The 55,778-nt window shown below is 70.3% G+C and carries 56 protein-coding genes and 1 pseudogene (2 of these 57 cut by a window edge); 29 read left to right on the top strand and 28 right to left on the bottom strand.

The genetic code is table 11. The features are described 5' to 3' along the window. The 3 genes in view from pdhA to FCN18_RS01180 are tightly spaced (at most 10 nt apart) and all read left to right on the top strand, a layout consistent with a single transcriptional unit that may run on beyond the window. On the top strand, positions 1-11 hold the end of the coding sequence (gene pdhA, locus FCN18_RS01170) for a pyruvate dehydrogenase (acetyl-transferring) E1 component subunit alpha (protein WP_112265680.1). 1,207 nt of this gene lie to the left of the window's left edge; the window shows 11 of its 1,218 coding nt (coding positions 1,208-1,218); its start codon lies beyond the left edge, outside the window; the stop codon is at positions 9-11. Further along, positions 11-1,039 carry an alpha-ketoacid dehydrogenase subunit beta gene (locus FCN18_RS01175; RefSeq protein WP_137092834.1) on the top strand — a complete coding sequence of 343 codons (1,029 nt, stop codon included), beginning with the start codon at positions 11-13 and terminating at the stop codon, positions 1,037-1,039. The genes pdhA and FCN18_RS01175 overlap by 1 nt, the downstream gene beginning before the upstream one ends. 10 nt (positions 1,040-1,049) lie before the next feature. Next, positions 1,050-2,378, top strand: coding sequence for a dihydrolipoamide acetyltransferase family protein (locus FCN18_RS01180; RefSeq protein WP_112265684.1), 1,329 nt, complete (start codon positions 1,050-1,052; stop codon positions 2,376-2,378). Between the two features lie 20 nt (positions 2,379-2,398). Here the strand turns inward: FCN18_RS01180 and FCN18_RS01185 are convergent, their stop codons facing one another. Further along, a complete protein-coding gene (locus FCN18_RS01185; RefSeq protein ID WP_137092836.1) occupies positions 2,399-3,793 on the bottom strand; it encodes a pentapeptide repeat-containing protein in 1,395 nt (464 codons plus the stop codon). A 68-nt stretch (positions 3,794-3,861) separates the two neighbouring features. Here FCN18_RS01185 and FCN18_RS01190 point away from each other — a divergent pair, with 68 nt between their 5' ends. Next, positions 3,862-4,320 (top strand): FxsA family protein, encoded by a 459-nt coding sequence (locus FCN18_RS01190; protein ID WP_113641094.1) that lies wholly within the window; start codon positions 3,862-3,864, stop codon positions 4,318-4,320. A gap of 1 nt (position 4,321) precedes the next feature. On the opposite strand, the gene FCN18_RS01195 is transcribed toward FCN18_RS01190, so the two are convergent. Next, positions 4,322-4,879: an SCP2 sterol-binding domain-containing protein gene (locus FCN18_RS01195; RefSeq protein ID WP_228713556.1), complete on the bottom strand. Its 558-nt coding sequence runs from the start codon at positions 4,877-4,879 to the stop codon at positions 4,322-4,324. An 88-nt stretch (positions 4,880-4,967) separates the two neighbouring features. On the opposite strand from FCN18_RS01195, the gene FCN18_RS01200 reads away from it, so the two are divergent. Next, a complete protein-coding gene (locus FCN18_RS01200) occupies positions 4,968-5,627 on the top strand; it encodes a TetR/AcrR family transcriptional regulator (RefSeq protein WP_112265690.1) in 660 nt (219 codons plus the stop codon). Here FCN18_RS01200 and FCN18_RS01205 read toward each other — a convergent pair. Together FCN18_RS01205 and FCN18_RS01210 are read right to left on the bottom strand one after the other, a co-directional pair. After that, positions 5,614-6,459 (bottom strand): MaoC family dehydratase, encoded by an 846-nt coding sequence (locus FCN18_RS01205; protein ID WP_112265692.1) that lies wholly within the window; start codon positions 6,457-6,459, stop codon positions 5,614-5,616. The genes FCN18_RS01200 and FCN18_RS01205 overlap by 14 nt on opposite strands. 1 nt (position 6,460) lies before the next feature. Next, entirely contained in the window at positions 6,461-7,804 is a 1,344-nt protein-coding gene (locus FCN18_RS01210) for a 3-oxoacyl-ACP reductase (protein WP_112265694.1), read from the bottom strand. A gap of 98 nt (positions 7,805-7,902) precedes the next feature. Here FCN18_RS01210 and FCN18_RS01215 point away from each other — a divergent pair, with 98 nt between their 5' ends. From FCN18_RS01215 to FCN18_RS01225, 3 genes are read left to right on the top strand one after another with little or no spacing between them, the layout of a single operon-like run. Further along, entirely contained in the window at positions 7,903-9,240 is a 1,338-nt protein-coding gene (locus FCN18_RS01215; RefSeq protein ID WP_137092838.1) for an acetyl-CoA C-acetyltransferase, read from the top strand. 56 nt (positions 9,241-9,296) lie between these two features. Beyond that, a complete protein-coding gene (locus FCN18_RS01220; RefSeq protein WP_112265698.1) occupies positions 9,297-10,268 on the top strand; it encodes an ATP-binding cassette domain-containing protein in 972 nt (323 codons plus the stop codon). After that, a complete protein-coding gene (locus FCN18_RS01225) occupies positions 10,265-11,080 on the top strand; it encodes an ABC transporter permease (protein WP_112265700.1) in 816 nt (271 codons plus the stop codon). The genes FCN18_RS01220 and FCN18_RS01225 overlap by 4 nt, the downstream gene beginning before the upstream one ends. Before the next feature lie 64 nt (positions 11,081-11,144). On the opposite strand, the gene FCN18_RS01230 is transcribed toward FCN18_RS01225, so the two are convergent. Together FCN18_RS01230 and FCN18_RS01235 are read right to left on the bottom strand one after the other, a co-directional pair. After that, positions 11,145-11,729, bottom strand: a complete 585-nt coding sequence (locus tag FCN18_RS01230) for a DoxX family protein (protein WP_112265702.1) — start codon at positions 11,727-11,729, stop codon at positions 11,145-11,147. Between the two features lie 100 nt (positions 11,730-11,829). After that, positions 11,830-12,873 carry a glycerophosphodiester phosphodiesterase family protein gene (locus FCN18_RS01235; RefSeq protein ID WP_137093314.1) on the bottom strand — a complete coding sequence of 348 codons (1,044 nt, stop codon included), beginning with the start codon at positions 12,871-12,873 and terminating at the stop codon, positions 11,830-11,832. A gap of 129 nt (positions 12,874-13,002) precedes the next feature. Between FCN18_RS01235 and FCN18_RS01240 the strand changes: the two genes are divergently transcribed. From FCN18_RS01240 to FCN18_RS01245, 3 genes are all read left to right on the top strand, one after another. Beyond that, complete coding sequence (locus tag FCN18_RS01240) at positions 13,003-14,199, top strand: ATP-binding protein (RefSeq protein WP_112265707.1); 1,197 nt, start codon at positions 13,003-13,005, stop codon at positions 14,197-14,199. A gap of 208 nt (positions 14,200-14,407) precedes the next feature. Further along, a complete protein-coding gene (locus tag FCN18_RS39430; protein WP_170200489.1) occupies positions 14,408-14,569 on the top strand; it encodes a hypothetical protein in 162 nt (53 codons plus the stop codon). 173 nt (positions 14,570-14,742) lie between these two features. After that, positions 14,743-15,675 (top strand): bifunctional helix-turn-helix transcriptional regulator/GNAT family N-acetyltransferase, encoded by a 933-nt coding sequence (locus FCN18_RS01245; RefSeq protein ID WP_137092840.1) that lies wholly within the window; start codon positions 14,743-14,745, stop codon positions 15,673-15,675. Positions 15,676-15,726: 51 nt separating this feature from the next. Here the strand turns inward: FCN18_RS01245 and FCN18_RS01250 are convergent, their stop codons facing one another. Then, positions 15,727-16,293: a peroxidase-related enzyme gene (locus FCN18_RS01250; protein ID WP_112265710.1), complete on the bottom strand. Its 567-nt coding sequence runs from the start codon at positions 16,291-16,293 to the stop codon at positions 15,727-15,729. A gap of 86 nt (positions 16,294-16,379) precedes the next feature. On the opposite strand from FCN18_RS01250, the gene FCN18_RS01255 reads away from it, so the two are divergent. Both FCN18_RS01255 and FCN18_RS01260 read left to right on the top strand, forming a co-directional pair. Further along, positions 16,380-16,739 (top strand): YciI family protein, encoded by a 360-nt coding sequence (locus FCN18_RS01255; RefSeq protein WP_112265712.1) that lies wholly within the window; start codon positions 16,380-16,382, stop codon positions 16,737-16,739. 2 nt (positions 16,740-16,741) lie between these two features. After that, complete coding sequence (locus tag FCN18_RS01260; RefSeq protein ID WP_113641089.1) at positions 16,742-17,959, top strand: RNA polymerase sigma factor; 1,218 nt, start codon at positions 16,742-16,744, stop codon at positions 17,957-17,959. On the opposite strand, the gene mctP is transcribed toward FCN18_RS01260, so the two are convergent. Further along, positions 17,953-19,599, bottom strand: coding sequence for a monocarboxylate uptake permease MctP (gene mctP, locus FCN18_RS01265; RefSeq protein WP_113641088.1), 1,647 nt, complete (start codon positions 19,597-19,599; stop codon positions 17,953-17,955). The two genes, FCN18_RS01260 and mctP, sit on opposite strands and share 7 nt — an antisense overlap. Then, a complete protein-coding gene (locus FCN18_RS01270) occupies positions 19,596-19,814 on the bottom strand; it encodes a DUF3311 domain-containing protein (RefSeq protein WP_323808342.1) in 219 nt (72 codons plus the stop codon). The genes mctP and FCN18_RS01270 overlap by 4 nt, the downstream gene beginning before the upstream one ends. A gap of 159 nt (positions 19,815-19,973) precedes the next feature. On the opposite strand from FCN18_RS01270, the gene FCN18_RS01275 reads away from it, so the two are divergent. From FCN18_RS01275 to FCN18_RS01290, 4 genes are all read left to right on the top strand, one after another. Further along, on the top strand, positions 19,974-20,849 hold the full coding sequence (locus tag FCN18_RS01275) for a septum formation family protein (protein WP_113641087.1): 876 nt from the start codon (positions 19,974-19,976) through the stop codon (positions 20,847-20,849). 91 nt (positions 20,850-20,940) lie between these two features. Further along, complete coding sequence (locus FCN18_RS01280; protein WP_137092844.1) at positions 20,941-22,533, top strand: alpha/beta hydrolase; 1,593 nt, start codon at positions 20,941-20,943, stop codon at positions 22,531-22,533. A 295-nt stretch (positions 22,534-22,828) separates the two neighbouring features. After that, on the top strand, positions 22,829-23,101 hold the full coding sequence (locus FCN18_RS01285) for a helix-turn-helix domain-containing protein (RefSeq protein WP_112265724.1): 273 nt from the start codon (positions 22,829-22,831) through the stop codon (positions 23,099-23,101). A 75-nt stretch (positions 23,102-23,176) separates the two neighbouring features. Next, positions 23,177-24,469, top strand: coding sequence for an Nramp family divalent metal transporter (locus FCN18_RS01290; protein ID WP_112265726.1), 1,293 nt, complete (start codon positions 23,177-23,179; stop codon positions 24,467-24,469). A gap of 14 nt (positions 24,470-24,483) precedes the next feature. On the opposite strand, the gene FCN18_RS01295 is transcribed toward FCN18_RS01290, so the two are convergent. The 8 genes from FCN18_RS01295 to FCN18_RS01330 all read right to left on the bottom strand — a co-directional run bounded on the left by FCN18_RS01295 (position 24,484) and on the right by FCN18_RS01330 (position 34,182). Then, positions 24,484-25,689, bottom strand: coding sequence for a DUF6297 family protein (locus tag FCN18_RS01295; protein WP_137092846.1), 1,206 nt, complete (start codon positions 25,687-25,689; stop codon positions 24,484-24,486). Next, the gene (locus FCN18_RS01300) at positions 25,686-26,288 is read right to left on the bottom strand and encodes an ABC transporter ATP-binding protein (protein ID WP_137092848.1); all 603 of its coding nucleotides are present in this window, start codon (positions 26,286-26,288) and stop codon (positions 25,686-25,688) included. Before FCN18_RS01300 ends, FCN18_RS01295 begins: the two co-directional genes overlap by 4 nt. After that, a complete protein-coding gene (locus tag FCN18_RS01305) occupies positions 26,285-27,169 on the bottom strand; it encodes an LLM class F420-dependent oxidoreductase (RefSeq protein ID WP_137092850.1) in 885 nt (294 codons plus the stop codon). The genes FCN18_RS01300 and FCN18_RS01305 overlap by 4 nt, the downstream gene beginning before the upstream one ends. An 86-nt stretch (positions 27,170-27,255) precedes the next feature. Then, positions 27,256-29,082 (bottom strand): phosphoenolpyruvate carboxykinase (GTP), encoded by a 1,827-nt coding sequence (locus FCN18_RS01310; protein WP_112265739.1) that lies wholly within the window; start codon positions 29,080-29,082, stop codon positions 27,256-27,258. 353 nt (positions 29,083-29,435) lie between these two features. After that, complete coding sequence (locus tag FCN18_RS01315; RefSeq protein ID WP_112265741.1) at positions 29,436-30,122, bottom strand: hypothetical protein; 687 nt, start codon at positions 30,120-30,122, stop codon at positions 29,436-29,438. Positions 30,123-30,208: 86 nt separating this feature from the next. Continuing rightward, positions 30,209-32,059: a dynamin family protein gene (locus FCN18_RS01320; protein ID WP_137092852.1), complete on the bottom strand. Its 1,851-nt coding sequence runs from the start codon at positions 32,057-32,059 to the stop codon at positions 30,209-30,211. A 54-nt stretch (positions 32,060-32,113) separates the two neighbouring features. Further along, positions 32,114-32,563: a nucleotide exchange factor GrpE gene (grpE, locus tag FCN18_RS01325; RefSeq protein WP_112265745.1), complete on the bottom strand. Its 450-nt coding sequence runs from the start codon at positions 32,561-32,563 to the stop codon at positions 32,114-32,116. Continuing rightward, positions 32,560-34,182, bottom strand: a complete 1,623-nt coding sequence (locus FCN18_RS01330) for a dynamin family protein (protein ID WP_369973551.1) — start codon at positions 34,180-34,182, stop codon at positions 32,560-32,562. The genes grpE and FCN18_RS01330 overlap by 4 nt, the downstream gene beginning before the upstream one ends. Positions 34,183-34,281: 99 nt before the next feature. Between FCN18_RS01330 and FCN18_RS01335 the strand changes: the two genes are divergently transcribed. Together FCN18_RS01335 and FCN18_RS01340 are read left to right on the top strand one after the other, a co-directional pair. Continuing rightward, a complete protein-coding gene (locus tag FCN18_RS01335) occupies positions 34,282-35,448 on the top strand; it encodes a sensor histidine kinase (RefSeq protein WP_456107161.1) in 1,167 nt (388 codons plus the stop codon). Further along, complete coding sequence (locus FCN18_RS01340; RefSeq protein WP_112265751.1) at positions 35,445-36,101, top strand: response regulator; 657 nt, start codon at positions 35,445-35,447, stop codon at positions 36,099-36,101. The genes FCN18_RS01335 and FCN18_RS01340 overlap by 4 nt, the downstream gene beginning before the upstream one ends. Here FCN18_RS01340 and FCN18_RS01345 read toward each other — a convergent pair. Together FCN18_RS01345 and FCN18_RS01350 are read right to left on the bottom strand one after the other, a co-directional pair. Next, on the bottom strand, positions 36,098-37,015 hold the full coding sequence (locus FCN18_RS01345) for an SDR family oxidoreductase (RefSeq protein WP_137092854.1): 918 nt from the start codon (positions 37,013-37,015) through the stop codon (positions 36,098-36,100). The two genes, FCN18_RS01340 and FCN18_RS01345, sit on opposite strands and share 4 nt — an antisense overlap. Then, positions 37,012-37,587: a TetR/AcrR family transcriptional regulator gene (locus FCN18_RS01350; protein ID WP_112265755.1), complete on the bottom strand. Its 576-nt coding sequence runs from the start codon at positions 37,585-37,587 to the stop codon at positions 37,012-37,014. Before FCN18_RS01350 ends, FCN18_RS01345 begins: the two co-directional genes overlap by 4 nt. Positions 37,588-37,852: 265 nt before the next feature. Here FCN18_RS01350 and FCN18_RS01355 point away from each other — a divergent pair, with 265 nt between their 5' ends. The 5 genes from FCN18_RS01355 (at position 37,853) to FCN18_RS01375 (ending at position 41,513) form a co-directional block, all read left to right on the top strand. Further along, complete coding sequence (locus tag FCN18_RS01355; protein WP_112266718.1) at positions 37,853-38,794, top strand: ABC transporter ATP-binding protein; 942 nt, start codon at positions 37,853-37,855, stop codon at positions 38,792-38,794. Positions 38,795-38,825: 31 nt separating this feature from the next. Further along, positions 38,826-39,593 carry an ABC transporter permease gene (locus tag FCN18_RS01360; RefSeq protein ID WP_112265757.1) on the top strand — a complete coding sequence of 256 codons (768 nt, stop codon included), beginning with the start codon at positions 38,826-38,828 and terminating at the stop codon, positions 39,591-39,593. 270 nt (positions 39,594-39,863) lie between these two features. Further along, a complete protein-coding gene (locus FCN18_RS01365) occupies positions 39,864-40,358 on the top strand; it encodes a hypothetical protein (protein WP_228713623.1) in 495 nt (164 codons plus the stop codon). Between the two features lie 46 nt (positions 40,359-40,404). Beyond that, a complete protein-coding gene (trmB, locus tag FCN18_RS01370) occupies positions 40,405-41,079 on the top strand; it encodes a tRNA (guanosine(46)-N7)-methyltransferase TrmB (RefSeq protein WP_369973550.1) in 675 nt (224 codons plus the stop codon). Then, on the top strand, positions 41,076-41,513 hold the full coding sequence (locus FCN18_RS01375; RefSeq protein ID WP_113641080.1) for a MarR family winged helix-turn-helix transcriptional regulator: 438 nt from the start codon (positions 41,076-41,078) through the stop codon (positions 41,511-41,513). Before trmB ends, FCN18_RS01375 begins: the two co-directional genes overlap by 4 nt. Positions 41,514-41,580: 67 nt before the next feature. On the opposite strand, the gene FCN18_RS01380 is transcribed toward FCN18_RS01375, so the two are convergent. Further along, positions 41,581-43,815: an FtsX-like permease family protein gene (locus FCN18_RS01380; RefSeq protein WP_137092857.1), complete on the bottom strand. Its 2,235-nt coding sequence runs from the start codon at positions 43,813-43,815 to the stop codon at positions 41,581-41,583. After that, entirely contained in the window at positions 43,812-44,534 is a 723-nt protein-coding gene (locus FCN18_RS01385; RefSeq protein WP_137092859.1) for an ABC transporter ATP-binding protein, read from the bottom strand. The genes FCN18_RS01380 and FCN18_RS01385 overlap by 4 nt, the downstream gene beginning before the upstream one ends. 143 nt (positions 44,535-44,677) lie before the next feature. Between FCN18_RS01385 and FCN18_RS01390 the strand changes: the two genes are divergently transcribed. Continuing rightward, positions 44,678-46,405: a sensor histidine kinase gene (locus tag FCN18_RS01390; RefSeq protein ID WP_228713557.1), complete on the top strand. Its 1,728-nt coding sequence runs from the start codon at positions 44,678-44,680 to the stop codon at positions 46,403-46,405. Further along, complete coding sequence (locus FCN18_RS01395; RefSeq protein ID WP_112265768.1) at positions 46,402-47,061, top strand: response regulator; 660 nt, start codon at positions 46,402-46,404, stop codon at positions 47,059-47,061. The genes FCN18_RS01390 and FCN18_RS01395 overlap by 4 nt, the downstream gene beginning before the upstream one ends. A gap of 2 nt (positions 47,062-47,063) precedes the next feature. Here FCN18_RS01395 and FCN18_RS01400 read toward each other — a convergent pair whose 3' ends face one another. After that, a complete protein-coding gene (locus tag FCN18_RS01400) occupies positions 47,064-47,495 on the bottom strand; it encodes an SRPBCC family protein (RefSeq protein WP_137092861.1) in 432 nt (143 codons plus the stop codon). Positions 47,496-47,564: 69 nt separating this feature from the next. Between FCN18_RS01400 and FCN18_RS01405 the strand changes: the two genes are divergently transcribed. Then, entirely contained in the window at positions 47,565-48,878 is a 1,314-nt protein-coding gene (locus FCN18_RS01405; protein WP_112265772.1) for an amidohydrolase family protein, read from the top strand. A 74-nt stretch (positions 48,879-48,952) separates the two neighbouring features. On the opposite strand, the gene FCN18_RS01410 is transcribed toward FCN18_RS01405, so the two are convergent. The 4 genes and pseudogenes from FCN18_RS01410 to FCN18_RS40005 form a co-directional block, all read right to left on the bottom strand. After that, complete coding sequence (locus FCN18_RS01410) at positions 48,953-49,687, bottom strand: D-Ala-D-Ala carboxypeptidase family metallohydrolase (protein WP_137092863.1); 735 nt, start codon at positions 49,685-49,687, stop codon at positions 48,953-48,955. 144 nt (positions 49,688-49,831) lie between these two features. After that, complete coding sequence (locus FCN18_RS01415; protein WP_137092865.1) at positions 49,832-50,515, bottom strand: SDR family oxidoreductase; 684 nt, start codon at positions 50,513-50,515, stop codon at positions 49,832-49,834. Between the two features lie 38 nt (positions 50,516-50,553). Further along, on the bottom strand, positions 50,554-52,647 hold the full coding sequence (locus FCN18_RS01420) for a PhoX family protein (RefSeq protein ID WP_137092867.1): 2,094 nt from the start codon (positions 52,645-52,647) through the stop codon (positions 50,554-50,556). A 190-nt stretch (positions 52,648-52,837) separates the two neighbouring features. Next, positions 52,838-52,971: pseudogene (locus tag FCN18_RS40005) on the bottom strand (MarR family transcriptional regulator); the annotation flags it as partial. 67 nt (positions 52,972-53,038) lie between these two features. Here FCN18_RS40005 and FCN18_RS01430 point away from each other — a divergent pair. Continuing rightward, on the top strand, positions 53,039-53,686 hold the full coding sequence (locus tag FCN18_RS01430; RefSeq protein WP_137092869.1) for an HAD family hydrolase: 648 nt from the start codon (positions 53,039-53,041) through the stop codon (positions 53,684-53,686). A gap of 61 nt (positions 53,687-53,747) precedes the next feature. On the opposite strand, the gene FCN18_RS01435 is transcribed toward FCN18_RS01430, so the two are convergent. Further along, positions 53,748-54,836, bottom strand: coding sequence for an inositol-3-phosphate synthase (locus tag FCN18_RS01435; RefSeq protein ID WP_112265784.1), 1,089 nt, complete (start codon positions 54,834-54,836; stop codon positions 53,748-53,750). A 53-nt stretch (positions 54,837-54,889) separates the two neighbouring features. Then, positions 54,890-55,432, bottom strand: coding sequence for a PadR family transcriptional regulator (locus FCN18_RS01440; protein ID WP_112265785.1), 543 nt, complete (start codon positions 55,430-55,432; stop codon positions 54,890-54,892). A 253-nt stretch (positions 55,433-55,685) separates the two neighbouring features. Between FCN18_RS01440 and FCN18_RS01445 the strand changes: the two genes are divergently transcribed. After that, positions 55,686-55,778, top strand: the 5' end (the start) of a protein-coding gene (locus tag FCN18_RS01445; RefSeq protein ID WP_112265786.1) for a DUF5318 domain-containing protein. Its footprint extends 306 nt past the window's final position; 93 of the gene's 399 nt are visible here — the first part of the coding sequence; the start codon lies at positions 55,686-55,688; its stop codon lies beyond the right edge, outside the window.

Below are 55,778 nucleotides of genomic sequence, written 5' to 3' on the forward strand. Positions count from 1 at the left end.
GTGAGCACTGATGGCGGCTCCCGTGAAATCCACAGTAGACACTCCGACGTCGAGCGTGCAGAACCTCACGATCGGAAAGGCGCTCAACCTCGGCCTGCGCAGGGCGATGGAGGCCGACGACAAGGTCATCGTCATGGGCGAGGACGTCGGCAAGCTCGGCGGCGTCTTCCGCATCACCGATGGCCTGCAGAAGGACTTCGGCGAACACCGGGTGCTGGACACGCCGCTCGCCGAGTCCGGGATCATCGGCACCGCGGTCGGCCTCGCGGTGCGCGGCTACCGGCCGGTGTGCGAGATCCAGTTCGAGGGGTTCATCTTCCCCGGCTTCGACCAGATCTCCAGCCAGGTCGCGAAGCTGCACTACCGCACACAGGGCAAGGTCAAGGTCCCCATCGTCATCCGGGTGCCGTTCGGCGGCGGGATCGGCGCTGTCGAGCACCACTCCGAGTCGCCGGAGTCGTTGTTCAGCCACATCGCGGGGCTGAAGGTCGTCTCGTGCTCGAACCCGGTGGACGCGTACTGGATGATCCAGCAGGCCATCTCCGCCGACGACCCCGTGCTGTTCTTCGAGCCGAAGCGGCTCTACCACTCGGGTGCGCTCAAGGCGCCGGTCGAGACCGCCGCCACGCCCGACCCGCTGTTCGCCTCACGGGTGCTGCGCCGCGGTGACGCGGCCACCCTGGTGGCCTACGGGCCTTCGGTGAAGGTGTGCCTCGACGCCGCGACCGCGGCCGAGGAGGAGGGCCGGTCGCTGGAGGTCATCGACCTGCGCACGCTCTCGCCCCTCGACCTCGAGCCGGTGTTCGAGTCGGTGCGCCGCACCGGACGGCTCATCACGGTGAGCGAGGCATCAGCCGAGTCGTCGCTGACCTCGGAGATCGCCGCCCGCGTCCAGCAGGAGTGCTTCTACTCGCTGGAGGCGCCGGTGCTGCGCGTGACCGGGTTCGACACGCCGTACCCGCCGTCGAAGCTGGAGGAGCATTTCCTCCCGGACCTCGACCGGGTGCTGCACGCCGTCGACCGCGCGCTGGACTGGTGAGGGGGAGGGTATGCCCGAGTACAAGCAGTTCCCCCTTGCCGACACCGCGGAAGGGCTGACGGAGGCGGAGATCCTCGGCTGGCGCGTGAAGCCCGGCGACGAGGTGCAGGTCAACCAGATCGTCGTGGAGATCGAGACGGCGAAGGCCGCTGTCGAGCTGCCGATCCCGTGGGCCGGTGTGGTCACCGAGCTGCTCGTGGAGCCGGGGCAGACGGTGGAGGTCGGCACGCCGATTCTCACGGTCGACGTCGACCCGCACGGCGCCGAGGCGCCCGCCGCGGCCGCCAACGGGTCCGCGCCCGCACCGCGGCAGGCCGCCGAGGAGGAGATGAAGCCCCTCGTCGGCTACGGCTCGAAGAACGTGGTCGCCAAGCGCCGCCCGCGCAAGGCAGCCGCGTCCGAGCCCACGGCGGTCGAGCCGGCACCGGTCGAGGCCCCACCGGTGGAAGCCGTGAACGGAGCCGCGGCACCGCCTCGCGGCGGGTACGTCCCCCTCGCGAAGCCGCCCGTGCGCAAGCTCGCCAAGGAACTGGGCGTCGACCTGCGCGAGCTCGTCGGCTCTGCCGAGGGCGGCGTGATCACGCGCGAGGACGTGCGGCGGGCGGCGGAGCCCTCGGCACCGGAGCCGGTGCCGACCGGGGACCGGGAGCGGAGGGTGCCCATCAAGGGCGTCCGCAAGGCCACCGCGCAGGCGATGGTCGCGAGCGCGTTCACGGCCCCGCATGTCACGGAGTTCCTCACCGTCGACGTCACGCCGATGATGGAGCTGCGGGAGAAGCTCAAGACGAGCCCGGCGTTCGCGGGCGTCAAGCTCACGCCGCTCGCGTTCGCCGCCAAGGCCGTGTGCCTCGCCGCGCGCAGGACACCGGACGTCAACGCGGTGTGGGACGGCGAAGCTGGCGAGATCGTCTACAAGGACTACGTGCACCTCGGGATCGCCGCGGCCACCCCGCGCGGGCTCGTGGTGCCGAAGATCCGGGACGCCGACGCGATGTCGCTGGTGGAGCTGGCCAGGGCACTCGACGAGCTGACCGCCACGGCAAGGGACGGCAAGACGCCGCCGGAGGCGATGGTGAACGGCACGTTCACGATCACCAACGTGGGCGTGTTCGGCGTCGACACCGGCACGCCGATCATCAACCCCGGCGAGTCGGCCATCCTGGCGGTCGGCGCCATCCGCGACATGCCGTGGGTGGTGGACGGCGAGCTGGCCGTGCGCAAGGTGATGCAGCTGTCGCTGAGCTTCGACCACCGGGTGATCGACGGTCAGCAGGGCTCGCAGTTCCTCGCCGACGTCGGCGCGCTGCTCGCCGATCCGGCCGTGGCGATCACCTACTAGGCCCCGATGCCGCGGCCCGCCTACGGGTGGGCCGCGGCGTCCGGGTGCCGCCTGCGTACGTGCGCCTCGGGTAGATCCGTGTCGACAAGTTCCACCTCGCGGGCGTTGAGCCAGGGACGCAGCCTCTCTGTGGGCCCCGCGGGCAGCCCCAGCTCACACGCCTCGAAGCGGGTGTCGATGAGCCACAGGTACGACGGCGCCCAGTGCAGGTCCCGCAGCTCGACGGAGCAGCGCTCGAAGCCGCAGCCTTCGACCACCACCTGCCCCATGCTGGTCTGGTTCAACCCGAAGGTGCCGCCGAAGTCCTCGAATTCGTAGTCCAGCGAGAGGTCCAGCCGGGAGTCGGCGAACTCGCACCGGTCGAACCGCAACGTCCCCGCCTTGACCAGCGCTCCCGAGAAGTCCAGCTGCTGCTGGTCGAACCTGGTGCGGTAGAAGTCGATGCACTGCCCGTGCAACTCCATGCGCCAGAAGTCGATGACCTTGCCGCCGAACTCCACGCCGACGAACTCCGCTCGCGCTTTCCCGAAGTAGGCGGAGCGAAAACTCGTCCGTTCCGAGGAGAACGTGGTGCCGTGACAGCTCAGCAGCCCGTTGAAGGTCGTCTTCTCGAACGACGTGAGCGCGCCGGTGAAGCTCGCCCGGTCGAACGTCACGTCGCCGCTGAACGTGAGGCCGCTGAAGTCCGCGTCGACGAAGGTGACGCCCGTGAAGTCGAGGGCGACGCCGCCCCACCGCGCCAGCCGGTCGCGGATCACGCGCAGCACGGTGTCGCGGACCTCCCGTTCGGACTCGGCGTTCTCGTCCTCCGCCAGCCGCAGGTAGCCGCACAGGACGTCGACGCACACCTGTCGCTGGTCGGTCCAGTCGTCGGCGAGGCCGGCCATTGCGTAGATGCCCGCGATGCGAACGGCGGCGTTCTCGTGGGCGAGTTGTTCGGCTGCGGAGCCGAAGCGTTCGTTGAAGGCCTGCGTCTGCTCGCGGTCGCCCCGCTCGACCTCCAGGTCGTGCTGGGCCTCCGCCACCCGCTGCTTGCGCAGGTTGAGAGCGAGCAGCACCACCCCGCCGAAGCCGGCGACCACCGCGAGCGCGATCTTGAGCAGCTCCAGGGTCTGCGCGACCCCGAACTCGCTCGCGGCGGGGAACCGGGGCCAGCCGAGCAGCCACAGCAGCCCGGCCGCGGTGCCGCTCGCCACGAGCACGGCCACGAGGAGCCAGCCGAGCACCGACGCCGCGATGCCCGAAGGCACGAGCTTCGAGAGCCGTTCGAGCACGCGTGCCAGGGCGAACAGCACCGCCCAGGGCCGAGACCACCGGCCGCGCTTCGCGCCGACCCTGATGATCATCAGCGCCGCCACGATCAGCGCGCCGACCACCACGAAGCGCAGCACGTCCCAGGTGAAGATCCCGCTCACGAGGGGTGACGTTATCCATTCAGCGCGCAGCGCGGGAGCAAAAGGGCCGACTCACGCGTTGTCCGGGTATGGCCGTCGTGTTCTTGCTGTACCTGGTCGCCGAGGTGGCCGCCGTGTGGGCGGTCGCTTCGCTGATCGGGTTCCTGCCCACGCTCGGTGTGCTGCTGGCCGGGGCCTTCCTCGGCTCGTGGCTCGCCCGCCGCGAGGGGGGCAAGGCAGCACGCGCGTTCATGGCCACCGCGCGGTCGGGGCGGTCCCCGCACGCCGAGGTCACCAACGGCATGCTCGTGGGCCTCGGCGGGCTGCTGATCCTGATCCCGGGCTTCGTGAGCGACGTCTTCGGCCTGCTGTTGCTGCTGCCGCCGACGCGTGCGGTGGTGCGCAAGGCGTGGGTGCGCCGCATCGAGAAGCGCGCTCCGCTCGGCTACCCGGCGCAGGGCCGGGTGATCGTGGTCGACAGCGAGGTCGTCGGCGACAACAAGGGCGACCAGGACCCGCCGCCGCGCATGATCATCGACTCGCAGTGACCTACGCGCCCTTGGGTATGTCGAAGTAGCTGCTGAACCGCACCGCCGGCGCGTACTCGCCCTTCACCTTGACCTTGCCGGTCACGAACATCGTGGCCACGGCGGCGTTGCCCGTCGCCATCCTGATGAAATCCTCCACGGCCACCGTGATCGTCGTGTCCGCGGTCCGGGCGCAGTCGGCGCTCGAAACGCACCGGCCGTCCTCGATCACCGTCTGGAACCGGTCGAAATCCTCGGAGCCGTCCGGAAAGCGCCAGCCGACCACGATGCTCAGGTGCTGAGCCTTCTGCGGCAGGAAATGATCGGACATTCGCCTGAAGATCTCGTCGAGAAAAACCGCGCGCAATTCCGGGTGCTGCGCGATTCCTTTGATCTGTTCTTTCGAGGCCCGGCCGACGATTCCGGCGAGCACCTCCGTGGACAACGACGTGAGCGACACCCCCGCGCCCGCCGTGTCCAACATGTGGAGGGTTTCGAGCAGCTGAACGAACTGCTCGGTGCTCAGCGCCCGCACGTCGATGCTGCGAGCGAAGTCGTCCAGGACGCTTTCCGAGGACACGGCGTAAGGTTACTCAGCGGTAGATAAGGCGGCAAACCGAGCGGAACCTCCCTGCCGGGTAGCGTTTCCGGGAGGACAGGAGGTTCTGGTGACCGAGGACGTAAGACGCTCGCCCGAACGGGCTAAACGGCTACCCCGAGCGGTGCGGGAGAAGCAGATTCTCGACGCCGCGGTGGCGGTGTTCTCGCGTCACGGCTATCACTCCGCGTCAATGGACGAGATCTCCGACGTCGCGGGCGTGTCCAAGCCGATGATCTACAGCTATCTCGGCGCCAAGGAGGACCTGTTCATCCACTGCATCCGCCGCGAGGCGGGCAGGCTGCTGCAGGCCGTGCAGACCGGCATCAAACCGGACGTCCCGCCGGACATGCAGCTGTGGCACGGGCTGCGCTCGTTCTACGGGTTCGTCGCCGAGTACCGCGAGTCATGGACGGTGCTGCACCGGCAGGCACTGACCGTGGGCGGCCCGTTCGCGGGTGAGGTCGACGCGCTGCGCAGCAAGGCGATCGAGCTGGTGTCCGGGCTCGTCGTTTCCGCTGGCGCCCGCAAGGGGCTCGCCGAGCAGGCCGAGTTCTCCGGCGAGGGGCTCGCCGCCGCGCTCGTCGGCGCCGCCGAGTCGCTCGCCGACTGGTGGCTCGACCACTCCGACGTCTCCGACGGGGTGCTCGCGTCGTGGCTGATGAACCTGATCTGGCTCGGCTTCAACGACCTGGTCGAGGGCGAGGTCTGGCGGCCTACCGAGTCGTGATCGTGCCCTCGAGATGGGGCTTTGGCTTGCGCGCGTTCCACAACTCCAGGGCCCACCCCTCATCGGTCCGCCAGGTCGTGAACGCGACCTTCGCGGGCAGCAGCACGGGCAGCTTGAACCGCACGTCGACGGTGTAGGCGCCGGGCAGCCTGCCCTCGAACGCGGCGAGGCTGCGGGCCTTGGTCCACATGCCGTGCGCGATCGCCGACGGGAAGCCGAACAGCTTCGCCGTGAGCCGATACAGGTGGATCGGGTTGCGATCGCCCGACACCTCGGCGTAGCGGCGCCCGATATCGGACGGCACGTGCCAGATCGCGTCCGCCGACGGCGCCGCGAGCTGCTCCTTCCTGCCGCCCGAACCGGACCCGCCGCCCCGCCGCAGGTACGTGCTCACGTCGGTCCACACCGTCTCGCCGCCCGCGATCGCCTCGCTGACGACGTCGAACTGCCTGCCCTTCTCGTGCGGGCGCAGGTGCTCCGCCCGCACCCGCAGCGTCAGTTCCTCGCCGATGCGCACCGGGCGGTGCTGGGTGATGCGGTTGGCCACATGCACCATGCCCAGCAGCGGGAACGGGAACTCCTGCTCCGACATCAGCGCCACCTGCAACGGGAAAGCGAGGATGTGCGGATAGGTGGCCGGCAGCTCGTCGGTGAGCCGGAAGCCGCACACCTGGTTGTACGCGGCGACGTGCGCCGGGTCGGCGACCACGCCCGCGCGCACGTACTCGATCTCCGGCAGGGTCTCGCCACCCGCCTTGCGCAGGCCGCCGACCACCGCCTTCGGGTACAGCTTCGACAGGCTCGGCGCCTCGGTGAGCTCCTTGACCGTCATGTCACGCCCCCAGGAACGCCTGGCCGCACACGCGCACGACGTTGCCGTTGACCGCCGAGGAGCCGGGGTTGGCGTACCAGGCGATGGTTTCGGCGACGTCCACGGGAAGGCCGCCCTGGGCGAGGCTCGACAGCCGCCGCCCGACCTCGCGGATCACCACCGGAACCGCCGCGGTCATCTGCGTCTCGATGAAACCGGGGGCGACGGCGTTGATCGTGCCGCCGTACTCGGCGAGCCTCGGCGTGCCGTCGTGGACCATCCCGATCACCCCCGCCTTGCTGGTGGCGTAGTTGGTCTGGCCGAGGTTGCCCGCGATGCCCGCGATCGAGGAGACGCCGATGATGCGGCCGTTCTCCTTGAGTACCTTCTCGGCGAGCAGCGTGTCGTTGACGGCGAGCTGGGCCACGAGGTTGACGTTCAGCACGGCGTCCCACGCGCTGTCGCTGAGGTTGCCGAGCGTCTTGTCCCTGGTGATGCCCGCGTTGTGGACGACGACGTCGACGCCGCCGTGGCGCTGGGTGAGGTACTCGGCGAGCTTGGCGGGCGCGTCGACGGCGGTGATGTCGAGTTGCAGCGCCGAGCCGCCGATCCTGTTGGCGACGGAGGAGAGGTCGCCGCCCTGCGCGGGGATGTCGAGCGCCACCACGTGCGCGCCGTCGCGCGCGAGCACCTCGGCGATCGCGGCGCCGATGCCCCGCGAGGCGCCCGTCACCAGCGCGACCTTGCCGGCAAGGGGCTCCTCCCAGCTCTCCGGCGCCCGCGCCGTGGTGACGCCGCCCGTGCCGATCCGGATCACCTGGCCGTCGACGAACGCCGACTTCGCGGAGAGCAGGAACCGCAGAGTCGACTCGGTCGCGTCCTCGGCTCCCTCGCCGACGTAGACGAGCTGCGCCGTGGCACCGCGCTTGAGCTCCTTGCCGACGGAGCGGGTGAACCCTTCGAGCGCGCGCTGCGCGATGTGCTCGCGGCCCTGCGCCTGCTCGGGCGGGGTGCCGAGCACCACGACGCGCCCGTTGGCGGCGATGCGGCGGATCACCGGGTGGAAGAAGCGGTGCAGCTCGCGCAGCGCTGCGGGCTCGGTGATGCCCGTGGCGTCGAAGACCAGCGCGCCGTAGCGCACGTCGTCGGCCGCGGCGGTGTGGACGTCCAGCCCGATCGCGCCGAGCTGGGTGGTGAGTACCTTCTCGAGCCTGCCACCGGGCGCGCTGCCGAGAAGTGCGGGACCATCGAGAGCGGGCTGTCCCGGCCGGTAGCGACGCAGGGTCGGTGGGTTCGGCAGGCCGAGCCTCGGCACCACGAACTTCCCGACCGGTGTCCTGGTGAACCGCTGATACCTGTCAGCCATCGGATTGCCTCCCGTGCCGATTGTGCACCGCCAGCCTAACCTACTCGCGAGTAGGTTACACTCGCCAGTGGGTGCGTGAACGCTGACCAGGAGGAGCCATGACCTCAGCGCAGAAGCCGGAGAAGGCACGCAGGACGAGCACCGGCAGCAGGCGAAGCAAGGCACAGACAGTGCGCAAGGTCGCGATCATCGGAGCCAACCGGATTCCGTTCGCCCGCTCCAACGGTCCCTACGCGAACGCGTCGAACCAGGACATGCTCACCGCGGCCATCGACGGGCTGGTCAGCCGCTTCTCCCTGCAGGACGAGCGGCTCGGCGAGGTCGCGGCCGGCGCGGTGCTCAAGCACTCGCGCGACTTCAACCTCGCCAGGGAGTGCGTGCTCGGCAGCAGGCTCTCGCCCGCCACGCCGGCCTCCGACGTGCAGATGGCCTGCGGCACGGGCCTGCAGGCGATCGTCAACGTCGCCAACAAGATCGCGCTGGGGCAGCTCGACTCGGCCATCGCGGGCGGCGTCGACACCACGAGCGACGCCCCGCTCGCCGTCAACGACAGCCTCCGCAGGCTGCTGGTGCGGCTCAACGCGGCCAGGTCGCTCGGCGACCGCCTCAAGCTCCTCGCCAAGATCCGGCCGGGCCACATCGTGCCGGAGATCCCGCGCAACGCGGAACCGCGCACGGGCCTGTCGATGGGCGAGCACGCGTCCCTCACCGCCAACACGTGGGAGGTCACGCGCGAGGAGCAGGACGAGCTCGCGGCGACCAGCCACCAACAGCTCGCCGCAGCCTACGAACGCGGGTTCTTCGACGACCTCGTCACGCCGTACCTCGGCCTCACCCGCGACCAGAACCTGCGCCCCGACTCGACCCCGGAGAAACTCGCCAAGCTCAAGCCCGTCTACGGCGGGCCGGAAGGCACGATGACGGCGGGCAACTCGACGCCGCTCACCGACGGCGCCTCGACGGTGCTGCTCGCGACCGAGGAGTGGGCCAAGGAGCACAACCTGCCGGTGCAGGCGTACCTGACCTTCTCGCAGACGGCGGCAGTCGACTACGTCCACGGCGAGGAGGGCCTGCTCATGGCGCCCGCGTACGCCGTGCCCCGGCTGCTCGACCGCGCCGGGCTCACGCTCGGCGACTTCGACTTCTACGAGATCCACGAGGCGTTCGCCTCGCAGGTACTCGCCACGCTCAAGGCTTGGGAGGACCCGACGTTCGCCAAGGAACGACTCGGCCGCGACGAGCCGCTCGGCTCCATCGACCGCGACAAGCTCAACGTCAACGGTTCCTCGCTCGCCGCGGGACACCCGTTCGCTGCGACCGGGGGCCGGATCGTCGGCACGCTCGCGAAACTGTTGCAGGAGAAGGGATCCGGCCGGGGCCTCATCTCGATCTGCGCGGCGGGGGGCCAGGGGATCACGGCGATTCTGGAAAGGTAGTTCGCGCACGGCGGAATCGCACGACTTTTGTCGGGGGGCGCTCCTAGTCTGGCGTGATGTCCGACACCGACAAGGGAGTCGCGGTCAGGGCACGCGGCCTCGTCAAGCACTACGGCACCACCCGGGCACTCGACGGCGTGGACCTGGAGATCCCCACCGGGCAGGTACTCGGCCTCCTCGGGCCGAACGGCGCGGGCAAGACGACCACGGTCCGCATCCTCACCACCCTGCTGCTGCCCGACTCGGGTGAGGCCGAGGTGGCCGGGCATGACGTGCTGACCGACCCCGACGGCGTGCGGCGCTCGATCGGGCTCTCCGGCCAGTACGCGGCGGTGGACGAGAACCTCACCGGCTTCGAGAACCTCTACCTGGTCGCCCGGCTCTACGGGCAGCGCAAACCGCAGGCGCGCAAGCGCTCGCGCGAGCTGCTCGCCCGATTCCGCCTCGACGAGGCCGCCGACCGGCCCGCGAAGGGCTACTCGGGCGGCATGCGGCGCAGGCTCGACCTCGCGGGCGCGCTCGTGGCCGAGCCGAGCGTCGTGGTGCTCGACGAGCCCACCACCGGGCTCGACCCGCGCGGCCGGATCGAGATGTGGGAGGTCATCGAACAGCTCGTCGCCACCGGCGCCACCGTGCTGCTCACCACGCAGTACCTGGAGGAGGCCGACCGGCTGGCCGACTCCGTGGTGGTGATCGACCGGGGCAAAGTCATCGCCAGGGGCACCCCCGACGAGCTCAAGAACCAGATCGGCGGCGAACGGCTCGAACTCGTCGTGGCCGCCGCCGAGGAGGTGCCGCTCGCCGTGCGCGTACTCGCCGAGGTCGGCAGCGGTGAGCCCGCGGCCGACGAACGCTCGCGCCGCGTCGAGGTCCTGGTGGACACCGGCACCAAGGCCTTGGTCGAGGCGCTGCGCAGGCTCGACGCGCTGGACGTGGTGGTGCAGGACGCGGCGCTGCACCGGCCGACGCTCGACGACGTGTTCCTCTCGCTCACCGGGCACGGCACGACCGAGGAGGTGCCGTCGTGACCGCTCTGGCCAAGGTGTTCTCCGACAGCGGCGTCATCACCTGGCGCAACGTGATGAACGTGCGGCGCAACCCCGAGTGGCTGCTCGGGGCCACGGTGTTCCCGATCATGTTCGTGCTGATGTTCGCCTACGTCTTCGGCGGCGCCATCGGCGGTCCCGGCGGCGACAGCGTGGAGTACCGCGAGTTCCTGATCGCGGGCATCTTCGCGCAGACCGTGGCGTTCAACTCCTCCTACACCGTCATCGGCTTCGCCAACGACCTGCAGAAGGGCATCATCGACCGGTTCCGCTCGCTGCCGATGTCGCGCTTCGCGGTGATCCTCGGGCGGACCACCGCCGACCAGGTGCTGAGCGTCGTCGTGCTGGTGGTGATGTCGACGTGCGGCCTGCTGATCGGCTGGCGGATCCGCGGCAGCGCCTTGGACGCCGTGCTCGGTTACCTGATGATCCTGCTGTTCGCGTTCGCGTTGTCGTGGGTCGGCGCCTACATCGGGCTCATCACGCCGAGCGTCGAGGTCGCCAACAGCGCGGGCCTTATCTGGATGTTCCCACTGACGTTCGTCTCCTCGGCCTTCGTGCCGCAGGAGAGCCTGCCCGGTGTGCTGGGCACGATCGCCGACTGGAACCCGTTCACGGCGGCCGTCAACGCCACACGCGACCTCTTCGGCAACGCGAGCCCGGCCGGGTGGCCACTGCCGTCGGGCTGGCCCGCCGAGAACGCGGCGCTCTACGCGATCCTCAGCTCGGTGGCGATCATCGCGATCTTCGCTCCGCTGGCCACCGCGCGGTACCGCAGGGTGGCCAGCAAATAGGTCCGCGGGCGGGCGCAGGAGGGTTCCGCCACGTCAGCCATCCCGAAACTCGCGCTGGGCGCGGTCAGCGGGAGAGCGCGGACTCGACGGCCTTGGTGGCCTTGCCGGTCGCCTTGTCGACGGCCTTCGTGGCCCTGCCGGTCGCCTTGCCCGTCCTGCGCTGCACGGTGCTCGCCGTGTCCTGCACCTGATCCACGGCCTCGTGCGCGGCCTTCTTCGCGCGCCACGCCACGGACGGCTTGCCCTCGGTGTCGGCCGCGGCGAGCAGGAGTCCGCCCGCGAGACCCGCGTTCTTGAGGAACTCGACCAGCTGCGCCTGCCGCTGCTCGGAGTCCTTCTCCTCCCAGAACGGGTGGCCGGCGACGGTCGTGGGCACGAGGCTGCCGAGCAGCATCAGTGCTGACACCCTGGGCATCCGGCCCAGCGCGAGCAGCGTCCCACCGACGATCTTCACCGCGGCATCGATCTTCACCAGGCTCACCGGATCGGTCGGCACCTGGTCGGGCAACGAGTCGGCCTGCGGCGCGACGGTCTTGTCGACCAGCGGCTTGGCTGCCTGCGCGTGGCCCTCGGCGTCCCGCAGAGCGTTGATGCCGCCGGAGATGAAGATGGAGGCGAGGAGCGGGCGCGCCACTCGACGGAGAATCATCGCGACCTTCCTTGACGAGGAGAAGCAGTGCGCCAGGAAACTACCCACTACTCGCCGTCTTCACCCATCTACGGATTTCTAGCGTCCACGCTAGAAAGGGCTAGCGAAGCGGATACGACTTCGGGAGCTTGAACCCGCGCTCCTCCGCCACCTCGCGCAGCCGGTCCGGGTAGTCGGTGATGATCCCGTCCACCCCGTCGTCGATCAGCTTGTGCATGGTTGCCTTGTCGTTGATCGTCCACGGGATCACCTTCAGCCCGGCGCGGTGCGCCTCGTCGACCAGCGCCTTCGTCGTGAAGGGGACGTAGTCGGGGTCGGTCACCGAGCCGCCCTGCGGGTTGCCGTGCACCGGGGACAGCGCGCTCGCGCCGAACGACTTCACCGCGCGCACCGGGCTCCCGCCGAAGTCGTCGATGTCGAGCCCGCCGAGCCACGGCGACTCCCCCGGCTGGCCGACCTGCAGGAACTCCGGCTGGGTCAGCGCGACCACCGGCAGCCACGGCGCCCGCTCCCGCACCAGCATGAGCGCGCCCCAGTCGAAGCTCTGGATCGAGACGTTGCGGGCGAAGCCCGAGCGGAGCACCTCCCGCACCACGCGGTCGACGAACTGCTCGCGCGGAGCGGTCTCGTGCGGCGCCGCGGCCTCGACCTTGGTCTCGATGTTGAACTCGACGTGCCACGCGCGGTGCTTGCGCACGAGCGCGAACAGCTCGGCCAGCGTCGGCATCTTCGCGCCGGGGGAGAGCTCCTGGTCGGCGTGGTTCGGCTGCCGCTGTGAGCCGCAGTCGAGCGTGCGGACCTGGGCGAACGTGAGGTCCTTGATGTACTTGCCCGCGTACGGGTACTGGGGGTCGCCCGGTGTCACCGGCGCGGTGTCGGCGCACTTCGCCGGATTGATCCTGCGGTCGTGGGTGATCACCTCGCGGCCGTCGCGGGTGATCTGGATGTCGAGCTCCAGCGTGGTGACGCCGAGCGTCAGCGCCTTGGAGAACGCGGCCAGCGTGCCCTCCACGGTGAGCCCCAACCCACCGCGGTGGGCCTGGATGTCGAAGGTCTTGTGCTTCGGCTTGGCGGTGGCGACGCCGGTGAAGGCGACTATCGCCACCAGCCCGGTCGCGAGCACCGCGAGTGTCCGTTTCGTCATGGTCACGTGGCGACGCTCGCACGCGTGGGTGACAGGCAGGCGAACCGGAGCTGTCCGCGCGGGACACGCCGATAACCGTTTCTCGCGCAATATCGGTCTCGCGCTAGAGAACCCAATAGTGTCGTAGCGATGGACCCCGTGCGGAATCCGTTCGCCCCGGGCGCAGGGCAGCGCCCACCGGAGCTCGCAGGCCGGGAGCGCGAGCTCCAGGCGTTCGAAGTGGTGCTGGAGCGAGTCGCGCGTGGCAGGCCGGAGCGCAGCCTGATGCTGACGGGACTGCGCGGCGTGGGCAAGACCGTGCTGCTGGGCGAGCTGCGCTCGATGGCGATCCGGCGTGGCTGGGGCGCGGGCAAGGTCGAGGCGCGCCCCGACGCCGAACTGCGCAGGCCGCTTTCGGCCGCGTTGCACAGAGCGATCCGTGACCTCGCCGTGCGGCACCGGGCACCCGAACGGGTGGACGAGGTGCTGGCCGTGCTCAAGGCGTTCGCGCTCAAGGCCAACAAGCCGGACGCGAAGCTGCGCGATCGCTGGCAGCCGGGCATCGACGTGCCCCCGGCGCAGGGCAGAGCCGACTCCGGCGACATCGAGATCGACCTCGTGGAGCTGTTCACCGACGTCGCCGAGCTGGCCACCGATGTCGGCACCGGGGTCGCGCTGCTGATCGACGAGATCCAGGACCTGGTGCCGCAGGACGTCTCGGCGCTGTGCGCGGCGTGCCACGAGCTGTCGCAGTCCGGCGCCCCGCTGGTGGTGGTGGGTGCGGGCCTGCCGCACGTGCCCGCCGTGCTCTCGGCATCGAAGTCGTACTCGGAGCGGCTCTTCCGCTACACGCGCATCGACCGGTTGAGCAGGGGAGACGCCGACCGGGCCGTGCTCGCACCCGTCGAGCGGGAGGAGGCGGAGATCGCCCCCAAGGCGCTCGACGAACTGTTCACGGCCTCTGGCGGCTACCCGTACTTCGTGCAGGCGTACGGCAAGGCCGCGTGGGACGCCGCGCCGTCGAACCCGATCACCGAGGAGGACGTGCGGGTCGCTGCGCCCGAGGCCGAGGCCGAACTGGCGGTGGGCTTCTTCGGCTCACGCGTCGAGCGGGCGACACCTGCCGAGCGGGAGTACCTGCGCGCGATGGCCGAGCTGACCCAGGGCCGGGACGAGAGCGCGGGGACGTCGGACGTGGCCGTCTTCCTCGGCCGCAAGCCGTCGTCGCTCTCGCCGGCGAGGGACAGCCTGATGAAGAAGGGGCTCGTCTACTCCGCGGAGCGCGGGCACATCGCCTTCACGGTGCCGCACTTCGGCCAGTACCTACTCAGCCGCGTCGACGATTGAGCCTTCTACAGCTTTCTAGCTCCGCGACTATAGAAAGGTAGACAAGGCTAGCGGTCAATCCTGATCGGAGAATGACCTCCGTCACCTACGATCTTTCGGCGAGTAAGCCATCTCACCGGATGATCGCTGGCGACTTTGTGAAAAAAGGTACATAATGGGATGCGTACCGGCCAACCGACGAGACCCCTAAGGGGATGCCGCAAAACCGATGAACAACATCGCCGCCCGCCTTCGTGCCCGCCGTGCCGAGAACCGGACCCGCCGAGCGATCAACCGCGCGATCGACAACGCCGCGACCGCGACCATGCGCCAGGAGCTCATCGCCATCGCGCAGACACGCCCCCGCTACGAGCGCTCACCGCGCGTGTGACCTGAATTACAATCAACCCAGGGTGTAACGCCGGCGAAGGCGCTGTCGATACCCCCCATGACCCCGTGATGCTGGCGGACCCCCGACCTGGCAGCATCACGGGGTTTCCATTTTTCCGGCCTCTTTTTTTGCCGTTATTATTGACATAGTCAACGAAGTTGTTGAGGTGGTCAATGAATACCGACCCGGAGCGGATCGCCGGTGTCCGCGCCTTCAACCGGCTCTACACGCGGGTGATCGGGGTCCTCGACGAGGGGCTCGTCGGGTCGGACTTCTCGCTCAGCGAGGCCCGCGTGCTCTACGAGCTCGCCCAGCAGGACGTCCACGACGTGCCGGAGCTGCGCAAGCGCCTCGATCTCGACGCGGGCTACGCCAGCAGGCTACTCGCGAAACTCGAGGGCAAGGGGCTGCTCGTGCGCGAGCGCTCCGAGAGCGACGCCCGCAGGCAGACCGTCGGCCTCACCCAACTGGGCCGCAAGACCCAGGCCACCCTGGAGCAGAACACCGACACCCAGATCGGGGAGCTGCTCGGCAGGCTCACCGAGGCCGACCAGCGCCGCCTGCTCGCCGCGATGGGCACCATCACGAGGCTGCTCGGCGAGCATCGCGCCGATCCCACACTGGTGCTACGGCCGCCGAGGGCCGGCGACTACGGCTGGGTGGTGCAGCGGCACGGCGAGCTCTACGCCCAGGAGTACGGTTTCACCGCCGGCTTCGAGGGGCTCGTTGCCGGGATCGTCGCGGAGTACGTCGGGGCCGAGGGCACCGCACGGCAGGCCGGCTGGATCGCCGAACTGGACGGCGAGCCGGTCGGATCGGTCTTCTGCGTCGAAGGCAGTGACGCGGACACGGCCAAGCTGCGCCTGCTGCTGGTGGAGCCGAGCGCGCGGGGGCACGGAGTCGGCAAGCGGCTGGTCGCCGAGTGCGTCGAGTTCGCCCGCCGCTCCGGCTACCGCTCGATGGAGCTGTGGACACAGAGCAACCTCACCGCGGCACGCGCGATCTACCGGCAAGCGGGCTTCGAACTGGAAAGCGCCGAGGAGCACCGAAGCTGGGGGCAGGACCTCGTCTCCGAGGTCTGGCGCACGAGGCTAGGGCGGGCCTGATGGCTCTTTCCGTCGCGAGCAGCGGGAAGGGAACCAGCAGGCGCGTCCGCCCTACCGGCCCAGCGTGTAGAACTCCGGGTTCGGCTTCAGCGCGGTGAGGTGGGCCAGCCGGTTCGACATCGCGAACAGCGCGGTGATCGAGCCGACGTCCCAGATCTCGTCGTCGGTCAGCCCGGCCTCACGCGCCGCCGCGAGGTGCCGCTCCCCGAACTTCGCCGAGTCGTGCGCCAGCGCGAGGGCGAGGTCGACGATCGCCCGGCCGCGTTCGTCGAGCTCCACCTGCCACGGGTTGCTGGACACGCGGTCGGCCAGCTCCGGGTCCTTCGAACGGATCCGCAGGATGGCGCCGTGGGCCACCACGCAGTACGTGCAGTGGTTGGCGCCCGACGTCGCCACCACCACGAGCTCCCGTTCCGCCTTGCTCAGTCCTTCGGCGCGGTTCATCAGCGCGTCGTGGTAGTCGAGGAACGCCCGCAGCTCGTCAGGCCTGCGCGCGAGCGCGCGGAAGATGTTCGGCACGAAGCCCGACTTCTCGGCGATCGCGCCGATGCGCTCGCGCAGGTCCTCCGGCAGCTCCTCCGGTTCGACGACGCCGAACCTGCTCACCTGCTCGCTCATGGATGTCACGCTAGCCGTGTCGATTTCCGTTGTCCTCGTTCGTCTGCCGGGTGACCGTCGACAAGCATCGAGATTGAGGAGGCACCATGCCCCGTTACGTCGGATTCATCCGCAATGCCGAGGACTCGCACGCCGGACTGAGCCCTGACGAGGCGCAGCGCACGCTCGAGGCGTACCTCGCCTGGAGCGACGACCTCGAGAAGGAGGGCAGGCTCGTCATCAGCAGCGGGCTGTCCCACAGCCAGAGCCGTGTCGTACGGGTCACCGACGGAGTGCTCGCGTCGGCCGACGGCCCGCACACCGAGGCGACCGAGGTCGTCGGCGGCTTCATCGTGATCGAGGCGGACGACCTCGACCAGGCGGAGAAGCTGTTCGGCACCCACCCGCACCTGCGGTTCGGGCCGATCGAGGTGCGCAAGCTCGGCGAGAACGGCTGCGAGGCCTGAGCATGGGCGGGCCGGCCGGCGTGGTGGAGCATCTGTTCCGGCACAGCGCCGGACAGATCGTCGCCACGCTGGCCCGCACGCTCGGGCCCGCGAGGCTCGACCTCGCCGAGGAGGCTGTGGCCGACGCGATCGAGCAGGCATTGCGTACGTGGCCCCACGACGGCGTGCCGAGGAACCCGCGCGGCTGGCTGTTCCGGGCGGCTCGCAACCGGGCCCTCGACGTGCTTCGCCGCGAGCAGACCTTGCGGGCGAAGCTGCCGCTGCTCGCCGCGCTCGACCCGGAGACCGAGCGGAGCGGCGACGCCGAGCTGGCGATGATCCTGCTGTGCTGCCATCCGGATCTGCCGCAGACCTCGCAGGTGGCGCTCACGCTCAAGACCGTCGGCGGGCTCGGGGTGAACGAGATCGCCTCGGCGCTGCTGACCAAACCGGCGACCGTCGCGCAGCGGCTCGCAAGGGCGAAGCGGTGGCTGCGCGGCGCGGGACCGCTCGAACTCCCGCCGCCCGAGGAGCTGCCCGGGCGCGTCGACAGCGTGCTCTCCGTGCTGTACCTGCTGTTCACCGAGGGGTACGACGCGACGAGCGGCGACGAGGCCGTGCGCGGTGAGCTCTGCGGCGAGGCGATCCGGCTCGGCAGGCTGCTGCTCGCCGACCCGCGCACCGACCTGCCGGACGCGCGGGCGCTCGTCGGCCTGTTGCTGTTGCAGGCGAGCAGACTGCCCGCGCGCGTGGACGACGCCGGAGACGTGCTGCTGCTCGCGGAACAGGACCGCTCGAAGTGGGATCACGCGATGATCGCCGAGGGCACCCGGACCTTCGGCGCCGCCTGCACGGGCACGGAACTCACGGCCTACCACGTGGAGGCCGCGATCGCGCTGTGTCACGTCGCGGGCGACACCGACTGGCCGAGGATCCTGAGCCTCTACGAGCGGCTCGTGGAACTGCGCCCCTCGCCGGTCGTCCGGCTCAACCGGGCCATCGCGCTGGCGATGGTGCGCGGACCGAGGGCCGGGATCACGGAGCTGGAACGCCTCCAACAAGATCCCCGCCTCGCCGGGTACCGGCTGCTGCCCGCCGCGCTGGGCGAGTTGTGGTTCCGGGCGGGGGAGCCCGGCAGGGCCGCCGCGTGCTACCGCGCGGCACTGGCGCTGCCGGGCTCCGAACCACAGCGCAGACTGCTGCGCCGCCGGCTCGCCGACTGCGTTCCCTCCGGTCAGTGAGTCGCGGCGATCGGGCGCAGGTCCTTGTCGTGCTCGTCGACGTGGTAGTCGGCGTCCACCGTGGTGTCGGTGCCGTTGAAAACCCTCAGCCGCCGCGCGATCACCGTCACCACCACGGCCACGAGCAGGTTGGCGACCAGCGCCACGATGCCGACGTAGATCTGCACCGTCGAGCCCGCGAACGGCTGCCAGCCGAAGATGTTCAGCTTGTCCAGCGCGAGGGCCGACCCACCGAAATGCGCCTTGCCCGTTGCGGGGTTCGGGATGTTGTAGAGCAGGATCAGGCCCCAGCCGAGTCCGGCGATCCAGCCCGCGACGAGGCCCCACCGGTGCAGCCAGCGCGTGTAGAGCGCGATCGCCACAGAGGGCAGGGTCTGCAGGATGATCACCCCGCCGATCAGCTGCAGGTCGATGGAGAACTGCGGGTCGATGAACACGATGCACGCCACCGCGCCGAACTTCACCACCAGCGACGCGAGCTTGGCCTGCCTGGCCTCCTCGGCGTGGGTGGCGTCGCGCTTGAGGAACTCCTTGTAGATGTTGCGCGTCCACAGGTTCGCCGCCGCGATCGACATGATCGCCGCGGGCACCAGCGCGCCGATCCCGATCGCGGCGAAGGCGATGCCGGCGAACCACGCGGGGAACTGGTCGTCGAAAAGCTTCGGCACGATGGTGTTCGTGTCCGGGTTGCCGGTCGCCTGGTTGGTGATCGCCTCGGTGCCGGCCGCGATGGCGGCGAAACCGAGCAGGGCCAGCATGCCGAGCAGCAGCGAGTAGGCCGGCAGCGCGGACATGTTGCGCTTGAGCACGTCGCGGCCGCGCGAGGCGAGCACGCCCGTCACCGAGTGCGGGTAGAGGAACAGCGCGAGTGCGGAGCCCAGCGCCAGCGTCGCGTACTGCAGTTGGTTGTCGGAGTTCAGCAGCAGGCCGTCGGTCGCCGACTCCGTCGCGGCGAACTTCTCCTCGGCGGAGCTGAAGATCGTGTCCCAGCCGCCCAGCTTGATCGGCAGGTAGATCACGGCCACGAGGATGACGACGTAGATCAGCAGGTCCTTGACGAACGCGATGAGGGCGGGCGCCCGCAGACCCGACTGGTAGGTGTAGACGGCGAGGATGAGGAAGGCGATCAGCAGCGGTAGGTGGCCGAGGAAGCCACCCGCGTTGAACCCCATCGTCCGCAGCACCGCCTCGAGCCCCACGAGCTGTAGCGCGATGTAGGGCATGGTCGCCACGATGCCGGTGATCGCGATCAAGGTCGCCAGCAGCGGCGAGCCGTAGCGGCCGCGTACGAAGTCGGCGGGTGTGACGTACCCGCGGGCTCTCGACACCGACCACAGGCGCAGCAGCGGGAGGAACACCAGCGGGTAGGCGAGGACCGTGTACGGCAGCGCGAAGAAACCCATCGCCCCGGCCCCGAAGAGCAGCGCGGGCACGGCGACGAACGTGTACGCGGTGTAGAGGTCACCGCCGATCAGGAACCACGTGATCCACGACCCGAACTTGCGGCCGCCGAGTCCCCATTCGTCCAGGTGGTCCAGCGTCGAACCGGCCCGCCACCGCGACGCCAGGAAACCGAGGACGGTGACCAGCAGGAACAACGCGCTGAAGACGACCAGCTCCGGCCACTGCAGGTCGTTCATCGCGCGTTCCCCCCGTCGAGGTCGTCGACGTCGGCGGGCTCGCTTGGTGGCGCGGTTGCCGGCTTGTTCCTCGTCCCGAGGTACACGAGCGTGGTGCAGGCGACCCCGATGGCGATGCCGACGAACTGGAACCAGTAGAAAAAGGGCATTCCGAACAAGGCGGGGTCCTCCCGGTTGTACAGGGGAGTCAGGAGGATCCAGAACGGAATGATCAACAGGAGGTTCCACGGACTGAACCGCAGACCGGAGCCCCTGTTCCCGGTTTGTGCTGCCACAGGAATTCACCAGCTCTCGTGATGACTTGTGGATAACCCACGGGTAATGCGGCGTTGACCTTAAGTCGTTCGTGTCGCCCCTCGGTAGGGTCTTCACCGATGTCGAGACATGGGCGAGTGCTTTCCGCGGCCGTGCTGGTGGCCGCCGTGACGCTGTCGGCGTGCGCCAGCGAGGTGGCGGGCACGCCCAGACCCGCTGAGCCGGCGGAAGCGGCACCGCCACAGGCGACCGTCACCACCGCCCCGCGGCCTTCGGAGCAGGCGCCCGAGCCGGCGGGCATCGGCGAGTGCGTGGCGGGAAACGACCCCGCCCCAGTGGACTGCGCGCAGCCGCACACGGTCGAGATCACCAAGGCGGGCACGTTCGGCAGCGGCATGCCGGGGGAGTCGCCCGACAAGGAGACGGTGTTCGCCGAGGTGTTCCCTGAGTGCAGGCAGGCGGCGGCCGAATACCTCGGCAGCGACTCCTACGACGCGACGACGCTCGGCGCGTGGCTGCTGTGGGCGGGCAAGGAGGACTGGAAGGCGGGCGACCGCTGGTACCGCTGCGGGGTCGCGCAGCTCGACGGGGAAGGTCAGGCGCGGTCTCGCACCGGCTCCGTTCGCGGCATCCTCGCGGATGAGCGCGGGCACGAGTTCCAGAGCTGCTCGTCGGTGCGGCCGTCGCAGGAGCTGCCGCAGCAGGTGCCCTGCGACGGGCCGCACACCGGCGAGGCGATCGGCACGGTCCGCATGGGCGGCTCCAGCGACGCCTTTCCCAGCGACGAGCAGTTCAACGCCGCGGCGGCGCCCGCGTGCCGGCAGGCGCTGCGCGAGTACCTCGGCACCACGCGCGACGACGTCGCCGCCTCGTGGCGGTGGCCGGATCAGGTGAACTGGCGGAATGGCTTCACCAACGTCACGTGCTACGCCGAGACCCAGGATCCGGTGACCAGACCACTTCGCGGCATCGGTTCGGCGCCTCTGCCCCGGTAGAACACAAAGGACCAACGAACGATCGGTTGCCCGTCGCGCGCGGCCAAGATCTAATGTCGGCCGGTACACGACAGCTGAGGGGCAATCCGATATGAGAACACTTCGCCTCGCCGTGGCCGTTCCCGCGCTCGCAGCCTCGTTGCTGGCCGGGACGACGCCTGCGGCCGGTGCACAGGACGACGTGGTCGAGATCCCGGCGCGCTACACCGAGCAGCGGCTCGACTGGCACGTCTGCGCACCCGACGAGCTGTCGTCGCCCCCACCGGAGGGCGCGAAGGACATCGAGTGCGCCACGTTCCTCGCGCCGCGCGACTGGGACAACCCGGCGGAGGGCACCGACATCACGGTGGCGGTCAGCAGGCTGAGGGCGACCGACGGCCCGGCGACGGCCAGCGTCCTGACCAACCCGGGAGGCCCCGGCGCGCCGGGCCGGACGTTCCCCGCGCGGCTGCGAGATCAGGACCGGCTGCGCGCCCACCAGGAGATCATCGGCCTCGACCCGCGCGGCACGGGCAAGAGCACGAACATCACGTGCGGCGGCGCGATCGGCACGGGCAGCGCGCTCGACCCGAGGGACCGCAGCAGGGAGAACCTCGACCTGATCCTCGACGGCACGCGGTACGCCGCGGAGTCGTGCCAGGTGAAGTCGGGCGAGCTGGGCCCGCTGATCAACACGTACCAGACCATCCACGACATCGACCTGCTGCGCACGCTGCTCGGCCGCGACAAGATCAACTGGGTCGGCTACTCGGCGGGGACCTGGCTGGGGGCGCACTACGCGCAGCGGTTCCCCGAGCACACCGGCCGCTTCGTGCTCGACTCGGCGACGGAGTTCACCACCACGTGGCAGGAGTCGTTCGACTGGCAGCCGCTGGGCTTCGAGCGCCGCTGGCGCGAGGACTTCCTGCCGTGGATGGCGAAGTACGACTCGCTTTATCACTTCGGCACCACCGGCGAGGCCGTGCGCCAGACCTACGAGGAGGTGCGGGCCGCGCTCGCCGAGCAGCCGGTGGACTTCGAGGGCCAGCCGCTCGGGCCGAACGAGCTGGACTCGGCGATCGCCTCGCAGCTCTACGACAAGGCGTCCTTCCCCGATCTGGCCGACTACCTGGTGAGCGTGCGGACGCTCGCCGGGGACGGGGCCACCGACGCCGAGCAGGCGGCGGCGCTCGAGAAGGTCGCGGCGTACGTGCCCGACGCCGAGGTGATCGGCCCGCAGCCGCTGATCGTGCCCGGCGAGTACGCCGACGCCTACGACGCCAGCTTCTGGACCATCCCCTGCAACGAGGGCAGGTGGTACGGCAACCGGCACAGCGTGGTGCGGCAGTCGGAGGAGCTCGGGCAGGAGTACCCGCTGCTCGGCTGGGGCTGGCTCGTGCAGCCGTGCATCTTCTGGGAGAACCGGCCGATGAAGCTGCCGGAACTCGACGGTGAGGGCGTGCCGCCGGTGCTCATCGTGCAGTCGGAGCACGACCCGGCGACGCCGATCGAGGGCGCAAGGCGGGCGCACGAGGCGTTCGAGGGCTCGCGGATGCTGACGATCACCGACGAGGGCGATCACGGCATCTACGCGGGCGGCAACGCCTGCGCGGACGACGTGGTCGAGGACTACCTCGTGGACGGTGTCGTGCCAGAGGACAGGTCGTGTCCCGGCATGCCCCTTCCAGTGCCGCCGGGCGCCTGACGCACCCGGTCCCGCTTCGTCGAGGGGGTGTCCTCGTCCTCGAGGGCACCCCCGAAGACTGTGATGAGCGTGGCGCCGAGAGCGACGACCATCATGGCCAGGCCTGCGGAGAACATGCTGACCTCCTCGCTCGCTCGAAATGTGATCCCGGTCACTCTCTAGGACGTCTGGACTGCCCTTCTCGTTTCGTGGGCGCGCGTTGCACTTCGGTCTCGGGCCGGGGGCATCCACAGCCTGTGCACAGAGTTGTCCACAGGCTGTGTGCAAATCAGCGAGCGGTATTAGTATCGGAGCCGTGGTTCGAGTGCCGTTGACCGAAGCAGAGCGGGCCCGCGGCGAGCGGCTGGGGGCCGCGCTGCGTGAGGCAAGGGGCGTCCGGAGCATGGTCGAGGTCGCCGCACAGGCCGGGATCTCCGTCGAGACGCTGCGCAAGATCGAGACCGGGCGCATCCCCACGCCCGCGTTCTTCACGGTCGTCGCCGTGGCCGACGCCGTGAAGCTCTCGCTGGACGCGCTGCGAGGCATCGTGGAGGACGGCGAGACCGGCACCCTGCCACGAGTCTCCTGACCTCACGGAGCACGGTCCGACATCGCCGGATCTCCCCGGTTCCGTTGACGCGGTGATCGGGCTACGTTACCGGGCATGTCTCACGAGGTCGGGCACGAAGACGTTAAGGACGTACCGGTCGGCTGGCGAGCCAGGCTCCGGCAGGTGGGCCCTGGCGTCATGGCCGCCGCGACGGGGGTTGGCGCCGGTGACCTGGTCGCCACCATGGTCGCGGGTTCGCGCTACGGCTACACCCTGCTCTGGGCGGTCATCGTCGGCGCGATCTTCAAGATCGCCCTGGCCGAGGCGGTCGGCCGCTGGCACCTCACGTCGGGGCGGACGATGCTCTCCGGCTGGCGCACGCTCGGCAAGTGGGTGCTCGTCTACTTCGGCGCGTACGCGATCGTGTGGGGCTTCGTCTACGGCGCCACGGCGATGTCCGCCTCCGGCCTGCCGCTCAACGCCCTCTTCCCCGGCGTCCCGCTGCGCGTGTGGGCGATCGTCTGTGGACTACTCGGGCTCGCACTGGTCTGGTTCGGCCGTTACGCGGTGATCGAGAAGATCATGACGGTCTTCGTCGGGATCATGTTCGTCACCGTCGTGGGCACCGCGATCCTGGTGACGCCCAACCTGCTCGACGCGGTGGAGGGTTTCGTCCCGCGCCTGCCGAGCGGCTCGTTCGTCTACGCCCTCGGCCTGATCGGCGGCGTCGGCGGCACGATCACGATGGCCGCCTACGGCTACTGGACCATGGCGAAGGGCTGGCGCTCGTCGAAGTGGCTCCCGATGATGCGGCTCGACAACACGGTCGGCTACGTCACCACGGCCATCTTCGTCGTCGCGATGCTCATCGTCGGCGCGGAGCTGCTGATGGGCACCGACGTCGTCTCGGGCGACGAGGGCCTGCTCATGCTCGGCGACGTGCTGGCCCAGGACTACGGCCAGTGGGCGAGGATCCCGTTCCTGATCGGCTTCTTCGCGGTGTCGTTCACGTCGCTCATCGGCGTGTGGAACGGCGTGAGCCTGCTCTTCGCCGACTGGTGGCGCACCTGGCGGCTGCCGCGCGACACCGTCGAGACCGTGGAGGACTACGACCGCAAGGCAGGCCAGCGCAGCCCCGCGTTCCGCACCTACGTGCTGTGGCTGACGTTCCCGCCGATGCTGCTGCTCTTCCTCGACCGGCCGTTCCAGCTGACCGTGGCCTACGGCGCGCTGGGCGCGCTGTTCATGCCGTTCCTCGCGGGCACGCTACTGGTGCTGCTCAACTCCAGCCGGGTGCCGCGCGAGGGCCGTTCGCGCTGGCTGTCCAACGCCCTGCTGGTCATCTGCCTCGCGCTGTTCGCCTACCTCGCCGTCGACGAGCTCATCGGCCTCTTCCAGGACGATTAGGACTCACCTGGCACTCACCGCAGGACGCACCACGCGATGAGCGCCCCCGTCACCAGCACGGTGACCAGGCCGAGCGGGGCGGCGGCGAGCACCCACACCCCCACGGCGCCGAGGTCGGGCCCGCGCACCACCTGAGCGACGAGGCGGACGGGGGCCTGACCGAACGGTGTGTCCGTGATCCCGGGCGCGTCGTAGTCGACGGGTGGCCGGGTGGCCGTGCGCAGCACCGCCGCCGCGGCGAGCGGGATCGCGAGCCACGCGGCGCCCGCGAGCGGCGAGCCGAGCAGCAGTGTCCCGGCGAGCACCACGAGTCCCCACGCCAGCGCGAGCACAGCGAACACCACGGCGTGCCAGGCGCGCAGCGCCACGTCCGAGGCGTCGAGCCACCGGCGCAGGCCGGGTGAGCGCCACAGCTGCCCGATCCCTCCGCCGAACGGCAGCAGCGCGGCGAACGCACCGATCCCGACGAGCAGGGCGTCGGGCAGACCCGGCAACGCGACGTGGGCGAGCGCGACGACGACGCCGAGCAGCAGCGCGGGCACCGCGAACCGCAGGCGCCCCAGCACGCCGACGAGAGCGAGCGCCACGAGCGAGCGCACCGGCCTTCCCGGCACCGGACCGGCGGAGGGCAACATCATGGTCGGGTCGAGGAAGGTCACCGACACCAGCCGCACCACGCGCGCGGCCCAGCCGTCGACGAGCCGCTGCCGTCCCGCCGAGACCGCGACCGGCAGCCGCAGCGGCGGCCCGACTCCCGCGGCTAGCGGCAGCACCACAAGGCTCCCGACGCCGAGCAGTCCGATCCCGGTCCACCACGTCCACGATGGAACCCCGGCCGCCGCCGCCAGCAACGCGCCGACGTAACCGAGCACGAGCAGCCGTGCCGACCAGACCGTCCACACGCGACCGCTGACGAGCCGCACCCGGTCGTGGCCGGTGAAGTCGAGCCAGGTGAGTACGGCGGGCTCGGCCCACAGGAACGAGCGGCCGAGCAGCGACCCGAGCCCGAGCGCGACGAGCGCGGCGAACAGACCCAGCAGCGCCGGGGCGGGCACCGCCGATCCGGCGAAGAGCACCGCGCGCCACCAGTCGAGCTGGAAGAACGTCGTCACCAGCCAGCCGAGCGCGAACAGCGCGACGAACGTCGGGGTGTCACCGCTGAAAACCCCGCCGAGCCGGGCCCGGCCGGGCACCCTGACCCGCGTGGCCGTCGCCGTCACACCAGGTCCACGACGTGGTCGGCCGAGGACAGCAGCGGCGGGTGGTGCGTCGCGAGCACCACGGCTGCGCCCGAGGACACCGCCCGGGCCACCAGCGTGGTGAGCCACTCCTTGCCGTCGGCGTCGAGCGCCCGCTCGGGCCCGTCGAGCAGCAGCACCTCGAACGGGCGTGCGGTGGCGCCGAGCAGCAGGAGCCTGCGCCGCTGACCGGCCGAGAACCGGCCCGCGGTCACGGTGGCGCGCTCCTCGAGCCCGGCGTCGGCCAGCAGCTCGTCGTGGTCCAGCTCCACGCCGAACGACCCCGCCACAAGGTCGAGGTGCTGCACGGGCGTCAGCTCGGCGAAGAAGTCCGAGTCGTCGAGCAGCGCCGAGACGCGGCGGCGGAAGCCGCGGTCCCGCTCGTCCGGTGCCCCACCGAGGACCGTGACCGCGCCCTCGGTGGGCTCCTGCATGCCGTAGAAGCACCGCAGCAGTGTCGACTTGCCGCTGCCGTTCGGCCCGACCAGCGCGAGGCACTCGCCGGGCCGGACTTCGCAGTCGAGTCCCCGGAAGAGCCAGTGCTCCCCGGCCAGCACGCCGAGATGCTCGCCGGTGATCAACGCAGCAGCGGGATCACGGGCGCCAGCGCGTCGAGGTGGGCCTCCATCACGGTGACGTAGCTGATGCCGTAGGCCTTGCGCTGGGCCAGCAGCTGCTCGGCGATCTCCTCGGCCGTGCCCACCAGCACGATCGGCAGCGCGGCCAGCTCCTCGACGGTGCGGTCGGGCGCGTAGGCGCGGATCGCGTCGAGCGTGGCCGAACGGTCGTCGGTCACCTCCGCGTGCTGGATGAGCAGGTTGAGCTCCAGGTCGGCGAAACGCTCCCCGGCTTCCTTGCGCACGAACTCGACCCGCTCGGCCAGCTCCTCCGGGCCCGCGACCGTGGCCGACGTGCCGTCGCGGTCGAAGCCGATACCGGTGAAGCCGACGATGTCGGCCTCGCGCGCCGCCATGCGGAGCATGCGGTCGCGGTGGCCGCCGAGCAGCAGCGGCGGGTGGGGCTCCTGCGCGGGGCGGGGCTGCCCGTCGGCGAAGAGCCGCCGCAACTCGGCGAGGGTGTGTTCGAGGTGGTCGAGCCGTTCACGCGGGCCGGGGAAGGGCAGGCCGGCGGCGTCGAACTCGGCCTTGACGTAACCGGTGCCGAGGCCCAGCTCCAGCCTGCCCTCGACGAGCTGGTCGGTGCCGGCTGCGTCGCGCGCGAGCAGGACCGGGTTGTAGAAGCTGGTGTTGAGCACGAACGGGCACAGCCGCACGCGTTCGGTCGCCTCGGCGGCCGACACGATCGCCGGGAACGGCGCCGGCATGCCGAGGTGATCGGCGACGCCGATGACGTCGTAGCCGAGGTCCTCCGCCTTGCGGCACTTGTCCACCCAGTCGGACCGGCTACCCGAAACCATCATGTTCACGCCGAAGCGGAACGCTCGCTCTGTAGTAGAGGCCACACCCCGACGTTACCGAAAAAGCCCCCAAGGCCACCTTTGTTGCGTTGAACGCACCGAAGGTGGCCTTGGGGGACGGTTGGGCTTGCTCAGCCCAGGCGCTGCTTGAGGGCTTCCAGCTCGTCGCGGAGGCTGGAGGGGACGCGGTCACCGATCTTGGCGAACCACTCCTCGATCAGCGGGATCTCCTCGCGCCACTCGGCGGCGTCGACGTCGAGAGCGGCCTGGATGTCGGCGAGCGGCTCCTTGAGCCCCTCGGTGTCGAGGTCCTCGGCGCTCGGCACGTAGCCGACCGGGGTCTCGTTGGCCGAGGCCTTGCCCTCGATCCGCTCGACGATCCACTTCAGCACACGCGAGTTCTCGCCGAAGCCCGGCCACAGGAACCGCTTGTCGTCGCCGCGGCGGAACCAGTTGACGTAGAAGATCCTCGGCAGTTTGACGCCGTCGGCGCCCTTGCCGATCTCCAGCCAGTGCTGGAAGTAGTCACCGGCGTGGTAGCCGAGGAACGGCAGCATCGCCATCGGGTCGCGGCGCACCTCGCCGACCGTGCCCGCCGCGGCGGCCGTCTTCTCCGACGACATCGTGGCGCCCATGAACACGCCGTGCTGCCAGTCGCGGGCCTCGGTCACGAGCGGAACCGTGGTCTTGCGGCGGCCACCGAACAGGATCGCCGAGATCGGCACGCCCTTCGGGTCGTCCCACTCCGGCGCCAGCGTCGGCACCTGGGCGATCGGGGTGCAGAAGCGCGAGTTCGGGTGCGCGGCCGGCACGTCGGACTCGGGCGTCCAGTCGTTGCCCTTCCAGTCGGTCAGGTGCGCTGGCGCCTCCTCGGTCATGCCCTCCCACCAGACGTCGCCGTCGTCGGTGAGCGCGACGTTGGTGAAGACCGTGTTGCCCTTTTCGATGGTCTTCATCGCCACCGGATTGGTCTTCTCGCCGGTGCCGGGCGCGACACCGAAGAGGCCGAACTCCGGGTTGATCGCGTACAGGCGGCCGTCCTCGCCGAACCGCATCCACGCGATGTCGTCACCGATGGTCTCGGCGCGCCAGCCGGGGATGGTCGGCTGCAGCATCGCGAGGTTGGTCTTGCCGCAGGCGCTGGGGAACGCGGCCGCGATGTAGTAGGCCTTGTTCTCGGGGGAGATGAGCTTGAGGATCAGCATGTGCTCGGCGAGCCAGCCCTCGTCGCGGGCCATCACCGAGGCGATGCGCAGCGAGTAGCACTTCTTGCCGAGCAGCGAGTTGCCGCCGTAGCCGGAGCCGTAGCTCCAGATGGTGCGGCTCTCCGGGAAGTGGCTGATGTACTTGGTGTCGTTGCACGGCCAGGCGACGTCCTTCTCGCCGGGCTCGAGCGGCTTGCCGACGGAGTGCAGCGCGGGCACGAACTCGCGCTCGGTGCCGTCGTCGGTGACGAACTTCTCGAGCGCCTTGGTGCCCATCCGGGTCATCACGCGCATGGAGGCGACGACGTAGGCGAAGTCGGTGATCTCGATGCCGAGCTTGGGGTTGTCGTCGCCGAGCGGTCCCATGCAGAAGGGGATGACGTACATCGTGCGACCACGCATGCAGCCCCGGTAGAGCTCGGTCATGGTGGCCTTCATCTCGTCCGGGTGCATCCAGTTGTTGGTCGGCCCGGCGTCCTGCTCCTTCTCGGAGCAGATGAAGGTGCGCTCCTCGACGCGTGCGACGTCGCTGGGGTCGGAGGCGGCCCAGTAGGAGTTCGGCCTCGCCTTCAGTGGCACGAACGTGCCTGCATCCACGAGCTCCGCATTGATGCGTTCGGCTTCCTCGTCGGAGCCGTCCACCCACACCACTCGGTCGGGGGTGGTCAGCTCCGCAACCTCCCGCACCCAGGACAGCACGCCACTGTGTGTCGTTGGCGCCTTGTCCAGCCCGGGGATGGCTACTGCAGTCATCTCATCTCCTGTCTTCGACGACAAGAGCCCACACCGAACTGCGTCGTCCGTATGCGGGCTCCGAGCTCGTCCGACCGAATTGCTTTCGCGCACCGTCAAGCGGTGTGCTGGTTTTGGGGATTCCCTGAGACTAGCGGTCAAACCCAAGAGGAACCGAGGGCTGACCTGTCGGTTCTCTCACAAGAACGATCAGGGAATCGATTCAGTTCTCGCTGAATCGCGCCAGGAGGAAAGACTTTCCTGTCCACGAAACGAAGGCCCGGTACGGCGTCCGTACCGGGCCTTCGAGATATGTCTTTTTCGACCGTTTTGGATCTTGACGAAGTTTTAACGCCGACGCGGTCTGGTTCTGGCTAGTTCTGGCTGATCCACTGGCCGGTGGCCGAGTCGATCTTGGCGACGCCCTCGACGGTGTCGGTGCCGCCGCCCCACAGGCTGTCACTGCCGCCCGCGGCGCCCGCCGTGCCGCCGGCCTCGGTCCACTCACCGTCGCCGGTGTGCTCCAGCACGGTGGACTCCCCGTCCGGCCCGATCACCACCGCGACGTCGGCCTGTCCGTCGCCGTCCACGTCGGTGAAGGCGATGGTGTTGCCGCTGCCGTCCTCGACCACGGCCGTGTCGTTGACGCCGTCCTCGTTGGTGTCCACGGTCGCAGGCCCGACCTCGACGTCACCCTCCGGCATGTCGGCCGTGATGGTGCCACCCGCGCCGGTCTGCGTGTCGGTCGAGTCGCCCCCGTGGCCACCCGGGTCGATCGACACCCACTCACCGCTGGCCTGGTCGTACTCCGCGTGGGCGACGACCTCGCCCTGCGCGTCGAGCGCGATGTACTCGTCGGCCTCGCCGTCACCGTCGTTGTCCACGAACGCCTGACCGCTGCCGTCGGCGTGCTCGATGACCGCGGTGTCCTCGACGCCGTCCTCGTTGATGTCGAAGTTGACGTCGGCGGAGTAGTCCTCACCTTCGACGGTGATGGTCATCTCGTCCGAGGTGCCGGTGGTGTCGGTGGCATCGGACCCACCACTCTCGTCGACCCACACTGGGAACTCCCCCTCCGGTCAGGGCTGCTTGCTGCTGATGTGGTTAGGACTCACGTTATTCCCGTTCGGTTCCCCACACCAGGCTCTCAACTCTCTCGTGGCCGGTCCCGCAGCGCCCTGATCCTGCTGAGGAAGCCGTCGGCGCGCTCCTGCGCGTCGGCCATCTCCTTGATCCGCTTGGTGACAGCCGAGAGCTTCTTCGCGCGCTCCTGCGCGTCCATCTTGATGGTCTTGTCGACCTCTTTCAGCTCCGTCTCGATCGCCTCGATGCGCCTGCTCAGCGCGTCGTCGAGGGCCAGGGCGAGCTGCTGCTCGGCCTCGATCAGCTGCTCGGCGACGAGCTGGTCGAGCATGGAGCGGGCGTCGGCGATCGACTCGACGAGCCACTGCTTGGTGTGCTGCTTGTCGGCAGCGTGCCTGCGCGTGCGCGCCATCCACCAGCCAGCGCCGAGCCCGATCACGATGGTCGCGGGCAACACCACGGGATTGAACAGCGCGAACCCGGCGAGCGGTGCCGCCGCGAGCTTGGCGGCGCCCGCGCCACCGGAGACGCCCATGAACACGAGCAGCTTGTCCTCGGCCGTCGGCGGGCGCCTTTCCGGAGGCCTCAGCACCACGGGCGGCCCGCCCGCACGCGCGAACTGGGCGCGGATGATGTCGAGCTCCTCGGCGGAGAACAGCTCGGCGAGCGCGACGTCGGTGACGTGGTTGAGCCGCTGCGCGAGCTGAGCCGACACGCGCTGCGAGATCGTCTGCAACGCCACGTCCACCTGCTGCGGCAGCTTGCCGAGCTGCTCGCGGTCGGCCGCGTCGATCTGCTGGCGGAAGTACGACTGGGCGTCGCGCATCTGCCTGCTCGCCTCGTGCCCGAGCTCGACGCGGGTGCGCTGCACCTCGCCGCGCAGCTTCAGCTGCCAGCCCCTGGTGGAGGAGCGGCGCTCGACGGTGAGCTGGTCGCGCCGGGCCCGCAGCTGCTCGGCCTCGGACTCCCCGGCCGACAGCGCCCGCTTCTCGGCGCCCAGCTTGGCCTTCTGCTCGGCGAGCGCGCTGGAGAGCGCCCGCAGCGTGTTGGCCTCGCCGAGCATCGCCGAGCGCCCGACGAGCAGCTCCTGCAGCGCGCCCTGCAGCTCGGCGACACCGGACTTCTCGCGGAGCATCGCCGCTGCCTGCTCGTTGGGGGCCTTGCCCGCCATCTCGAACATGCGCGCCGACACGGCGTGGAACGGCGAGTCCGCGAACCGGGGCGCGTGCTCGGCGAGCAGTTCCTGGTCGGCGGCCAGCACCTCCCGCCAGCCGCGGAACTGGTCGATCTTGGAGAGCGCGAAGACGACCGTCTCGACCCGGTCGGCCATGTTGCGCAGGAACTGCAGCTCGGTGGACGTGAACGGAGCCGACGCGTCGACGACGAACAGCAGCGCCGTCGCGCTCGCCGCCGCCTCCATCGCCAGCTCGCCGTGCATCGCGTCGAGCCCGCCGACGCCGGGGGTGTCGACCACCGACACCCGCTCCAGCAGCGGGACCGGCCCCGACACCTCGACGTAGCGGGGCGGCAGCTGACCCTCGGGCAGCTCGTGCGCCACGGACACCCAGCGCGGCAGCTCCTCCAGCGGAAAGCCCACGGGTGCGAGCTGCCCCGGGTAGCACGCCTGCGCGAGCCACTCGTCGGAGTACTCGAACGCGAGGTACGTGGACGTGGCGACATCGGCGTCGACGGGGGACAGGCCTGGCGTGGCGAGCAGCGCGTTGACCAGCGAGCTCTTGCCGCGGTTGGTCTCGCCGACCACCACCACCGACGGCTTCTTCGACCGCGCCTTGCGCTGCTCCTCCACCCACTTCGCGGCCTGCGGGTCCGCCTCGCGCAGCAGGGTCAGCAGTTGCTCACGGGCCTGCTTGACCTGTGCGGGCAGGGTCGGCTTACCGAGGGAAGGGGCAGTCACGGGGTTGATTCAACCAGCGGCGCGAAGTGCCACGTCAGGGGGCGGTGGCCGGGCCTATCGTCTGGTGTAGACCGTGACGATCGGCGCACGCAGCAGGCGATCATGGTCGAGGAAGCCGACGACCTCGGTCTCGGCGACGGTGCCCTCCAGGCCGGCGTCCTCGGTCGGCACCGCGCCGCCCGCCTCGTGCAACGTCGGATCGAACCGCTGTCCGTCGGGGCGGAGGGCGTGCACGCCGATCCCGGCGAGCCCCTGCTCGATGCGCTCCACGACGCCGCCGCTGCGGGCCCGGTCCATCGCGTAGAGGCACAGCTGGATCAGTGCCTGGCGATCGGCGAGAGCCTGCTCGTGGTCGATCGGGGAGACGGCTACTCCTACGGGTTCCACGTCGGGTTTCGACGCATTACCCGCCGGTACGGTTCCCGCTGTGTGCTCGCGCGCCGCCGGGATCTGGCCGGTCGACTCCTCGGCGTCCGTCTTGTCCTTGCGGAACCACGCGTTCATCGCGCCCCTCCAGAAGGCTCCCGCAGCTGCTGCCAGATGAGGAAGTACGCCCGGTGCACCACGTGGGCGACGCGGCTCTGCGCGGGCGTGGCGCCGAAGGAGGCGAACGAGCGCCACCAGCCCGCCCGCTCCAGCGCGTACGTCGCCAGGTCGGCGCGCGGGGTGTCCGAGGGCTTGCCGAGCTGTGCGGGCAGCTCGGCGTTGCTGCCGACGCGCAGCACCTCCTCGCTGAGGTCCTCCGGCATGTCCACCGCGCCGGACGCGACGAGCGTGAGTGCCTCCAGCAGGCGCAACTGGTGGGCCTCCGGTTTGGCGAGCAGCACCTCGATGGCGTCGTGCACGCGCTGGCGTTCGGCCGGGTCGCCGGAGGCGTGGGCCAGCGCGGTCACCGACGCCAGCGCCGCGGCGGCCTTGATGCCGTCCGCCCGCGCGGCGAACACCGTGCCCAGCCTCGCCCGCACGGCGGCCAGGCCCGAGGCGTCGAGCAGCCTGCGCCGCAGCCCACCTGCCGTGATCTCCGGCTCGGCCCGCACGGCGTCGATCCCGTGCCGGATGCCGAAAAGGTCGAGCTTCTCCAGCAGCCGCACCCGCACGCCCGCAGGCACGTCGCACTCCCAGCTCGTGAACATGTCGGCCGAGATCAGCATCATCTCGAGGATGTCGTCGTCGAGCGCGGCGAGTTTGCGCAGCGCGTCGGCATCGGCCGAGGTGAACTGGCCCGACTCGGCCGACTCCGCGATCAGCCCGATCACCGGCAGCACGTCGGCCACCCTGGGCTTGAGTGTCGCCGCCTGCTTCTCGGCCAGCAGAGAGGCGGCTTTCCACACGTCTCCGCCGGAGCCGTCGACCGACTCCGGCGTGATCGTGTCGGCCTTGTTCAGCACCGCGATCGCGTTGACAGGCCCCGCCTCCCGGCTCGCCGTGGCCGCGGTGAACGCCGCGAGCGCCTGCTGGTCGTCGGCCCTGATGCCCTGCGTGACGACGTAGAGCACGGCCTCGGCCCCGGCGACCGCGTTGCGAGAGGTCTCGTCCAGCTCGTCCGAGCCCGGCTCCTCGTCTGTGCCGTCCTCCTCGCTCGCCCTGGCCGCACCCAGCAGCTGCTCGGTCCGCGACACGGACGCCGCGTCGAGCGAGCCGAGGCCGGGCGTGTCGATCACGGTCATACCCTGCAGCACCGCGTTGGTCAGGTACGCCTCGATGTGGGAGACGTCGTCGATGTCCACGCCCAGCTCGGCCGGAATCATCCCGTCCGGCGCGAACGGCAGCACCTGCTTGCGGCCGTCGGTGAACACCACCTCGATGCGGTCGACGGTGCCGTACTGGAAACGGGTCACCAGGCGCGTGCACTCGCCGACGTCGGTTGGCGCGACCCGGCGCCCGATCAGGGCGTTGACCAGTGTCGACTTGCCGGACTTGATGCGGCCGGCCACCGCGACCTGCAGCGGGGCACCGAGCCTGCGCAGCACCTCGGAGAAGCCGGCGGCCGTGCGCGGCGAGACCTGCGGCTGCAGCCGGCGGCACAGGTTGGCCACCGAGGTCGAGAGCGGGCCCGCGAGCCGTCCGCCCTGCTCCGTCGGTGCCGTCACGGGCGCCCCCTCTCGTCGGGCAGATCCTTCCATCGCGTCATCCTCCGCTCGCAGTCACGGTGCTACCGCAGGAGGACGCGAGCGGGGCCGTCAGCACCATACTGTGGATCCGTGCGGCGGCTGAGTCTGTGGATGCGGGCACACCCGATGGTCGGCGACAGCCTCATCGCGGTGCACCTGCTCCTCATCGATATCGCGATCTTCGTCGTCACGCAGTTCGAGCCGGAGGGCGCTTCGCAGCCCTGGTACATCACCATCCCGGTCGACATCGTGATGGTCTCCCCGCTCGTCCTGCGCAGGCGGTACCCGCTCGCGACGGCGTACGCGATCCTCGTGCTCGGGTCCGTGCACAGCGCGCTGGAGCTGGGTCTCGCCAGCGGGCTCGCGAGCGGCGTCGCGGTCTACAGCGTCGTGGTCTACGTCGGCCGCCGTCAGGGCGCGCTGTACCTCGCGCTCATGCTTGTGGTCACCGTCGTTCAGCTCTACGTGCAGCACTTCGACGACTGGCTGGTCAACATCATCGTCGCCGTGCTGGTGCTGGCGCTGTGCTGGTTGCTCGGCGAGTTCGTCGGCGCCCGGCGCGCATACCAGGCCGAGGTGGAGGCACGGCTGCACCTGCTGGAGACCGAGCGCGGCCAGGCCGCGCGGATCGCGGTCGCCGAGGAGCGCGGACGCATCGCGCGAGAGCTCCACGACGTGGTGGCCCACGCCGTCAGCGTGATCGTGGTGCACGCCGACGGCGCCTCCTACGCGCTGCGTGCCGACCCCGACCTGGCTGAACGCGCGATCCGCACGATCTCCGACACCGGCAGGGGCGCGCTCACGGAACTGAGGCGGTTGCTCGACGTGCTGCGCGGGGAGGACGACGACGAGCCGAGGGTGCCGCAGCCCACCACCGCCGACCTCGCCGACCTCGCCGACCGGATGCGCACGGCGGGCCTCACCATCCGGCTGGAGCTGGACGAGCTGGGCGAGCTACCCGCCGGTGTGTCGCTCGGGGTGTACCGCATCGTGCAGGAGTCGCTGACCAACGCGCTCAAGCACGCGGGCCAGGGCGCGAAGGCGACGGTGCGAGTGCGCCGCAACCCCGACGTGGTGACCGTGGACGTGACCGACGACGGCGCCGGGAAGGCGAGGCAGCTGGTGCCGAACGGGCAGGCCGCACCCCCCGCCGGGGGCAACGGGCTGATCGGCATGCGCGAGCGCGCACACGTGTACGGCGGCACGCTGCACGCGGGCCCGAGTCCCGGCGGCGGGTGGCGCGTCAGCGCCCGGCTGCCCGTTAGGTTGGACTCGTGATCCGGGTACTGGTGGTGGACGACCAGGAGCTCATGCGCGTCGGCTTCCGCATGGTGCTCGGCGCGCAGGACGACATCGAGGTGGCCGGCGAGGCGGGCAACGGTGCCGAGGCGGTGCGGCTCGCGGGTGAGCTGCGCCCCGACGTCGTGCTCATGGACGTGCGGATGCCCGTGCTCGACGGCGTTGAGGCGACGCGCCGCATCGTCACCGAGGGCACCTCCAAGGTTCTGGTGATGACCACGTTCGACCTCGACGAGTACGTGTACTCGGCGTTGCAGAGCGGCGCGAGCGGGTTCCTGCTCAAGGACACACCGCCCGACCACCTGGTCTCCGCGCTGCGCTCGGTCGCGGTGGGCGACGCGGTGGTCTCGCCCGCGGTCACGAGGCGGCTGCTCGACCGCTTCCTCGGCTCTGGCCGGGTGCCGCCGCGCGACGCCTCGGTGCTCGACGTGCTGACCGAGCGCGAGCGCGAGGTGCTCACGCTGATCGCGAAGGGACTGTCGAACACCGAGATCGCCTCGACACTCTTCCTGTCCGAGGCGACGGTGAAGACCCACGTGGGCCGGATTCTCGCCAAGCTCGACCTGCGTGACCGCGTGCAGGCCGTGGTGCTCGCCTACGAGACCGGCCTCGCCCGGCCCGGCGCAGGCTAGCGGTACCGCGCCGGATCGGCCTGCTCCGGGTCGAGGCCCGGCTTGACCACGTCGGCCATCCAGCGCCCGAAATCGGGCCTGCTGCCGTCGACGTCGGTGACGCCGTAGGCGCGCATGAGGGTCCACGACGCGAGCGTCTGCCCGGCGAAGCGCTGCACCTTCGGGTCCGTGGCCAGCGCGACCACCCCGCGCGCGAGATAGGCCGGGGTCTCCGAGACCGCGAAGTGCGGATCGCTCGCGATCGCGTCCCGCCAGTTGTCCTCGGTGACACCGAAGTGGTCGAGCATCGCCTCCGAGCGCAGGAAACCCGGCGTCACCGTGAGCCCCGTGCAGCCGTGCCCGGCCAGCTCGGCGCCGAGCGCCCTGCCGATCGCGCGCACGCCCGACTTCACGAGGTAGTACGGCACCCCCGCGCCCACGTACTCGTCGCTGTCGCCGTCGGTGACCTCGATCGCGAGGCCGCCTCCGGTACGCACCAGCAGCGGCAGCAGCCGATGCAGCGCGATCAGGTGTGTCTCCAGCCCGTTGCGCACCATCGTGAGCGCCTTGTCCAGATCGGACTCCCAGTACGCCGTGCCGAACTCGGCGTAGGGATCGCCGCCCCAGACGTCGTCCACGAGCACGTCGAGCCTTCCGTCCACTTCGGAGTAGAGGCGCTCGACGAGCGCGTCGACATCGGCCACGACGCCGAAGTCGCAGCGCACCGGGATGCCCCGGCCACCCGCGGCGTCGACCAGTTCGGCCGTCTCCTCGATGGTCTCCGTCCTGCCCATCGCGGACTTCCGCTCGCGGGTCGTTCGTCCGGTGACGAACACCGTGGCGCCCACGCGCCCGAGTTCCACCGCGATCGCCCGCCCGCACCCGCGCGTGGCCCCCGTGACCATCGCGACCTTGCCGTGCAGCGGCGTGTTCATGCGTACCAGCTCCCCACTATGGATTCGAGGTCTGCGCGCAGCCTCTGGGTCAGGTCCCCGCGCGGGCGGATCGACCAGTCGATCGCCGCGCCGTTGACCGTGGCCAGCAACGTGCGCGCGGCGAGGCCCGGCTCCGGCCCCCGCCAGCCGGTGTCCATCGCACGGAGGACCAGGCCGCGCAGTTCGGCCTCCATCGCCGCGTAGTGCTCGCCGAGCAGCGCGCGCAGCTCCTCGTCGGCGAGGTCGGCCGCGAGCTGGCCGAGGCTGTTGGCCGCCGTGGCGGCGTCGTCGAGTCCCGCGTAGACGGTCACGAGCGCGTCGAGCAGCGCCTCCCTCGGCCCCGGCGCGGCCGCGGCGGCGTCACGCATCCGGGTGACGACCTCGACCCTTCCCACCTTGCTCAGCGCCCTGAGCAGGCCCTTCTTGGAGCCGAAACGCTGCGCCACGCTGCCGACGGCGACCCCGGCCTCCCTGGCCACCTGGGCCAGCGTGAATCCGGGCCCGACCTTGCTGATCACCGCGCCGGTCGCCGAAAGCAGCCGTTCGTCGCTGATGCTCCTCGGTCGCGCCACGCCAGTTATTGAACCACAGTTCATTAACCCTCGCCAGGTAGATCAGGGACAAGTCAGGGTCATCACGGATCGGCAAGGGGCGCCTCGGTCGGCCAAGCTACGACCACAGGCGAATCGGAGTTCGGTCTCGAGGATGACGCGCGAGGGCGTCTCCATCGGAAACGATGGGGTCAACGTCGGCAGACCGGCAACGGGGAAACGCCACGCAAGCCACGAACACGAAGCACGCGTCATTGCGGCGCATCGGCCGCACCAGGAGGACATGATGATCGAGGCACAGGGCCTCACCAAGCGGTACGGCAAGACACTCGCGGTCGACGACCTCTCGTTCAGCGTCACGCCCGGCAAGGTCACCGGCTTCCTCGGCCCCAACGGCGCGGGCAAGTCGACCACGATGCGCATGATCCTCGGGCTCGACAACCCGACCGCGGGGCAGGTGCGCATCGGCGGCAAGCGCTACCACGAGCTGCACCATCCACTCCGGACCGTCGGCGCGCTGCTCGACGCCAAGTGGGTGCACCCCAACCGCTCGGCCAGGGCACACCTCGCGTGGATGGCGAAGTCCAACAAGATCTCGCCGCGTCGTGTCGACGAGGTACTGGAGACCGTGGGCCTGAGCGCCGTCGCCAACAAGCGTGCCGGCGGCTTCTCGCTCGGCATGTCGCAGCGGCTCGGCATCGCCGCCGCACTGCTGGGCGACCCGGAGGTGCTGCTCTTCGACGAGCCGGTGAACGGTCTCGACCCCGAGGGAATCCTCTGGATCCGCAAGTTCATGCACCGGCTCGCCGAGGAGGGCCGCACGGTCTTCGTGTCGAGCCACCTGCTCTCCGAGATGGCGCTCACCGCGAGCGAGCTGGTGGTGATCGGCAAGGGCAAACTGATCTCGCAGAGCAGCACCGACGACTTCGTCGCCCGCGCCAGCGAGAACAGCGTCAAGGTGCGCAGCCCGCAACTCGACGTCCTGCGCGACGCGCTCACCCGCGCGAGCGCAACGGTCGCCGCCGCAGACGACGGCGTGGTGGTGTCCGGTTTGGACATCGCGAAGATCGGCGAGATCGCCATGGACAACGGCGTCGTGCTCCACGAGCTGAGCCCGCAGCGCGGCTCGCTCGAGCAGGCGTTCATGCAGATCACCGGCGACTCCGTCGAATACCACGCCGACCTCGAGGCCGAAGCGCGGCAGGCGCTGGCCCCCACAGCCAACTGACGAGCCACCACCGAAACCGAGGAAACCTACGATGACTCTGCTCGCAGTCGAACGCATCAAGCTGCTGTCCACGCGGTCGCCGTGGTGGTGCGCGCTCGTCGCCCTCGTGGTGACCGCCGGCTTCACCGCGCTCGTCGTCGGCAACGCCGACGAGCAGTTCCCGGCCACCGTCGCCACCACCCAGTTCGGATACAGCTTCGGACTCGCCGTGATCATGGTGCTGGCCGCGCTCGCCGTCACCACGGAGTACCGCTTCGGAACCATCCGCACCACGTTCCAGGCCATCCCGCACCGCGGCTCGGCGCTGCTCGCCAAGACCACGGTCATCGCCGCGCTGGCGCTCGTGATCGGCGAGATCACCGCGTTCGTGTGCTGGGGCCTCTCGATGCTGCTCCAGCCCAACGCCGACCTGGCCCTCAACAGCACCGCCGACTGGATCAACGTCGCGGGAGTCGGCGTGGTCTACGCGATCTCCGCCGTGATCGCCGCGGCCGTGGGCATCCTCGTGCGGCACAGCGCGGGCGCCATCTCGCTGCTGATGATCTACAGCCTCGCCGTGGAGAGCCTCGTCCAGCTCATTCCGAGCATCGGTGACGACATCTACGAATGGCTTCCGTTCAACGTCGCCAACAAGTTCCTCATGGGCGACGGCGGCTCCAACTCGGGCAGGGCGGCCGACGCGGGCATGCCCCTCTCGACGAGTCCGCTGAGCCCGGGCTGGGCCCTGGCCTACTTCGCAGGCTTCGCCGCGGTGCTGCTGGCCATCGCGATCACCACCGCGAAGAAGCGCGACGCCTGAGCACACGACCACCACAGGGAAGATCCGGACTCTGCCGCAATTCGGGGGCGGCGGGATCGGATAGGGGAGAGAAGAAGAGGCTCGGACCGCAATTCGGGGGCGGTCCGAGCCTCTTTCTCGTGTGCAGCTGATTAAAAGCCGGTTAACTGTCTGTGAGGACGCCCACTGGCCACGCGAAAAGGCATCGGCGCAGGGGATATTGGGTAACACCCGTCAGGACTTCCACGGAGGTGACCCTTGACGGTGACAGAGATTCCCCGCCTCGAGCCGATGCCCGAGCTGGAATGGGCTCGCGCCATCGAACTGCCCCGCGACGCCGGTTCCGCGACGACCCCGGCCGAACTGCGCACCGCCTGGATACACCGGGCCCCCGAGGACCAGGTGCTGGCTCTCTACCGCGCCGCCTGCACCCCCGGGGAACCGGTGCCGTCCCCGTGGTGGCTGCGTGCCGTCGCGGCGGGGACCCTCGGCCACCGGGAGGACGGCTTCCGCATCGAGGACCGCGTCCACAAGCTGCTCGGCAGACGCCCCGGCTGGGAGTACGTGCCGTGGGCCGCCGACGGCGAGTCGGGCTACTGGGAGTTCATGCCGTCGGAGGGCGGTCGCGCCGGCCACCGCATCCCGACCACGATCCTCCCCACCGAACGCCACCCCGGCTGGATCGACGTGCTGCCCGCCCACAGCCTCACCACGCCGGAACCGATCGCGGTCGCCGGCCTCGCCGGGCTGCGCGCGCGGCTGGGGGAGTTCGAAGCGGTGCGCTGAGCCGCGGCTATCGTGCCTGCTCGTGGATAGCGAGCAGGAGCCGAGGATGCGTAGCGTCGTCAGCTACGTCAAACGCGGCGGGCGCATGACGGCCGGGCAGCAGCGCGCGTGGGAGACCAGGTGGCCCGAGCTGGGCCGCACGGTCTCCGAGCTGCCGCCGGGTCCGATCGACTTCGCCGCGTGGTTCGGCAGGCCCGCCCCCGTGATCCTCGAGATCGGCTCGGGCATGGGGGAGACCACCTCGCAGCTCGCGGCGGCATCGCCCGAGGTGAACTACGTCGCCGTGGAGGTCTACGAGGCCGGGCTCGGGCAGCTCATGCTGCGCGCCGAGCGCCTGGGCGTGGTGAACCTGCGCCTGCTGCACGGCGACGCGGTGCCGCTGCTGACCGAGCACGTCGCGAAGGAGTCACTCGCGGGCGTGCGCATCTTCTTCCCGGACCCGTGGCCGAAGAAGCGCCACCACAAGCGGCGGCTGGTGCAGCCGGACTTCGTCGCGCTGGTGGCGTCGCGGCTCGCGTCGGGCGGCACGCTGCACCTGGCCACCGACTGGGAGAACTACGCCGAGCAGATGCTCGAGGTGTGCGGCGGCGAGCCGACGCTGCGCAACCGGTTCGACGGCTGGGCGCCGAGGCCGGAGTGGCGGCCGGTGACGAAGTTCGAGCAGCGCGCCGAGGAGGAGGGGCGCGTGAGCAGGGACCTCATCTTCGAGAAGCTGCCGTGACCGACGATTCGGTGCGCACGGCGTACCTGGTCAAACGGCTGGAGCAGGCCGTGCGCGGGCACCTGGAGTCGGTGCTGCGGCCGCACGGGCTCACCACGGCCCAGTACACCGCGCTCACCACGCTGCGGACCCAGCCGGGGCAGTCGTCGGCGCAGCTGGCCCGGCGCTCGTTCGTCAGCGCGCAGACCATGCAGGAGCTGGTGACGAGCCTGCAACGCCGGGGGCTGGTCGAGAAGGCGCCCGCGCCCCGCAACCGTCGGGTCCTGCACATCAGCCTGACCGCTCGCGGTGAGGCGGCACTGCGCGAGCTGGACGACGAGGTGGACGCCCTCGAACGCGAGATGCTCGCCGACCTCGACGCCGAGCAGACCGCCGCCTTCCGCGAGGCCCTCCGCGCCTGCTCCCGCCGCCTCACCCATCCGGGGACGCGGTGACTGCCCCCAAGGCCACCTTTGTTGCGTTGAGCGCACCGAAGGTGGCCTTGGGGGACGTTTGGTCACCTCACTCGTCGGCGAGGGGTTCCGCGCGGACCCGGTTGAGGGCCGGGCGGCAGACCGACGCGGCCAGCACCGCCACTCCGGCTCCCAGTACCACCGGCGCCGCGATCCACGGGGTCAGCACCACCGAGGACTCCTCCTCGACGAGGCTGTAGAGCCCGATCGCCACCAGCACCCCGACCACGCCGGCTCCGATCGTGGCGACCAGCGCGGGCATCGCCGCCTCCGTGCGCAACGCCCTCGCCAGCACCCGCACCGGCGTGCCGGCCGCGATGAGCGCCCCGAACGTGCGGCGCCGGTCCATCACCGAGCCCGCCGTCGCGATCGCCGCGCTGCAGCCGCTCAGCACCGCGGCGGCGACCAGCCCGATCACGGTGACCCTGCGCAGGTCCGACAGCTGCGTCTGCTGGTCCCAGATGCGCATCTCCCTGCTCTCGATCTGCGCTCCGCCGGCTGCCGCGGCCAGCGCCGTGCGCACGACCTCGCGGTTCGCCTGCGTCGTCGGCACAGCCACCGTCACCTCGGACGGGGACACCCCCTCTGGCAGCACGGCCGGGTCGATGATCGCCGTGCTGTACATGTCCTCGCCGGTCACCTCGAACGGCCGCACCGGCGTGTCCGCCGGGAGGGGCACCCCCTGCGTGCCCCACTCCGCGCTCACCGTGACGCCGTTCAGTTCCATCGGGTACTCGCTGTAGACCCCCGGCGTGCCCGCGCACGCGCCCGCCATGTCGAGCCGCAGCAGCCCCTCCGCGCGCTCACAGTCGAGCACCAGCGCCTGCTGTCCCGAGTTCTCGCCCTTGGCCAGCACCACCTCGCCGACGCCGATGGCCCGCTCCCGCTGGCCGTAGCGCTCCAGCGTCGCGTTGGTCTCCGCCACGATCCGCTCGGCGCGCGCCGCGTCGGTCGGCACGTACAGGACGGAGTCCCGGAACGGGGAGCTCGACCCGGCCATGGACTCGAACGACGGCATGAGCGTCAGCGCCATCGAACCCGTGAACACGGCGAGCACGACACCGGCCGACGCGCGGTAGGCGCCCTTCGGATCGTCCCGCAGGCGCCGCCCGGCCAGCAGCACCGAGGGCCTGCGCCAGATCCGCCCGAAGATGCCGCCGATCGCCGACGTCACCCACGGGCCGACGAGCGCGGCCGAGGCGACGATGAGGGCAAGGCCGAGCAGGACGAGCATCATGCCCATCTCGTCCTCGGCGGTCGAGACGACGACGGCGAAGAACAGTCCCGCGAGCGGCAGCGACAGCAGGCGCCACCAGTGCAGCGGCTTCCGCTCGTGGGAGCCGGTCGCGCCCAGCGGCGTCCACATCACCCTGCGCAGGCCCAGCACCGCGGCGAGCAGCACCAGGGCAGGCATCAGCAGGACGACCGGGATGGCGACGCCCAGCGGCAGCTGGAAGTCCGACGCCTGCCAGGTTCCGCCGTCCCAGGGCACGAACGTCGCGAGCTTGTGCAGCAGCGGGCTGGCCGCCGCGCCGAGGAGCGCGCCGCCGACGGCCGCGATGGCCGTCTCCGCGGAGACCATCGAGATCACCTGCCGCGGGGTGGCGCCGGCCAGCCGCAGCGCGGCGAGCCTGCGTTCCCTGCGGGCCGCGATGAGCCGCGCCGACGACGCTACCAGCACCAGGCTCGGCACGATCAGCACGACCACACCGACCCCGGCGAGCAGCTGCAGCAGCGGATCCTGTTCCGCGCCGCCCAGCGCGAACCCGTTCTGCTGGAACGCCGTCACGGGCATGTCGTCGGCGTCGTGCCCGACGAGCGCGACCAACTGGCCGGGGAACTTCAGCGCGTCCTCGCCGAGCGTGCCCACGACGTCGCCGCCGAAGCGCTCGCCGAGCTGCGAGCCCGGCATGCCGTCGGCGAGCCTCGCCAGCTCGGGCGAGAGCAGCACCTCTCCCGGCGCTGGCAGCTTCCCGACGCCCGGCGGCAGGGCGATGGAACCCGGGTCGGTCAGCGGCGCGACGTCGACCCGCGTGATCTTGTCGCCGCCTGTGTAGTCCTCGCTGGACGCCAGCGAGAGCGTGGCAGGGCCGTCCTCCCCCGAACCGTAGGACGGCTCCTGCCACGTGGACCGCTCGCCGCGTGCCTCGGTGGCGAACGGGAGACTGACGAGGAGGAGCACCAGCCCGGTCGCCACCGCGACACCGAGCCCGGTGAGGATCGCCGACGTCCGCGTGCGCCGGTCGCCGCGCAGGACCCGCAGCGCGAGCCGGAAGCTGTTCACGACCCCGTCACCCCGGTGGCGATACGGCCGTCGCGGATGGTCACCATGCGGGGCACCGACTCGGCGAGGTCGCGGTCATGAGTCACGATCACCACGGCGGCTCCGTTCTCGGCTGCCGCGCCGAGCAGGGCGTTCATCGTGTCGCGGCCCGTGCGCGTGTCGAGCGCGCCGGTCGGCTCGTCGGCGAAGATCACGCTCGGCTGGTGTGCCAGCGCCCGCGCGATCGCCACGCGCTGCGCCTCGCCACCGGACAGCTCACCCGGCCTGCGCGCCCCCTTGCCGGCGAGGCCGAGCCGGTCGAGCCACTGCCGGGCGTCCGCGAGGGCCTGGCCGCGGCTCACGCCGCCGAGCAGCAGCGGCAGCGCGGCGTTCTCCTCGGCGGAGAGCTCGGCGACGAGCATGCCGGACTGGAAGACGAAGCCGAACTCGGTGCGCCGCAGCTCGCTGCGCTTGGCCTTGCCGAGGTGGTCGATGCGCGTGCCGGCGAGCAGCACCTCACCGGAGTCGGCCGGCAGGATGCCCGCGAGCACGTGCAGCAGCGACGTCTTGCCGGAACCCGAGGGGCCCACGATCGCGACGGCCTCACCCGGTTGGATGTCGATGTCCACCCCGGCCAGCGCGTGCTGCGCGCCGTAGCGCTTCACGAGCCCGCGGCCGGAGAGCGCGGGACGGGTGGAGGTCGCGAGTGGACCCGGCGACTGTGTGGTCTGTGTTGGCATGCACAGCAGCGTCGCGCGAACCGCACACTCACCACTTCGGACAGACGGCCAGGACCGGACCAGCCGGCCTCGGCCGATCGGCCGAGGGGACACCGGCCTGACGGCCAAGGTGCGAGCGCAGCCGGATCAATTACCTTCGCATCGTGTCCGTACCACCTTTCCGGCGTAAGGTCGCCGATCTGCTGCAGTGGCTGGGCCTGCCGGGGGTGGTGCTCTTCGCCGCGCTCCTCTGCGATCTGGTGATCGTCGCGGACGCGAGCCTCGACGGCTTCGGTCCCCGCGGCGTCGACCTGCTGCTCCTGCCCGGCATCCTGAGCCTGTCGGCATGCGCGTTGTGGGGCCGCAGCCAGCCGGTGGTGGCGGCATGGGTCGGCGCGGCCGCGCTCGTCGGGAGCACGGTCCTCATCCGGCTCACCGGCACCCTGCCCTACACCGCGCTGCTGCCCAACATCTCCTTCGCCGAGACCGTCGCCGGGCTCGAGCTGGTGTTCTTCTGCGTCCGCGCGGCGAAGGCGGGCATCGCGTTCGCCACGACGTCGGCGATGGTGGTGGCCTGCCTGCTGGCGACGGCCGGCCGTGACTCGATCAGCTCGCGCTCCGAGCTCGTGCAGGCGCTCGTGAGCGGTTTCGTGCTGCTCACGGCCACCGTCGTGGTGGCCGTCCAGCTGCGCAAGCCGGCCGCGCAGCGGGTCCGCAGCGAGCTGATGACCCTGCTGCGCAGGCAGTGGCCGCTGGTCGGGGTGCTGGCCGCAGCGGTGTTCATGGACATCTTCATCTCGGCGTCGACCGGCGTGTTCGCGCTGGTGGTGCTGGCGACGAACGCGGGCGCCGTGGTGGCGACCGTGCAGGCCATCAAGCAGCCGGTGCGGTCGGCGCTGTGGCTGGCGGGCGTGATGTTCGTGTGCGCGCTGGGGCTGGCGTCGATGGGCGAGCGCATCGCCTACGTCAGCTTCGGCGGGTTCCCGCTCACGCAGGTGCTCGCCGGGATGATCGTGGTGGTCTTCCTGGTGCGCACCGCCGTGCCGCGCCAGGCCACGTGGTCGATCGGCCTGCTCTCGCTCGTGGTGGCCTGTGGCGCCGTCGCCAACACCATCGACCGCGACCAGGACTCCCTGCGCGCCCTCTTCGTCTCCGCGCTGCTGCTGCTCGGCATCTCCGTGGCGACCGGCCTCTACTTCCGCGCTCGCGACTCCGAGCGCACGCAGGCGGTGGAGACCGCGGTCAACGAGGCGCAGACCGCCGAGCGGATGGCGCTGGCGCGCGAGCTGCACGACGTGGTCGCCCACCACGTCACTGGCATCGTCGTGCAGGCGCAGGCGGCGAAGATGCTCGGCGAGAAGGACCCGCGCGTCGTGGTGGACGCGCTCGGGCAGATCGAGCACGCGGGCACCGAGGCGCTGGTGGCGATGCGCAGGCTCGTGCGCAGCATGCGCGGTGACGCGCCCTCCGGCAGCAGCGAGTTCAGCGAGCAGGCCACCACAGACCTGGGCGCCGACCTGCGGAAGCTCGTCGAGGCGGGCAACCACGGCGTGCCGACGGAGATCGAGCTGGACCTGCCTGCCGACCTGCCGCAGGAGGTGGCCCGCTCGGCGCTGCGCATCGTGCAGGAGTCGCTGACCAACGTCGGCAAGCACGCCTCCGACGCCACGCTCGCGACCGTGGCCGTCCGGGCGTCCGGGGAGGAGCTGCACGTGCGGGTGAGCGACAACGGGACGAAGGGGGCGGCGGTGCTGCCGGGTGGGGGCTACGGTTTGATCGGCATGCGCGAGCGGGTCGACCTGTTGCACGGGCGGCTCGCGGCGGGTCCCGGCCCCGATGGCGGCTGGCTGGTCGAGGTGTGGTTGCCACTGGACGGAGACGAGACGCAGTGATCCGGGTTCTGATCGCCGACGACCAGGACATGGTGCGGATCGGCTTCCGCATGATCCTCGACGCGCAGGACGACATCGAGGTGGTGGCCGATGTCGCCGACGGCATCGAGGCCGTGCGCAAGGCACGGGAGCTCCGGCCCGACGTGTGCCTGCTGGACATCCGCATGCCCGGCATGGACGGCCTGCAGGTGACCAAGCAGCTCGCGGGCCCTGACGTCGCCGACCCGCTCAAGGTCGTGGTGGTGACGACGTTCGACCTGGACGAGTACGTGCACACGGCGCTGCAGGGCGGGGCATCCGGCTTCCTGCTCAAGGACGCGGGGCCCGCGCTGCTGATCGAGGCCATCCGCGCGGCGGCCAGGGGCGACGCGCTGGTGTCACCGCAGATCACGGTGCGCCTGCTCAAGCACTTCGGCGACCAGCAGCAGGCCAGGCGTCCGGTCGAGCAGCCGTCGGAGCCGTTGACAGCGCGCGAGCTGGACGTCGTCAAGGCAACGGCCCGTGGGCTCACCAACACCGAGATCGGCACCGAGCTGTACCTGTCGCTCTCGACCGTGAAGACCCATCTGGCTTCGGTGCAGAGCAAGATCGGCGCCCGCAACCGCGTGGAGATCGCGGCATGGGCGTGGCGCAACGGTGTCGTGGACGACGCCTAGGCTTAGGCCTTGTTCGCGAGGTCGCGCAGATCCTTGCGCAGGTTGCGGCGCACGATGGGAGCCATCAGCCACCCGGCGAGGCCGTAGAACCCGCTCGCGTCCCCACGCACCCTGATGCTGGCGAGTGTGCCGCTCGGATGCTCCTCGAAGCGGTAGGTCACGCGCATGGGGAACGGCCCGGCGACCGACGACATGTCGAGCAGCTCCGGCGGCGCATGCGTGAGCACCCTGAGCACGTAGTCGATGCGCCTGCCGAGGAAGTGCGCGGTGCGGCGGACCTCCGAGCCGACGCCGAACCCGCCGCCGGGCGCCTCCTCGGTCAGCTCCGCTCTGGTGATGCCCTGTGTCCACTGCGCGTCGTTGCGCCAGTCCATCGCGTACGCGGCCACACGCTCGCGGGGCAGTTCGATCACCCTGTCGGCTTTCACGTCCATGTGTGCCTCCTCTGCCCTCGCCGGTGAAGTCGCGGAGGCGGGCCCCGGCGCGACACTAGAATCGCGCCCATGTCCCGCCGTCTGCGTGCGCCCGTGGTCCTGCCTGCCGATCCGACCTGTTCCGTCATCCGCGACGGCGTGGTGGACATCGACGACGCGGGCCGGGTCGCCTACTGCGGACCTGCGGTCTCGGCGCCGGGCCGGGCCGATGCGGCCGAGGTGACCGACCTGCCGGGCATCCTGCTGCCCGGGCTGGTGAACACCCACGCGCACAGCCCCATGGTGCTCCTTCGCGGCATGGGCGGTGACCTGCCGCTGCTGCGCTGGCTGCGCGAGGTGATCTGGCCCGCCGAGGCGAGGCTGCGTCCCTCCGACGTCCACGCCGGGATGCTGCTCGGCTCGGTGGAGATGCTGCGCAGGGGCGTCACCACCAGCGCCGAGATGTACTTCCACGCCGAGCAGCTCGCCGACGCGGTGCTCACCACGGGCGCGCGCGTGGTGCTCGGCGGCCCCATCATCGACCTGCCCGGCCTCGACTGGCGGACCATGATCACGGCGACGGAACGCTGGATCGACGCCGACGGGCTGCGGTTCGGTCGCGGCGAGCGGGTCGAGCTGTCCTACGCGGCGCACTCGGCGTACATGCTGCCGCCCGAGGCGCTGCGGGAGGTCGCCAAGTCGGCGGCGGCGCGCGGCGCGCTCGTGCAGATCCACGTGGCCGAGGCCGCGGACGAGGACGAGCGGCAGCGCGCCGAGTTCGGCTCGGTGCCACGCCTGCTCGACCAGGTTGGCCTGCTCGACGGCAGGCTCATCGCCGCGCACGCGGTGCATCTGTCCGATGAGGACATCGCGTTGCTCGCCGCGCGTGGGGCGGGGGTCGCGCACTGTCCCGGGTCCAACGCCAAGCTCGCGTCGGGCATCGCGCGACTGGCCGACCTGCGGGCGGCCTCGGTGCCGGTCGGGCTCGGCACCGACGGCCCCGCCAGCAACGACGACCTCGACCTCTGGGAGGAGGTCCAGCTCTCGGCGATGCTCGCGCGGCTGTCCACTCGGGACTCGACCGTGGTGACCGCGGCGGACGCCCTGCTGCTGGCCACGCGCGGCGGGGCGGACGCGCTCGGCCGTGACGACATCGGCGCCCTGGAGCCGGGGCGGTGGGCCGACGTCGTGCACGTCGACCTCGACGACCCCGCGTTCGCGGCCGGTCTCGACGTGCCCGACGACCAGCTGCTGGCGAACCTCGTGTGGGCCGCGGGATCTCGGCGCGTGCGCGATGTGTGGGTGGCGGGCGAGCAGGTGGTCGCCGAGGGCGAGGCGCTGCGCGCCGACCGCGCCGAGGCGCAGGCGAACGTGGCCAAAGCCGCCGCCCACCTCCGAGGCTGAATGTTCCCCCAAGGCCACCTTTGTTGCGCTCAACGCAACAAAGGTGGCCTTGGGGGGCGCTACGAAAGTACGGGTCAGATGCCGCAGCTGGGGGCTGACCAGAACTGACCGGAGCGGTGGGCGACGTGGACGTGGTCGTCGTGGCCCTCGTAGCCTGGCCCGAGGATCTCGGCGAACCCGTGGTGCCGGGCCTGCCGCGCCAGCGCGCAGAAGCCCTGCGATCCGGCGCCGAGGTCCACGGCATCGCCGTAGAGGTGACGGCTCGCCGGAGCGCCGCCGACCGCGTTGTTGCAGGCGACGCTGCGGAACCCGCCGTTCACGACGATCGGCCGGTCGCCCATCGCGTGCCGCATGGCCTGCAGCTTCCACATCGACACCAGCGCGTTGGCCTTGGCCTGCGAGGCGGAGACGTTGCCACCCGACCAATCGGAGTTGCAGTTGTTCAGCTCGCCGTAGGAGAAGTTGACGGGCGTGCAGTCGTCGTCCTGCAGCTCGTAGAGCTTGGCGTAGGTCTGCGCTCCCGCGATTCCGTCCGCGCCGAGCCCGTACGCCTGCTGGAACCGGGTCACGGCGGCCTTCGTGCCGGGACCGAACTGACCGTCGATGGCGAGCACCCCGCCCTCGCCGGGGTAGCCGGCCACACGGATCTGCAGCTGCCGGACGTCCTCACCGGACGCTCCCTCGCTGAGCGTGCGGTTCCAGGTGTAGCAGCCGTCAGCGGCGGCGACGTCCGCCGAGGCCGGTGTCGTGAACGACAGCGCGGCGCTGGCCAGCAGGGCCAGCAACACCGCGACGAAACGGGTTTTCATGGTGGGGGCCTCCTCCGGGGATCACACCGGGCGCCCGAAAGCGTGGCAATGTCGCTTTCGGACTGTCAATGGATCACCGGATAAAGGCATGGTTTGGTGGAGACCAACCGGCCGGACGGACTACACCAAACGAACCTTGACGCCTCACCGGGGACGCGGGCGGACCGTGATCTCGGTGAGGTGCGCGTCGGGGCTCGCCAGCACCGCCGAGCGCACCGCGGCGGCGACGGACTCCGGACGCAGGTACTTCTCCGGCAGGTAGTCGCCGCCCTCGCCCGCGACCACGGCCTGCTGCATCTCGGTGTCGGTACGGCCGGGGAAGACCGACGTCACGCGCAGCGCGGTCTCCTCGGCACGCAGCACGTCCGCGAAGGCGCGCAGGCCGAACTTGCTCGCCGCGTAGGCGCCCCAGCCCTCGCGCGCGGCGAGGCCCTGACCGGAGTTGATCAGCACGACGTGGCCGTGGGCCGCACGCAGCGCGGGCAGCAGGAGCCTGGTCAGCTCGGCCACGGCCACCACGTTGACCTCGAAGTTGTGCCGCCACACCTGCGCCGGCGACTGCTCGACCGTGCCGAGCTTCGCGACCCCGGCCGAGTGCACGAGCACGTCGAGCGAGGAGATCTCTGCCGCTGCCGTCGCCACGGCGGACGCGTCGGTGAGGTCCACGGGCCACGGGCTCGTCTCCGGCAGCTCACCGGCAAGCTCGGCGAGCGCGAGCTCGTCGCGCCCGCCGAGCAGGAGCCGGTGGGTCGGGGCGAGTGCCCGTGCCACGGCGGCACCGATTCCCCTTGACGCGCCGGTGACGAGTGCGAGCGGTCGGTCAGCCATGCCCTGCACCGTAAAGGGCATGGCCGAACCGCTGCCGCCTACCGGACGCCGATCTTGCCCGCGCCCCGGCGGCCCTTCTTCCACACCGCGACGACCGAGGGACGCGGGTTGGCCGAGCCGCCGTCGGGCCAGTGCGACTCGGGGTTGGCCGCTCCGGCGCCCTCACCGGGGTGCTGCACGGCGACCAGCACGAGGTCCTCGGTCACCACGGGACCGCAGGTCTCCGCACCGATCGGCACCGTGAGGAACTGCTTGACCTGGCCCCGGTTCGGGCCGTCGACGGGCACGGAGAACAGGCCGTCGTTGGAACCGAGCGCGTTGCCGTCGGTGGAGACCCACAGGTTGCCGTACGGGTCGAACGCCACGTTGTCCGGGCAGGAGATCGGGCTGACCTGGTCCTTCGGGAAGCCACCGAAGTAGGTGTCCGCCGTGGCGGGGTCACCGCAGACCAGCAGCAGCCGCCACGAGAACTTCGTCGACGCCGCGTCGCCGCGGTCCTCCTCCCACTCCAGCACGTGCCCGTTGCGGTTGCCGTTGCGCGGGTTGGCCTCGTCGGCTGCGGCCTTGCCCGCGGCGCCACGGTCGCTGTTGTTGGTCAGCGCGGCGTACACGCGGCCGTTGACGGGGTTGGCCTCGATGTCCTCCGGCCGGTCCATCTTCGTGGCCCCCACCTTGTCGGCGGCGAGGCGCGTGAAGATGTAGACCTCCTCGGCGGTGAAGCCATCCACAAAGGACTTGTCGCCGCTGGCCAGCGGGATCCACTCGCCGTAGCCGTCGAACTCGCCGTCGGAGGGCAGCTTGCCGGTGCCGTCGATCTCGCTCGCCGGGCTGTTGCCGGTGAACTTGGCGACGTAGAGCGTGCCGTCGTCGAGCAGGGCCGAGTTGTGCCTGCGAGCGTGGGCGCTGGTGCCCTTCTTGTACTTGCCCTTGGAGACGAACTTGTAGATGTAGTCGAAGCGCTCGTCGTCACCGGAGTACACGGCGACGCGGTTGTCCTTCGTGATCTTGATGTTCGCGGCCTCGTGCTTGAACCGGCCGAGCGCGGTGTGCTTGATCGGCTTGCTGTTCGGGTCGTGCGGGTCGATCTCGACGACCCAGCCGAAGCGGTGCACCTCGTTGGGCTCCTGCGCGACGTCCCACCGCTTGTCGAAGCGCTCCCACTTGCGCGTGCTCGCGGCGCCGCTGAGGCCGTAGCGCCTGAGCCGCGCGGCCGCGACCGGGTCGGTGACCGTGCCCGCGTTGGCGAAGTACTGGTTGAAGTTCTCCTCGCCGGAGAGCACGGTGCCCCACGGCGTGACGCCGCCCGCGCAGTTGTTCTGCGTGCCGAAGACCTTCCGGCCCGTCGGGTCGGCCGAGGTCTTGAGGTAATCCGAACCGGCGGCGGGACCACGGACCTCGAACTCGGTGTCCATCGTGATGCGGCGGCTGTACCTGCTGGGCACGACCTTGAGGCCACCGCGCGGGTCACGCACGGCCTGCACGACCGAGAGCCCGTGCGCGGCCCAGGCGATCTTCACCTGCTCCTCGGTGGGGTTGTTCGGGTCGTACGTCCCGGCCGGGAACATGTCGGTCTCGGTGGTGTACTCGTGGTTGACCACGAGCAGGTTGCGCCAGCCACTGCCGTCCTGCGGGATGAGGCCGACGAAGTCGCAGTTGTAGCCGAACTGCTTGGCCTGGCCCGCGGCGGTCTGCTTGTTGAAGTCGAAGCGGGGAGCGCCGGGCAGCACCGGGTCGCCCCAGCGGATGACGACCTCCTGCTCGTAGCCGTCCGGAATGATGACGGCGTCGGCGCTGTTGGGCGCCACCGGGTCGAAGTCGGTGCCCGGCACAGGGCGGCCCGGCTTGCCGGGCTGGCCGCGGCCCGCGAGCGCGGGCGGCACGGTGGGTGTGGCGGCGGCGGTGCCGGAAAGCGCGGCGAAGCCCGCTGCGGCGGCGGTCATCACGGCGCCCGCGCGCAGCGCGCCACGGCGCGACAAGACGTTTCTCACCACGTCGCCGAAGTACTCGTTGTCGGATTCATTGGGCGCCGGGTGCGCGCACGCGTTGCCGCATCGGTACTCACAGGTCACCGGCGACCGGCCGGAACGGTGAGAGGTCAGCAGGGGAAGAAGACGCCCGGGCTCGACGGACACACGGCCTCCAGTTCACTCAGTCAGGGGAACGCGTGTGACGTTAAGTGCCGAAAGCAAGCCGAGACGGTCGTGGAGGTGAACGCCGGGCGAACGGCTTGATCGTTACGACTCTTCATCCACCGGCGCCGCCTCGATCGACAGCAGGCCACCCGCGAGCGTAACAGCACAGCCGCGACGAGGAACGGAGACTGCGGGTGACCAGTCCGTCGCGTTCGAGGCGGGCGACGACGTCGGTCACGGACGGCAGGCGGACGCCTGCCAGCTCCGCGAGCGCGCTCATACGGCACGGCCCGCCCTGATGAGCTCGGCGAGCACCGATCCCTGCACTTGGGCAGGCTGACAAATTACTTAGCTACGCGAAGCAATTTGGCACACACGTAGGCTGCGGGGCATGGACGCCGTGGTTTTCGATCTCGACGGAGTTCTGGTGGACTCCGAGCAGCTGTGGGATGAGGTACGCCGCTCGGTGGTCGCCGAGCACGGCGGCACCTGGAAGGAAGAGGCGACCAGGGCGCTGCAGGGGATGAGCACGCCGGAATGGGCGCGCTACCTGGTGGACGAGCTGGGCATCCGGCTGTCGGCGGAGCAGGCCGCGGAGACCGTGATCGGTGAGATGGCCAAACGCTACGAGGGCGGACCGCCCGTGCTGCCGGGCGCCGAGGACACGGTGCGTGCCGTTGCCGACCGGTACCCGGTGGCGATCGCCAGCTCCTCGCCGCCGTCGCTGATCGAGGCGTTCCTCACCGCGGCCGACCTCGTCGGCGTGGTCCGCGTGGCCGTGTCGAGCGAGCAGGTGGCGAAGGGCAAACCGGAGCCGGACGTCTACCTTGAGGCCGCGTCACGGCTCGGGGTCAAGCCGGCGGCGTGCGCGGCGGTGGAGGACTCGACCAACGGCCTGCGTGCCGCGCTGGCCGCCGAGATGACCGTGATCGGGATGCCGAACCCGCACTTCCCCCCGGACCCGGAGGTCCTGGCGAAGGCCGCCGCGGTGCTCACCGACGTGACCGAGCTCCCGGAAGCGCTCCGCCGACTGCAGTGAAGGCCACCTTCACTGCGTTGAACGCAGGCATGGTGGCCTTCACTGCATCCAGGGGAACGGGTCAGCGCTCCACTTCGCCTGCGATGAACTTCTCCACCGAGTCGCGGGCGGTGGAGTCGTCGTACTGCACCGGCGGCGACTTCATGAAGTAGGACGACGCCGAGAGCAGCGGGCCGCCGATGCCGCGGTCCTTGGCGATCTTCGCCGCGCGCACCGCGTCGATGATGATGCCCGCCGAGTTCGGGGAGTCCCACACCTCGAGCTTGTACTCCATGTTCAGCGGCACGTCGCCGAACGCGCGCCCCTCGAGCCTGACGTAGGCCCACTTGCGGTCGTCCAGCCACTGCACGTAGTCCGAGGGGCCCACGTGGACGTTGGCCTTGCCGAGGTCGCGGTCGATCTGCGAGGTGACGGCCTGCGTCTTCGAGATCTTCTTGGACTCGAGCCGCTCCAGCTCCTTCATGTTCTTGAAGTCCATGTTGCCGCCCACGTTGAGCTGCATGGTGCGGTCGAGCTGGACGCCGCGGTCCTCGAACAGCTTCGCCAGCACGCGGTGTGTGATGGTGGCGCCGACCTGCGACTTGATGTCGTCACCGACGATCGGCACACCGGCCTGCTCGAACTTGGCGGCCCACTCGGGGTCGGAGGCGATGAACACCGGGATGGCGTTGACGAACGCGACACCGGCCTCGAGCGCGGCGGTCGCGTAGAACCGGGCGGCCTCGGTTGAGCCCACCGGCAGGTAAGCGACCAGCACGTCGGCCTGCGACTCGCGCAGCGCGGCGACCACGTCGACCGGCGCGTCGTCGGACTCCTTGATGGTCTCCTGGTAGAAGCGGCCGAGTCCGTCCAGGGTTTGCCCACGCAGCACCGGGACGTTGAGCGGCGGGACGTCGCAGATCTTGATCGTGTTGTTCTCGCTCGCCAGGATCGCCTCGGACAGGTCCTGCCCGACCTTCTTGGCGTCGACGTCGAACGCGGCGACGAACTCGACATCCCGGACGTGATAGTCGCCGAACTGCACGTGCATCAGGCCAGGCACGCGCGAGCCCGGGTCGGCGTCGCGGTAGTAGTGAACACCCTGGACCAGCGATGCCGCACAGTTGCCGACGCCAACGATGGCCACCTTCACGCGGCGGTTCTCGCCCATGCCGGTATCTCCCTTAACTCGTGTTCGGTGTGTAGGTCTCGCCGAGCCGCGGCCTAGTTCTCCGTCTTGTTCTGCTCGGCTTGTTCGTGCGCGATCAGCTCGTTGAGCCAGCGCACTTCCCGTTCGCTCGCCTCCAGCCCCAGCTGATGGAGCTCTCGGGTGTAGCGATCGATCTTCTCCTCGGCCCTGGCCAACGCTGCCCGAAGACCTTCGCGGCGCTCCTCCACGCGGCGACGACGACCCTCCAGAATCCGCATCCTGACGTCGGCGGGTGTCCTCGAGAAGAACGTCAGGTGGACACCGAAGCCCTCGTCGTCCCACGTCTGCGGTCCGGCGTCGGCAAGCAGCTCGGCGAACCGCTCCTTGCCCTCCGCGGTGAGCTTGTACACACGTTTCGCCCGTCGGTTCCACCCGGTGCCCGGGTCGACGGCCTCCTCGACGATCCATCCGGCCCGCAGCAGCCGACGCAGCGTCGGGTAGAGCGAGCCGTACGAGAACGCCCTGAACATGCCGAGGGTCTCGTGCAACCGTTTGCGCAGCACGTAGCCGTGCATGGGTGCCTCGTGCAACAGCCCGAGAATCGCGAACTCAAGCACGGCGCACCCCCTCCGGGAACGAAACGACGCCATCCGGCGTTGCCGCTGGGGTACCCCGGATGACCTTGGTCAACCTACCGGCCCATTATATCGAGCCGATACATCTGAGTGGCGCAGCTAACCGCCGGATCACCCGAAACCTGCCCAAACTTCACCCGAGCGTTATCTTTTCCCCGGCGTGTCGTGCCAGCCGTGATCACCACTGGGCAGAACGGCTCATGGCCAACCCGCGCGGAACACGTACTCTGTTGAGGTGCGAAACCAGCGGCAGGTCGTCGACTACGCGCTACAGCGCCGTGCGCTGCTGGCCGAGGTCTACTCCGGCCGGGTCAGCACCATGGACGTC

The sequence above is a fragment of the Prauserella endophytica genome (assembly GCF_005146945.1).
Taxonomy (GTDB): domain Bacteria; phylum Actinomycetota; class Actinomycetes; order Mycobacteriales; family Pseudonocardiaceae; genus Prauserella_A; species Prauserella_A endophytica.

Bases quoted from the DNA above. Each gene is read 5' to 3' on its own strand.
- FCN18_RS01175 (WP_137092834.1), top strand. From the start codon at position 11: ATGGCGGCTCCCGTGAAATCCACAGTAGACACTCCGACGTCGAGCGTG.
- FCN18_RS01180 (WP_112265684.1), top strand. From the start codon at position 1,050: ATGCCCGAGTACAAGCAGTTCCCCCTTGCCGACACCGCGGAAGGGCTG.
- FCN18_RS01190 (WP_113641094.1), top strand. From the start codon at position 3,862: ATGGCCGTCGTGTTCTTGCTGTACCTGGTCGCCGAGGTGGCCGCCGTG.
- FCN18_RS01205 (WP_112265692.1), bottom strand. From the start codon at position 6,459: ATGACGGTCAAGGAGCTCACCGAGGCGCCGAGCCTGTCGAAGCTGTAC.
- FCN18_RS01210 (WP_112265694.1), bottom strand. From the start codon at position 7,804: ATGGCTGACAGGTATCAGCGGTTCACCAGGACACCGGTCGGGAAGTTC.
- FCN18_RS01215 (WP_137092838.1), top strand. From the start codon at position 7,903: ATGACCTCAGCGCAGAAGCCGGAGAAGGCACGCAGGACGAGCACCGGC.
- FCN18_RS01220 (WP_112265698.1), top strand. From the start codon at position 9,297: ATGTCCGACACCGACAAGGGAGTCGCGGTCAGGGCACGCGGCCTCGTC.
- FCN18_RS01230 (WP_112265702.1), bottom strand. From the start codon at position 11,729: ATGATTCTCCGTCGAGTGGCGCGCCCGCTCCTCGCCTCCATCTTCATC.
- FCN18_RS01235 (WP_137093314.1), bottom strand. From the start codon at position 12,873: ATGACGAAACGGACACTCGCGGTGCTCGCGACCGGGCTGGTGGCGATA.
- FCN18_RS01240 (WP_112265707.1), top strand. From the start codon at position 13,003: ATGGACCCCGTGCGGAATCCGTTCGCCCCGGGCGCAGGGCAGCGCCCA.
- FCN18_RS39430 (WP_170200489.1), top strand. From the start codon at position 14,408: ATGAACAACATCGCCGCCCGCCTTCGTGCCCGCCGTGCCGAGAACCGG.
- FCN18_RS01245 (WP_137092840.1), top strand. From the start codon at position 14,743: ATGAATACCGACCCGGAGCGGATCGCCGGTGTCCGCGCCTTCAACCGG.
- FCN18_RS01250 (WP_112265710.1), bottom strand. From the start codon at position 16,293: ATGAGCGAGCAGGTGAGCAGGTTCGGCGTCGTCGAACCGGAGGAGCTG.
- FCN18_RS01255 (WP_112265712.1), top strand. From the start codon at position 16,380: ATGCCCCGTTACGTCGGATTCATCCGCAATGCCGAGGACTCGCACGCC.
- FCN18_RS01260 (WP_113641089.1), top strand. From the start codon at position 16,742: ATGGGCGGGCCGGCCGGCGTGGTGGAGCATCTGTTCCGGCACAGCGCC.
- mctP (WP_113641088.1), bottom strand. From the start codon at position 19,599: ATGAACGACCTGCAGTGGCCGGAGCTGGTCGTCTTCAGCGCGTTGTTC.
- FCN18_RS01275 (WP_113641087.1), top strand. From the start codon at position 19,974: ATGTCGAGACATGGGCGAGTGCTTTCCGCGGCCGTGCTGGTGGCCGCC.
- FCN18_RS01280 (WP_137092844.1), top strand. From the start codon at position 20,941: ATGAGAACACTTCGCCTCGCCGTGGCCGTTCCCGCGCTCGCAGCCTCG.
- FCN18_RS01290 (WP_112265726.1), top strand. From the start codon at position 23,177: ATGTCTCACGAGGTCGGGCACGAAGACGTTAAGGACGTACCGGTCGGC.
- FCN18_RS01310 (WP_112265739.1), bottom strand. From the start codon at position 29,082: ATGACTGCAGTAGCCATCCCCGGGCTGGACAAGGCGCCAACGACACAC.
- grpE (WP_112265745.1), bottom strand. From the start codon at position 32,563: ATGAACGCGTGGTTCCGCAAGGACAAGACGGACGCCGAGGAGTCGACC.
- FCN18_RS01330 (WP_369973551.1), bottom strand. From the start codon at position 34,182: ATGGAAGGATCTGCCCGACGAGAGGGGGCGCCCGTGACGGCACCGACG.
- FCN18_RS01335 (WP_456107161.1), top strand. From the start codon at position 34,282: ATGCGGGCACACCCGATGGTCGGCGACAGCCTCATCGCGGTGCACCTG.
- FCN18_RS01345 (WP_137092854.1), bottom strand. From the start codon at position 37,015: ATGAACACGCCGCTGCACGGCAAGGTCGCGATGGTCACGGGGGCCACG.
- FCN18_RS01355 (WP_112266718.1), top strand. From the start codon at position 37,853: ATGATCGAGGCACAGGGCCTCACCAAGCGGTACGGCAAGACACTCGCG.
- FCN18_RS01360 (WP_112265757.1), top strand. From the start codon at position 38,826: ATGACTCTGCTCGCAGTCGAACGCATCAAGCTGCTGTCCACGCGGTCG.
- FCN18_RS01365 (WP_228713623.1), top strand. From the start codon at position 39,864: ATGCCCGAGCTGGAATGGGCTCGCGCCATCGAACTGCCCCGCGACGCC.
- trmB (WP_369973550.1), top strand. From the start codon at position 40,405: ATGCGTAGCGTCGTCAGCTACGTCAAACGCGGCGGGCGCATGACGGCC.
- FCN18_RS01385 (WP_137092859.1), bottom strand. From the start codon at position 44,534: ATGCCAACACAGACCACACAGTCGCCGGGTCCACTCGCGACCTCCACC.
- FCN18_RS01400 (WP_137092861.1), bottom strand. From the start codon at position 47,495: ATGGACGTGAAAGCCGACAGGGTGATCGAACTGCCCCGCGAGCGTGTG.
- FCN18_RS01405 (WP_112265772.1), top strand. From the start codon at position 47,565: ATGTCCCGCCGTCTGCGTGCGCCCGTGGTCCTGCCTGCCGATCCGACC.
- FCN18_RS01410 (WP_137092863.1), bottom strand. From the start codon at position 49,687: ATGAAAACCCGTTTCGTCGCGGTGTTGCTGGCCCTGCTGGCCAGCGCC.
- FCN18_RS01415 (WP_137092865.1), bottom strand. From the start codon at position 50,515: ATGGCTGACCGACCGCTCGCACTCGTCACCGGCGCGTCAAGGGGAATC.
- FCN18_RS01430 (WP_137092869.1), top strand. From the start codon at position 53,039: ATGGACGCCGTGGTTTTCGATCTCGACGGAGTTCTGGTGGACTCCGAG.
- FCN18_RS01435 (WP_112265784.1), bottom strand. From the start codon at position 54,836: ATGGGCGAGAACCGCCGCGTGAAGGTGGCCATCGTTGGCGTCGGCAAC.